General features: G+C 58.6%; 46 protein-coding genes and 1 pseudogene (2 of these 47 cut by a window edge). 23 read left to right on the top strand and 24 right to left on the bottom strand.

The features are described from left to right. Positions 1–1085, bottom strand: the 5' portion of a protein-coding gene (locus AS89_RS0107065; RefSeq protein WP_010131785.1) for an inorganic phosphate transporter. It extends 190 nt beyond the left edge of the window; the window shows 1085 of its 1275 coding nt (coding positions 1–1085); it begins with the start codon at positions 1083–1085; its stop codon lies beyond the left edge, outside the window. A 15-nt stretch (positions 1086–1100) separates the two neighbouring features. Beyond that, a complete protein-coding gene (locus AS89_RS0107060; protein WP_010131784.1) occupies positions 1101–1778 on the bottom strand; it encodes a TIGR00153 family protein in 678 nt (225 codons plus the stop codon). Between the two features lie 204 nt (positions 1779–1982). On the opposite strand from AS89_RS0107060, the gene AS89_RS0107055 reads away from it, so the two are divergent. From AS89_RS0107055 to AS89_RS0107045, 3 genes are all read left to right on the top strand, one after another. Next, entirely contained in the window at positions 1983–3767 is a 1785-nt protein-coding gene (locus tag AS89_RS0107055; RefSeq protein WP_010131783.1) for a GspE/PulE family protein, read from the top strand. An 84-nt stretch (positions 3768–3851) separates the two neighbouring features. Continuing rightward, positions 3852–6788 carry a bifunctional [glutamate--ammonia ligase]-adenylyl-L-tyrosine phosphorylase/[glutamate--ammonia-ligase] adenylyltransferase gene (glnE, locus tag AS89_RS0107050; RefSeq protein WP_237709648.1) on the top strand — a complete coding sequence of 979 codons (2937 nt, stop codon included), beginning with the start codon at positions 3852–3854 and terminating at the stop codon, positions 6786–6788. Between the two features lie 150 nt (positions 6789–6938). Beyond that, on the top strand, positions 6939–7895 hold the full coding sequence (locus AS89_RS0107045) for a branched-chain amino acid transaminase (protein ID WP_010131781.1): 957 nt from the start codon (positions 6939–6941) through the stop codon (positions 7893–7895). An 84-nt stretch (positions 7896–7979) separates the two neighbouring features. Here AS89_RS0107045 and AS89_RS0107040 read toward each other — a convergent pair whose 3' ends face one another. Beyond that, a complete protein-coding gene (locus tag AS89_RS0107040; protein ID WP_010131780.1) occupies positions 7980–9320 on the bottom strand; it encodes a UDP-glucose dehydrogenase family protein in 1341 nt (446 codons plus the stop codon). Between the two features lie 276 nt (positions 9321–9596). Here AS89_RS0107040 and AS89_RS0107035 point away from each other — a divergent pair, with 276 nt between their 5' ends. Both AS89_RS0107035 and AS89_RS0107030 read left to right on the top strand, forming a co-directional pair. Next, entirely contained in the window at positions 9597–10508 is a 912-nt protein-coding gene (locus AS89_RS0107035) for an ELM1/GtrOC1 family putative glycosyltransferase (RefSeq protein ID WP_010131779.1), read from the top strand. Further along, complete coding sequence (locus AS89_RS0107030) at positions 10508–11536, top strand: glycosyltransferase (protein ID WP_010131778.1); 1029 nt, start codon at positions 10508–10510, stop codon at positions 11534–11536. The genes AS89_RS0107035 and AS89_RS0107030 overlap by 1 nt, the downstream gene beginning before the upstream one ends. On the opposite strand, the gene AS89_RS0107025 is transcribed toward AS89_RS0107030, so the two are convergent. The 4 genes from AS89_RS0107025 to AS89_RS0107010 all read right to left on the bottom strand — a co-directional run bounded on the left by AS89_RS0107025 (position 11533) and on the right by AS89_RS0107010 (position 16000). After that, entirely contained in the window at positions 11533–12555 is a 1023-nt protein-coding gene (locus tag AS89_RS0107025; RefSeq protein ID WP_010131777.1) for an ELM1/GtrOC1 family putative glycosyltransferase, read from the bottom strand. The genes AS89_RS0107030 and AS89_RS0107025 overlap by 4 nt on opposite strands. Positions 12556–12607: 52 nt before the next feature. Continuing rightward, on the bottom strand, positions 12608–13435 hold the full coding sequence (locus AS89_RS0107020; RefSeq protein ID WP_010131776.1) for a hypothetical protein: 828 nt from the start codon (positions 13433–13435) through the stop codon (positions 12608–12610). Positions 13436–13470: 35 nt separating this feature from the next. Then, on the bottom strand, positions 13471–14775 hold the full coding sequence (locus AS89_RS0107015) for an O-antigen ligase family protein (RefSeq protein WP_010131775.1): 1305 nt from the start codon (positions 14773–14775) through the stop codon (positions 13471–13473). A 118-nt stretch (positions 14776–14893) separates the two neighbouring features. Next, positions 14894–16000 carry a glycosyltransferase family 4 protein gene (locus AS89_RS0107010; protein WP_010131774.1) on the bottom strand — a complete coding sequence of 369 codons (1107 nt, stop codon included), beginning with the start codon at positions 15998–16000 and terminating at the stop codon, positions 14894–14896. Between the two features lie 190 nt (positions 16001–16190). Here AS89_RS0107010 and waaA point away from each other — a divergent pair, with 190 nt between their 5' ends. Beyond that, a complete protein-coding gene (gene waaA, locus AS89_RS0107005; protein ID WP_010131773.1) occupies positions 16191–17576 on the top strand; it encodes a lipid IV(A) 3-deoxy-D-manno-octulosonic acid transferase in 1386 nt (461 codons plus the stop codon). Between the two features lie 68 nt (positions 17577–17644). Here waaA and AS89_RS0107000 read toward each other — a convergent pair whose 3' ends face one another. Beyond that, positions 17645–18544: a glycosyltransferase family A protein gene (locus AS89_RS0107000; protein WP_010131772.1), complete on the bottom strand. Its 900-nt coding sequence runs from the start codon at positions 18542–18544 to the stop codon at positions 17645–17647. 46 nt (positions 18545–18590) lie between these two features. After that, positions 18591–19427 carry a glycosyltransferase family 2 protein gene (locus AS89_RS0106995; RefSeq protein WP_010131771.1) on the bottom strand — a complete coding sequence of 279 codons (837 nt, stop codon included), beginning with the start codon at positions 19425–19427 and terminating at the stop codon, positions 18591–18593. Positions 19428–19817: 390 nt separating this feature from the next. Here AS89_RS0106995 and AS89_RS0106990 point away from each other — a divergent pair, with 390 nt between their 5' ends. Further along, positions 19818–20714 (top strand): glycosyltransferase, encoded by an 897-nt coding sequence (locus AS89_RS0106990; RefSeq protein ID WP_010131770.1) that lies wholly within the window; start codon positions 19818–19820, stop codon positions 20712–20714. A gap of 117 nt (positions 20715–20831) precedes the next feature. Beyond that, complete coding sequence (locus tag AS89_RS17120; RefSeq protein WP_010131769.1) at positions 20832–21608, top strand: 3-deoxy-D-manno-octulosonic acid kinase; 777 nt, start codon at positions 20832–20834, stop codon at positions 21606–21608. Between the two features lie 83 nt (positions 21609–21691). Here AS89_RS17120 and AS89_RS0106980 read toward each other — a convergent pair whose 3' ends face one another. Beyond that, positions 21692–22714, bottom strand: a complete 1023-nt coding sequence (locus tag AS89_RS0106980) for an NAD-dependent epimerase (protein WP_010131768.1) — start codon at positions 22712–22714, stop codon at positions 21692–21694. A gap of 201 nt (positions 22715–22915) precedes the next feature. Beyond that, on the bottom strand, positions 22916–24445 hold the full coding sequence (locus tag AS89_RS0106975; protein ID WP_010131767.1) for a TolC family outer membrane protein: 1530 nt from the start codon (positions 24443–24445) through the stop codon (positions 22916–22918). A 444-nt stretch (positions 24446–24889) separates the two neighbouring features. Between AS89_RS0106975 and AS89_RS0106970 the strand changes: the two genes are divergently transcribed. The 11 genes from AS89_RS0106970 (at position 24890) to parE (ending at position 36006) form a co-directional block, all read left to right on the top strand. Then, positions 24890–25714 (top strand): paraquat-inducible protein A, encoded by an 825-nt coding sequence (locus AS89_RS0106970; protein ID WP_237709647.1) that lies wholly within the window; start codon positions 24890–24892, stop codon positions 25712–25714. After that, on the top strand, positions 25711–26379 hold the full coding sequence (locus AS89_RS0106965) for a paraquat-inducible protein A (protein ID WP_237709646.1): 669 nt from the start codon (positions 25711–25713) through the stop codon (positions 26377–26379). The genes AS89_RS0106970 and AS89_RS0106965 overlap by 4 nt, the downstream gene beginning before the upstream one ends. Before the next feature lie 42 nt (positions 26380–26421). Next, the gene (locus AS89_RS0106960) at positions 26422–28785 is read left to right on the top strand and encodes a PqiB family protein (RefSeq protein WP_010131763.1); all 2364 of its coding nucleotides are present in this window, start codon (positions 26422–26424) and stop codon (positions 28783–28785) included. An 83-nt stretch (positions 28786–28868) separates the two neighbouring features. Continuing rightward, entirely contained in the window at positions 28869–29432 is a 564-nt protein-coding gene (locus tag AS89_RS0106955; protein ID WP_010131762.1) for a DUF4136 domain-containing protein, read from the top strand. Positions 29433–29536: 104 nt separating this feature from the next. Next, the gene (locus tag AS89_RS0106950) at positions 29537–30103 is read left to right on the top strand and encodes a DUF4136 domain-containing protein (RefSeq protein WP_010131761.1); all 567 of its coding nucleotides are present in this window, start codon (positions 29537–29539) and stop codon (positions 30101–30103) included. A gap of 34 nt (positions 30104–30137) precedes the next feature. Next, entirely contained in the window at positions 30138–30761 is a 624-nt protein-coding gene (locus tag AS89_RS0106945; protein ID WP_010131760.1) for an NUDIX domain-containing protein, read from the top strand. Positions 30762–31020: 259 nt separating this feature from the next. Beyond that, on the top strand, positions 31021–31620 hold the full coding sequence (locus AS89_RS0106940) for a DUF1249 domain-containing protein (protein WP_010131759.1): 600 nt from the start codon (positions 31021–31023) through the stop codon (positions 31618–31620). 63 nt (positions 31621–31683) lie between these two features. Further along, on the top strand, positions 31684–32487 hold the full coding sequence (locus tag AS89_RS0106935; RefSeq protein ID WP_010131758.1) for a metallophosphoesterase: 804 nt from the start codon (positions 31684–31686) through the stop codon (positions 32485–32487). A gap of 210 nt (positions 32488–32697) precedes the next feature. Then, the gene (locus AS89_RS0106930; RefSeq protein ID WP_010131757.1) at positions 32698–33357 is read left to right on the top strand and encodes a hypothetical protein; all 660 of its coding nucleotides are present in this window, start codon (positions 32698–32700) and stop codon (positions 33355–33357) included. A gap of 8 nt (positions 33358–33365) precedes the next feature. Further along, positions 33366–34043 carry a YqiA/YcfP family alpha/beta fold hydrolase gene (locus AS89_RS0106925; protein WP_010131755.1) on the top strand — a complete coding sequence of 226 codons (678 nt, stop codon included), beginning with the start codon at positions 33366–33368 and terminating at the stop codon, positions 34041–34043. A 76-nt stretch (positions 34044–34119) separates the two neighbouring features. After that, positions 34120–36006: a DNA topoisomerase IV subunit B gene (gene parE / locus AS89_RS0106920; RefSeq protein ID WP_010131754.1), complete on the top strand. Its 1887-nt coding sequence runs from the start codon at positions 34120–34122 to the stop codon at positions 36004–36006. A 117-nt stretch (positions 36007–36123) separates the two neighbouring features. Here the strand turns inward: parE and AS89_RS0106915 are convergent, their stop codons facing one another. The 3 genes from AS89_RS0106915 to AS89_RS0106905 form a co-directional block, all read right to left on the bottom strand. Further along, positions 36124–38526, bottom strand: a complete 2403-nt coding sequence (locus tag AS89_RS0106915; RefSeq protein WP_010131753.1) for a penicillin acylase family protein — start codon at positions 38524–38526, stop codon at positions 36124–36126. A 396-nt stretch (positions 38527–38922) separates the two neighbouring features. Then, positions 38923–39591: a cupin domain-containing protein gene (locus AS89_RS0106910; protein ID WP_010131752.1), complete on the bottom strand. Its 669-nt coding sequence runs from the start codon at positions 39589–39591 to the stop codon at positions 38923–38925. Positions 39592–39758: 167 nt separating this feature from the next. Then, entirely contained in the window at positions 39759–40664 is a 906-nt protein-coding gene (locus tag AS89_RS0106905; protein ID WP_010131751.1) for a bile acid:sodium symporter family protein, read from the bottom strand. 493 nt (positions 40665–41157) lie between these two features. Here AS89_RS0106905 and AS89_RS0106900 point away from each other — a divergent pair, with 493 nt between their 5' ends. Beyond that, positions 41158–42582, top strand: coding sequence for a DEAD/DEAH box helicase (locus AS89_RS0106900; RefSeq protein ID WP_010131750.1), 1425 nt, complete (start codon positions 41158–41160; stop codon positions 42580–42582). A gap of 88 nt (positions 42583–42670) precedes the next feature. Here AS89_RS0106900 and AS89_RS0106895 read toward each other — a convergent pair whose 3' ends face one another. From AS89_RS0106895 to AS89_RS0106885, 3 genes are all read right to left on the bottom strand, one after another. Next, entirely contained in the window at positions 42671–44026 is a 1356-nt protein-coding gene (locus tag AS89_RS0106895; protein ID WP_010131749.1) for an amidohydrolase, read from the bottom strand. A 132-nt stretch (positions 44027–44158) separates the two neighbouring features. Next, positions 44159–45760, bottom strand: a complete 1602-nt coding sequence (locus AS89_RS0106890) for an AbgT family transporter (RefSeq protein WP_010131747.1) — start codon at positions 45758–45760, stop codon at positions 44159–44161. Between the two features lie 293 nt (positions 45761–46053). Next, positions 46054–46797 (bottom strand): OmpW/AlkL family protein, encoded by a 744-nt coding sequence (locus tag AS89_RS0106885; protein WP_010131745.1) that lies wholly within the window; start codon positions 46795–46797, stop codon positions 46054–46056. A gap of 204 nt (positions 46798–47001) precedes the next feature. Here AS89_RS0106885 and AS89_RS0106880 point away from each other — a divergent pair, with 204 nt between their 5' ends. Beyond that, positions 47002–47709: a glutamine amidotransferase-related protein gene (locus AS89_RS0106880; RefSeq protein ID WP_029249857.1), complete on the top strand. Its 708-nt coding sequence runs from the start codon at positions 47002–47004 to the stop codon at positions 47707–47709. A gap of 78 nt (positions 47710–47787) precedes the next feature. On the opposite strand, the gene AS89_RS0106875 is transcribed toward AS89_RS0106880, so the two are convergent. The 3 genes from AS89_RS0106875 to AS89_RS18940 all read right to left on the bottom strand — a co-directional run bounded on the left by AS89_RS0106875 (position 47788) and on the right by AS89_RS18940 (position 50289). Then, positions 47788–48336 carry a thioredoxin family protein gene (locus tag AS89_RS0106875; RefSeq protein WP_010131742.1) on the bottom strand — a complete coding sequence of 183 codons (549 nt, stop codon included), beginning with the start codon at positions 48334–48336 and terminating at the stop codon, positions 47788–47790. A gap of 86 nt (positions 48337–48422) precedes the next feature. Further along, positions 48423–49232, bottom strand: coding sequence for an MOSC domain-containing protein (locus tag AS89_RS0106870; protein WP_029249856.1), 810 nt, complete (start codon positions 49230–49232; stop codon positions 48423–48425). A 127-nt stretch (positions 49233–49359) separates the two neighbouring features. Continuing rightward, positions 49360–50289, bottom strand: coding sequence for an autotransporter domain-containing protein (locus tag AS89_RS18940; protein WP_010131740.1), 930 nt, complete (start codon positions 50287–50289; stop codon positions 49360–49362). Here AS89_RS18940 and AS89_RS18935 point away from each other — a divergent pair. After that, a complete protein-coding gene (locus AS89_RS18935; protein ID WP_237709645.1) occupies positions 50282–51181 on the top strand; it encodes a hypothetical protein in 900 nt (299 codons plus the stop codon). The genes AS89_RS18940 and AS89_RS18935 overlap by 8 nt on opposite strands. On the opposite strand, the pseudogene AS89_RS19085 reads toward AS89_RS18935, so the two are convergent. Further along, positions 51160–51552, bottom strand: a pseudogene (locus AS89_RS19085) (autotransporter outer membrane beta-barrel domain-containing protein); the annotation flags it as partial. The gene AS89_RS18935 and the pseudogene AS89_RS19085 sit on opposite strands and share 22 nt — an antisense overlap. Positions 51553–52699: 1147 nt before the next feature. Here AS89_RS19085 and AS89_RS0106855 point away from each other — a divergent pair. Further along, entirely contained in the window at positions 52700–54355 is a 1656-nt protein-coding gene (locus AS89_RS0106855) for a diguanylate cyclase (RefSeq protein WP_158217348.1), read from the top strand. Between the two features lie 27 nt (positions 54356–54382). Here the strand turns inward: AS89_RS0106855 and AS89_RS0106850 are convergent, their stop codons facing one another. The 3 genes in view from AS89_RS0106850 to ettA are tightly spaced (at most 49 nt apart) and all read right to left on the bottom strand, a layout consistent with a single transcriptional unit that may run on beyond the window. Then, the gene (locus tag AS89_RS0106850) at positions 54383–56224 is read right to left on the bottom strand and encodes an ATP-binding protein (RefSeq protein WP_081475691.1); all 1842 of its coding nucleotides are present in this window, start codon (positions 56222–56224) and stop codon (positions 54383–54385) included. A gap of 27 nt (positions 56225–56251) precedes the next feature. Beyond that, complete coding sequence (locus tag AS89_RS19015) at positions 56252–56386, bottom strand: hypothetical protein (protein WP_258165057.1); 135 nt, start codon at positions 56384–56386, stop codon at positions 56252–56254. A 49-nt stretch (positions 56387–56435) separates the two neighbouring features. Continuing rightward, positions 56436–57671 carry the 3' portion of an energy-dependent translational throttle protein EttA gene (gene ettA / locus AS89_RS0106845; RefSeq protein WP_010131735.1) on the bottom strand. Its footprint extends 429 nt past the window's final position, so the window shows 1236 of its 1665 coding nt (coding positions 430–1665); the start codon falls outside the window, past its right edge; it ends in the stop codon at positions 56436–56438.

Raw genomic sequence — 57671 nt, 5'->3', positions numbered from 1 at the left:
CCAGAGGCGAGGACCACGGTGGCGGCGGCGCCCAGCTCGGCGGCGAAGCCGCGGCTCGGGGTCAGCTCGGTGATCTTGCGGCCGATGGTCGCCATTACCTTGAAACCGTAAGTGGCGAGGCCGACCACGATACCGGCACCACCGAGCAGCAGGATCCACGGTGGCATAACCGCTTTCGCAGTGACCGCGCCTTGCTGGACGGTGTTCACCACTGCGGCCAGCGGACCGACCGCATTCGCCACGTCGTTAGAGCCGTGGGCAAAGGCCATGGCACAGGCGGTGAAGATCATCAGGATGGCGAAAACACGCTCAACACTGGCAAAGCGGTTATCTTTCTCGGCTTCCGGATCGCGTTTCACGCGTTTCAGCATGACCACGCCAACGCCCATCACGATCAGGCCCATGACGCCGGCGATCAGTGCGTCCTGCCAGAACGTCAGGCTGATGTTGGCATCTTTGAATACGTGCTTGAGGCCCTTGGTGAGGGTCACCATGGAAATCATCCAGCCCACGGCAAACATGTAGATGGGGATGTAGCGCTTGGCGTTGTTAAAGGGATCGTCGGTGTTGAGGATCAGGCGTTGCACACTGCGGAACAGCAGGAACGATATGGTGCCCGCCAGCACCGGCGAAACCACCCAGCTGGCAACAATGCTGCTCACCTTGCCCCAGGCTACTGCATCTACCGAGATGCCCACCGCGGAGAAGCCAACGATGGCACCGACAATGGAGTGGGTGGTGGACACCGGCCAGCCCAGGATACTGGCGATCAACAGCCAGGTACCGGCGGCCAGCAGTGCGGAGAGCATGCCGTACACCAGCAGTTCCGGGGTATCGTTAAACAAATCCGGGTCGATGATCCCCTTGCGAATCGTCGAGGTCACCTCGCCGCCGGCTAAATAGGCACCGGCGAATTCGAAGATCATGGCGATAATGATCGCCTGTTTGATGGTCAGTGCGCGGGAGCCTACGGAGGTACCCATGGCGTTGGCGACGTCGTTCGCGCCCACACCCCAGGCCATGAAGAATCCGAACACACAGGCCATGATCAGGAAGATATGGCCGTATTGAGCGATAATTTCCACGTTTTCTCTCCCCCGTTATCGCGCCAGCAGTAGCTGCAATCGGTTGCCCACGCCGTGAGCTTCATCTGCCAGCTCACCGACTTCCTCGATTACCCGATACAGGAAAATCACGTCCACCGGCGGCAGGTCTTTTTCAATGGCGAAAAGTGCGGCGCGCACTTCTACTTCTAACTTGTCGGACTTGCGCTCCAGATCATCCAGCTCTTCGATCATGCGCTGGGCAATGTCGACTTCGCGGCCGGAAAAGCCAGATTCCAGTAGCTCGTCCAGCTCGTTGATGGCGGTCAGGGCCTGGGCGGATGCCGCCACGGCACTTTCCACGAAGGTGCACATCAACGTCTTTAATGGCGCAGGAATCTGCATCTGGCGGCCAATGGCGAGGCCGGCAATGTCCTGGGCCGTGTTGGCCACCTTGTCCTGCACGTGCAGCAGTTCCAGCAGGTCGCTGCGGGATACCGGCATAAACAGGCTATCGGGCAGGTGCAGACGCAGGTCTCGTTTGATGTCATCGGCGCGGCTCTCGCTGGCGGAGATGCGTTCCTGGACGGTTTTGGCGGTCGCCAAGTCCTCGTTCACGAGGGCTTCAAAGAAGGGCACCAGATCCGCTGACGCCTTATGGGCGGTCGCCATATGCTCTTTGATCGGTTTGATCGGCGAGCGGCCGAACAAGTTGCCGATGTTGGACAGGGGCATGGTTCGTTCCTTTTTCCGGTCCTGACAGTAGTAGGTTTAGTAGCCCAGAAGGGGCCAAATCGGGCGGCATGGTACCGCAACCTGTGCGCAGGTCACAGTGACGTGACGGTTTCCGTATCAATTCGACCAACCGGCGCACTGTTGTGGCTCGCCAATAGAGCTACAATGCGCCTTCTAACAATAAGCGTAGACGGGTAACAAGGTATGGCTGCAAGCGCTGGGGTAAGAGGTGCAGACCGGGTTCTCGACCTGCCGGGTTTGCTGGAAGACCTGGTGGGTGACGGGTATGTGGCGCGGATGGATGCCAACCGCCTGATCGGCACGCCGCGCACCGCCGAGCAGGCGCAGATGCACCCGCTGTCCTATATCGCCAGCTGTGAACTGGAAAATCAGAAGAAACCCGGGCGTACTCTGGATGCGCAGGTACTGACCCAGTGGCTGGCGGATACCTCCTCTCATGGCCTCTACCATATCGATCCGCTCAAGGTGAATGTGGCGGCGGTGACCGAGGTCATGAGCTTCCAGTTTGCCAAGCGCCATCAGATCCTGTGCGTGGAAGCCAGCCCGGAGATGCTGCTGGTGGCCACCGCGCAGCCGTATACCTCGGGCTGGGAAGAGCAGCTGGAGCACACCAGTGGTCGCACCGTGCAGCGGGTGGTGGCCGATCCGGCGGATATCCTGCGCTACGGCACCGAGTTTTACTCCCTGGCCAATTCGATTTCCGGCGCCAGCGGGCTCAAGGGTAGCTCTGCAGCGGGTAACTTCGAGCAGTTACTGGAACTGGGCAATCTCAAGGATCCGGAGGCCAATGACCAGCACATCGTCAATATCGTGGACTGGCTGTTACAGCACGCCTTCGATCAGCGCGCCAGTGATATTCACATTGAGCCCCGTCGCGGCATTGGTCGCATCCGCTTCCGTATCGACGGTGTGCTGCACCCGATCCACGAGCTGCCGGACCAGGTCAACGCGGCGGTAACCAGCCGCCTGAAGATTCTCGGGCGCATGAATGTGGCGGAGAAGCGCAAACCCCAGGATGGCCGTATCAAGACCAAGCGCCCGGATGGCAGCGAGGTCGAGTTGCGTCTGTCGACCCTGCCCACGGCATTCGGCGAAAAGCTGGTCATGCGGATCTTCGACCCGGAAGTATTGGCGCGCTCCTATCACGACCTGGGCCTGGCCGGTGACGACCTGGCGCGCTGGCAAAAAATGCTCGCGCGCCCCAACGGTATCGTGCTGGTTACCGGCCCCACCGGTTCCGGTAAGACCACGACGCTGTACACCGCGCTCAAGCAGCTGGCCTCCAGTGAGGTAAATGTCTCCACCATCGAAGATCCTATCGAAATGGTGGAAGACAGCTTCAACCAGACCCAGGTGCACCACAGCATCGGCCTGGATTTTGCCGCGGGTATTCGCACCCTGATGCGCCAGGACCCGGACATCATCATGGTGGGCGAGATTCGCGACCTGGAAACTGCGCAGATGGCGGTGCAGGCGGCGCTCACCGGCCACCTGGTGATTTCGACCCTGCACACCAATGACGCGCCTACCGCGGTGACCCGCCTGCTGGACCTGGGCTTGCCGCATTACCTGCTGAAATCCACCGTACTCGGGGTAATGGCCCAGCGCCTGGTGCGTACCTTATGCCCCAGCTGTAAGCGCAAGGCAGACGTGAGCGACGAAGACTGGCAGGCGCTGGTGAAACCCTGGAAAGCACCCAAGCCGGAAGTGGTTTATCTGCCCGAAGGGTGCCTGGACTGCCGCAACACCGGTTACCGAGGGCGCCAGGGGATCTACGAGATCCTTCCGTTCAGCGAGGCGATCCAGGGGCTGATCACCGCCGATTGCGACCTGCAGCAGGTTCGTCACCGGGGGATGCGCGAAGGCATGAGCAGCCTGCGGCTGTCCGGGGCTAAAAAAGTCGCTGGGGGAATCACCACGGTGCAGGAAGTGTTGCGAGTAGCACCGCCACCGGATATCGCATTCTAAGTACCCTTCTCCCAATCCGGCCGGGCACGCCCACCTCGTCCCCTTCGCCCGGCCGCACACTTATACTTGTATCAGTTTTTTTTCGTGCAAAAGGACCCTGCCGTGTACCACTTCCCCGAATCTACTTGCCCCGCACCGCTGCATGCCCGGCTGCAGTCGCAGTGGCAGAGTTGGTGTGAGCAGGTGGGGGAGGCCGAGGCCGCTGCGCTGGCAGCGCAGTTACAGGCGGATGCATCGCTGCCGGTGTTGGTCGCCAGAGGGTTACTTGGGTCTGATTTCCTGTTGCAGCAATGCGCGCGCACCCCGGGGCTGCTCGATGAATTGCTCGCCAGTGAGGACCTGGGGCTGGCGCCGCCGGACCTCACCGCCTTGGAGACCGACGAGGACCTGGAGCGAACCCTGCGCCTGTTGCGCAACCGGGTAAATACCGAGGCGATCTGGCGGGACTTTACCGGGCAGTGGGATGTTCCCCGGGTGTGCGCCCGTTTGACCGAGCTGGCCGAGATTTGTATTCAGTCAGCCCTCGACTGGCACTGGCAGAAAATGGTCGAGCGCCATGGCGAGCCGCGCAGCCGGGACGGAAAGCTGCAGCCGATGATCGTACTGGGCATGGGCAAGCTGGGTGCGCGTGAGCTGAACCTGTCGTCGGATATCGATCTGATTTTTGCCTACCCGGAACCGGGGCAAAGTGGCGGCGATGCTGCAGACATCAAGCCACTCGAGAACCAGGCGTTCTTTCAGCGCCTTGGCCAGCGCCTGATTAAATCGCTGGATGCGGTTACCGCCGATGGTTTTGTGTTTCGTGTAGATATGCGCTTGCGCCCCTATGGCGACAGCGGCCCCCTGGTAAGTCATTTCGCAGCCCTGGAAGATTACTATCAGACTCAGGGGCGCGAGTGGGAACGCTACGCCATGATCAAGGCGCGGCCGGTGGCCTATGCCAGTGTTGCGGGTGGGGCTCAGGCCGCAGAGGAACTAATGGAGTTGCTGCGCCCATTTACGTATCGGCGTTATATCGACTTCAGCGTGATCGACGCGCTGCGGGAAATGAAAACCCTGATCCAGCGACAGGTGCGCGCGCGCGGACTCACCAATAACGTAAAGCTGGGGCGCGGCGGCATCCGCGAAGTGGAGTTTATTGCCCAGGCATTCCAGCTTATTCGCGGCGGCCGCGAGCCCGACCTGCGCGTGCGCAATATCCTGAAGGTCCTGCCATTGCTGGAGCAGGATGGGCACTTACCTCAGGGTGCTGCCGACCAATTGCGCGATGCCTATCTTTTACTGCGCCGTGTCGAGCACGGATTGCAGGCGGAAAAAGACCAGCAGACCCAGACGATACCGGTGGAGAGTGAGCGACGCGCGCAGCTGGCCTTTGCCCTCGGCTATGCAAGCTGGGAGTCTCTCGAGGAAGAACTGCTACTGGCGCAGACCGTAATCGAGCGTGAATTCGACCAGGTAATCGCACCACCGGAAGAGAGCGATGAAGTCTCCGAGAGCGATCGCTGGGAATTGCTGTGGAGTGGCTGCGAGCGCGACAGTGATCGCGACACCTGGCTCGCACAATTGCAGGACGCCGATTTTGTGCCAGCAGAAAAAGCGCTGGAGGTCATCAGCGCCTTGCATGGCGATCGTATTGTCACGGCGTTGCCGGTGGCCGGGCGCCAGCGCCTGGATCAGACCATGCCGTTGCTGCTCGCCGCCGCCGCGGAAGTTGGTGAGCCCCTGTTGGCGCTGGAGCGGGTATTGCCGTTGTTGCGCTCAATTCTGCGCCGCAGCGCGTATCTGGTGCTGATCAACGAAAACCCCCCGATACTCCAGCAGCTACTGCGCCTGTGCAGTGCCTCGCCGTGGATTGCCGATCAGCTGGCGCGGCACCCGGTGTTGCTGGATGAAATGCTCGACCAGCGACGCCTGTTGCAGCCCTCCACTGCGCAGGATATCGCCGATGAGCTGCGCCAGCATATGCTGCGGGTAGATACCGACGACCTGGAGGCGCAAATGGAAGCCCTGCGGCATTTCAAGCAGGGACAAAGCCTGCGTATCGCGGCGCAGGAAGTTACCGGGGCGCTACCGTTGATGAAGGTAAGTGATTCCCTTACCTGGCTGGCGGAAGCGATATTGCAGCAGTCACTGTCACTGGCCTGGCAGCAAGTGACCGAAAAACACGGCGCGCCCAAGGGGACTAGCGCCGAAGATATGCGCTTTGCGATCGTTGCCTACGGCAAGCTCGGTGGCTTGGAATTGGGGCACGGCTCGGACCTCGACATCGTGTTTGTGCACGATGTCGACGGTGCCGGTTACACCGATGGTGAGCGGTCGCTCGACGCGCAGAGTTTCTACACCCGTCTCGCCCAGCGCCTGATCCACATACTGCAGACGCGCACATTGAGTGGCCCGCTCTATGAAGTGGATACACGCTTGCGTCCCTCCGGTAACTCGGGTCTGCTGGTAACTTCCCTGGCCGCGTTTGAAAAGTACCAGCGTGAGAGCGCTTGGACCTGGGAGCATCAGGCTCTCGTTCGCACCAGGCCCGTGGCGGGCAGTGAGCGTCTCGGCCACGCGTTCGAATCCCTGCGTACGCGGTTGCTATGTACCGCGCGTGATGAGCAGAAATTGCGTGAAGAGGTGGTGGCGATGCGCAATAAAATGCGTGCACACCTCGATAAGAGCAATGATCGGCAATTCGATCTCAAACACGGCGCCGGTGGTATTGTGGATATTGAATTTATGGTTCAATATGCTGCATTGGCCTGGGCGCAACGCGCCCCTTCAATCGTGCGATATACCGATAACATTCGCATCCTTGAGAGCCTCACCGAGGCGGGCCTGATGCCGGCCCATCAAGCCGCGCATTTGATCGACGCCTACAAAGCCTACCGATCTGAAGGTCATCGCCTGGCATTACAACAGCTGCCGGGGGTTGTATCCGGTGACCAATTCGAAGCGGAAAGAAAGACCGTTACAACAACTTGGCAGCAGATGCTGGGCTCAGCGAGTGAAGTCTCGCCCGGTTCCCAGTAGGTGTTCGCTGCCCGATTAAACTGTTTTTCATCAGGCTCTGTGCTGTAGGAGCCTGCCTGCAGGCGAATTGGCTCGACCCGGCTCAGACCGCTCCGTTCCCCCCAGGCCGCTCCTACAGAATGCGTGTATAGAATTTTGTAGGAGATCCCCATGTCTTTTGCCGATCGAGACGGCGTTATCTGGTTTGATGGTGAACTGGTTCCCTGGCGCGATGCCCGGGTACACGTGCTCACCCACACATTGCATTACGGAATGGGCGTATTTGAGGGCGTGCGCGCCTATCAAACCGCCGATGGCGGCACCAGTATTTTCCGCCTGCAGGAACACACTCGTCGTTTGTTTCGCTCCGCCAAGATCATGAATATGAGCATGCCTTACGACGCGGAGCAGCTGAATGAAGCCCAGCGTCTGGTGGTGCGTGAAAATGGCCTGGAAGAAGCCTATCTGCGCCCGATGGTATTTTACGGATCGGAAGGTATGGGGCTGCGCGCCGACGCGCTGAAGACGCATGTCATCGTTGCCGCGTGGGAATGGCCGAGCTATATGACACCGGAGGCGCGCGAACTGGGGATCAAGGTGAACACCTCTTCGTACACGCGTCACCACGTGAATATCTCCATGTGTAAGGCCAAGGCGAACGGCAACTACATCAATTCCATGCTGGCGCTGCAGGAGGCCCTGCGCAACGGCTGTGAAGAGGCCCTGCTGCTGGACCCGGAGGGTTATGTAGCGGAAGGCAGTGGCGAAAACTTCTTCTTGGTGAGCGACGGTGTGATTTACACCCCGGAACTTACCTCCTGCCTCGACGGCATTACGCGCGCATCCGTTATCCAGCTCGCCAACGAGTGCGGATACAGGGTGGTGGAAAAACGCATTACCCGCGACGAGGTGTATATCGCGGATGAAGCCTTCTTTACAGGTACCGCGGCGGAAGTGCTGCCGATCCGGATGCTGGACGGACGCACCATCGGCGCGGGTCGCCGCGGCCCGATCACCAAGCGCTTGCAGCAACTGTATTTCGATGTGGTGCAGGGCCGCAGCCAGGCCCATATGGGTTGGCTGAGCGATGTACACGAGGGTTGTGAGGAAGTGGCGGCGTCTGCTTGATGCCTTCGCTCCACTTATTAAAAAGGGCGGGCATCTAACGATGCCCGCCCTTTTTTTTGCCTGCTGTGTTTCGGCTGCGCTGGGCTAACGCGCGGCCTGCTGGGGGCGCCCCACACAGTAATATTCAAAGCCCGCTTCTGCCATATCCAGCGGCTGGTACAGGTTGCGGCCATCGAAAACCACGGGATCCTTGAGGCTGCTGCTGACGGTGGCGAAGTCCAGGGTTTTGAACTGCTGCCATTCGGTGGCAACGATCAGTGCGTCGGCACCGGCCAGCGCGCTGTCGCGGGTACCGCACAGCTGTAAATTGTCACGGTTGCCGTAGATGCGCTCGCATTCGTGCATCGCTTCCGGGTCAAACGCGCGCACGCTGGCGCCCATCTCCCACAGGTTTTCCATCAGAACGCGGGCCGGTGCTTCGCGCATATCATCGGTGTTGGGCTTAAACGACAGGCCCCACAGGGCGAAGGTCTTGCCGGAAAGGTCCTGCCCATAGCGTTCGACAATTTTCTCCAGCAGGTAGTGCTTCTGGCTGTGGTTGCGCTCTTCGACTGCGTTCAGGATTTTGGGCTCGATACCCAGCTGCGCTGCAGTGGTTTTCAGGGCCTGTACGTCCTTGGGGAAACAGGAACCGCCGTAGCCAATCCCCGGGTAAATAAAGTGATAGCCGATACGCGGGTCGGAGCCGATACCCTGGCGTACCGATTCAATGTCGGCGCCTACGCGGTCGGCAATCACCGCCATTTCGTTCATAAAGCTGATCTTGGTGGCGAGCATACAGTTGGCCGCGTACTTGGCCAGCTCGGCACTGCGTACATCCATCACGATGACCTTGTCGTGATTGCGGTTAAACGGCGCATATAGCTGGCGCATTTTCTGTTCGGATGCCTGCTCGGAAGTGCCGATGATAATCCGGTCCGGTTTCATGCAGTCGGCAACCGCGGAGCCTTCCTTGAGGAATTCGGGGTTGGAAATAACATCGAATTCCAGATTCAGCGCGTTGCGCTCCTGCAGGGTGCGAGTGACTTCCTCGCGCACCTTGTCCGCGGTGCCAACAGGTACAGTGGATTTGTTAATGATGTATTTCTTGCCGTTCATGTGTTCGGCAATGGTGCGGGCCACGGTCAGCACGTAGCGCAGATCCGCAGAACCGTCCTCATCGGGTGGGGTGCCGACCGCAATAAAGATCAGCTCGCCGTGCGCCACGCCCTCGGCGGCATCGGTGGAGAAGCTCAGGTTGCCGGATTTATTGTTGTGTTTGACCAGTGGTTCGAGCCCCGGCTCGAAGATGGGAATGTGACCCTGGCGCAGGCGCTCGATCTTGTTCTCATCGATATCGATACAGGTAACCCGGTGGCCGGCTTCTGCCAGTACTGCTGCCTGCACCAGGCCAACGTAGCCAGTACCAAATACGGTAACATTCATTTTCTTGGAAATCCTTTGAGTATCCCGCGCTCCACGTACTCGGTATAAGGGGCCTTGGAGCTCGTGTTTAAAACTTTAGGCGTCCAAGTTTACCGCTTATGGACAGTGCTCGCCATTAAATGGGGTGGCATATTGGACCGGCGCACCTGTTACTTCGCTGGGTGCAAATTCAACTCGCTGCAGGTAAGGTAAGCGGCGCATAGCCCCGCGATTCGGGTACGGCACCGGCCGGCGGCTCGGTGTGGCGTGTACCGGTTAGTAATTGGAGAGAAGTGTTTGATCACGGTCTGGCGGTTTGTGGACGGCAATAAGGCCCACGAAAAGCAGAGTGCAGCGTTGCTGACCGGCCTGCGTGAGCGCCTCGGGCCCACGCGCGTGCAAAGCTGCGATGTCGATTGCAGCCAGTTACGCTTTTGGTTGCGCGGCTCTTTGCAGGTGGCGCTCGACGCCGCCGGCGCGATTGCCCTGGGGCAGCCGGATTTTTTAATCGGCGCCGGTCATCGCTGTCACCTGCCAATGCTCGCAGCGCGCAGGCGATTTGGTGGCCGCAGCGTGGTCCTGATGCGCCCATCGCTGCCCATTCACTGGTTCGACTTTGCCCTGATCCCCGAGCACGATCGCCCGCCGGCCCTGCCGAATGTGCTGACCACGCGCGGCGCGCTTACCTTGCCGCTGCCACATGTGCCCGCCAACCCTGGCCGTGGGCTTATTTTGCTGGGTGGGCCGAGCCGGCATTTTGCCTGGGATAGCGTCACTCTCGAGCGGGATATCGGGCAGTTGGCGACAAGCTCCCTACAGTGGACGCTGGCGGATAGCCGTCGCACGCCTGAATTCGCCTTGCAGCAGTTGGCGCGGCCTGGCTTCACGCTGGCGCCCTGGCGCGAGTGCGCTGATGGCTGGCTTGAACATCAGCTGGCCTCTGCGGAGCAGGTGTGGGTAACCCGAGACAGTATTTCCATGGTGTTCGAGGCCCTGCAAAGCCGTGCCCGGGTGGGTGTATTGGGGCTGCCTTCGCGCAATCGTAAAAACAAGGTGCGCGCGGCGGTGCAGCGGCTAATCGATGATGGATTGGTCAGTGAGCAGTTAGCCGATGCCGCGCGGTCACCGGATGTACAGCGCGCGCCATTCAATGAATACCTGCGCCTCGCAGCGGCGCTGATTGGGCGCTGCAACCTGGAAACTATGTGATGTCTACCCCTAAAAATATCTGTCACCTGTTTATGAGCAGTGAGTTTGGCGGCTTGGAAAAACATGTGATGGAGCTGGCTGGCTGGCAGGCCGCCCATCTGGAGGGCGAGGTTGCGATTATTGCCCACCCCCGTTACCAGTCGCAGTGCCCGCAGGATGTTGTTTTTGTGCCGCTGGATACCGATATGAGCCGGCGCAACCCGCTGCTGCTTTTTGCGCTGGTACGGAGCTGTCGGCGCAATGGGTTTGACCTGATACACGGGCACGGTGGCAAGGCAGCGGGAGTGCTTGCGAGTCTGCGGGGTTTTATTCCCGTTACCAAGGTGATTACCCGGCACAATATCGCGCACCCCAAGGATACAGTGGCGAGCCATTTTCCCGGGCGTATCGCGGTAAGTCGTAAAGCCGTGTCGAATTCCGCACTGGACTGGTCCGTAATTCCCAATGGCACCCACGCCCCGGCAAAGAAACAGTCGCCTCCGCAGCAGTGCGTGCCTGATCGAAGAGTGGTGCTCGCCGTTGCGCGCCTGGTACCGGCCAAGGGAATCGATTTGCTGTTGCAGGCGTGGGCCGAGTTGTGCCCGGCGGATGCCTGTTTGTATCTGGTGGGGGACGGCCCGGAGCGGGGCAAACTGGAAACCTTGGCAAGCGAGCTGTCGCTTGCGGACAGTGTGCGCTTTGTCGGCTACTCGGACGATGTCGCGGCCTGGATGCAGGCGGCGGAGTTTATGGTGGTGTCGTCACACAAAGAGGGTGCCCCCTATACCGTGGTGGAAGCCTTGCTGAGTGGGTGCCCGGTGGTGTCGACCGATGTGGGCAGCAACCGGGAAATTCTGCCTGCAGAATTTATTGCGGAGGATGTGTCGGTTCCCGCGATTGCGAAAATGTTGCGGGCTGCTTTGCAGGATAACGCTGCACTGAGAGACGCATTTGCACCAGTATTTGCGTACGCGGCTGAACATCTCACCGTCGATGCTATGGCACAGGCGACGCTCGCGGTATATCGCCGGGCGTTGCCCGCCGATTAATTGCGATATTTTTCCAGCGCCGGGACAAGCTGCACAAGTTTGCCCACAATTTTTCGGCGTGAAGCCGCTACCTGCACAGCAAATGCCTCGGGGTCGGTGGGTGCCCAGTCGAAACGCGCAAGCTCAGATGCGCACGCTCTTTGTAAATAGCCCCGTTGCGCGAACTTTTCGATGGCCTGCTGATAGCGCGGCGGTGACGAAACCTCTGCGGGGCGCAGGCTCAGCAGCGGTCGCGGCAAATTAATCGCTTCGCACAGCATGCTCATACTGTCTTCCGTGCACACTATCTGTCTTGCCCTGGGCAGGCGCTCCGCCAGAAGCTCTCCTCCGTCACCGGGCCAGCAGTGTTGATGGCCGTGGGCTTCACGCAAAATTTCCTGGCTCAGTGCGCGCAGATCAGGCGGGCTACGGCGGGAGCCTGCGACGAGCCACTGAATTTGATTTTTCTTCGCGCAGTCTCGCGCCCACTGCAAAATCGCTTGCCAATCCTGCTGCTGATATCGATAGCCACTGCCGTCCCCCCCGAGCAGCAATGCCCAGGTATTCGGTGATGGCTGTACGTTGCTGGTGCGCGCGGGCGCGAAGTCCACAATCAGGTTGTTGCGGGTAAACCCGGTAGCGGGTTCCAGTGTCAGTAGGGCGGTCACCGCGTGAGGTGCAAAATTGCGCGGGGAGCCGATAAATACATTTGGGCATCCCCACAATCGTGCGAGTGCCGAGTTGGCAAACCGCGTGTTACCGCCGGCAGAAACGATTAGGTGTGGAATTTGCGGGTAGGGCTGGAGTGTATGCGCAGCGAGAATGGCGCGCGTAACGGCAGCTGAACCTGCCGAGTGATTGCTCGCCAGTGCAAGCAGAGGGCGCAGCCATTTTGCCTTGAGTGCGCAGGCGACGAGCTGGACCTTGGGGGTGAAGCCCGCATCACGCAGCCAGTCGACAAAACCATGGGCCTGGTTGACGTGGCCAGGGATGCCGTCACTTAACAGTAAAATATTCAAATGCGAAGATGCGTTGACCATTTCAGGGGCTCGCCCCTCCAGCACTTGTTGTTGGCTTACCCACAATCCTTATTTAGTCGTAGAAAGGCTCTGAAGGGTTTTGATAGTAAATCTGCATGAGCGAGCGGCGCTCACTGGTGCACTCAATCTGCGGGCGACCGTGCCAGCTATGCTTGCCCACAACAAAGGCGTAGGCGCTGTTTGGGATGAAGGGGAAGCGACGCACTTCCTTGAAGCCGTCCTTATTGCCCAATCCAAGCTTGCGAAATTCGTACTGCAGGCGACCCACAAAGCCGCGTTCATACAGGCTGGTACCCATGGTTTCCTGGCTGTCGTCGCGGGGCAAGTACACCTGCATGGTCACGATTTTACGGGCAACGTCCCGGTGCGGCGAAATCTGGTAGCCACTGTGATCGCAGAAGTAACCTGTCTTGGGGTAGGCCTCAATTGCGGACACCTGCTGCCCTGGCACCTTGAAGCGGCGGGCCAGATCGGTGCCCAGGCAGTCGAACAGGGCCTGTTTCACTTCTTCGGCCTGCATGCCCATGGTTACGCCCTGCCACAGGGCCTGTGTCTCTCCCGTGAGGCGAGCGAGATTTTTGTCGTTGAACGGGAAGACCTGGCGCGTGCTGGTGCCATCGCTGCGCATGGCCTCTTTATGGTTGAGGCCTTTACATAAATCTGCCGCGGGCGCGCTCTCCAGAATGCGCTGGTAGATATCATCCGGGAAAAAATTTTCCAAATACAGGTGCGAGAAGGGCTGGTCCTTGGGCTCAATAGTGCGCAACCGCGCTACCAGGTGGTTGCGCACAGACGCTGCAATTTGCGCTGCGCTGGAAGCAGCGCCGGGTGCGGGAGCGGTGTGGGAGGTTTCAGCGATAATTTCGTTTGCGGTAGCCATGGTACTTCCCTGTGCCAGTCATGTAATCGAAAAGGTTACAGCGGGTCAGTATTGTGATTGTTGTTGGCTGGCGACGATCCTGCAAGGTTCAAGCGGGCAATCACCAGCGCCATAGAGAGCCATGTTAGCACCATCATTTCGGAACTGAACAGCTCGCGATGCGTATTGAGCGGAAACCATACGCACACGAGTATCAGCAGCGGGGCTACCGGCAGCAGTTCCTCCTTGCGTACCGTTGCGGACTTGGAAAAAAGCGCACGCCATACCAGTGCAATAAACAGCATCGCGATGGTGAAATACAGCAGGCTGCCAATCGCGCCGGTACCGGCGAGAACCTCGAGAACAACCTGATGGGTATAGGGCTGGAACAGGCTCGTCCCGGTCCAGCTTTCCGGCAAATACAGGCTGTAATTACCGGCACCGGTGCCAAACCAGGGGTTGGCAAGAAACTGTTGCCACGCTTGCGCCCACAGCTGCGCGCGGATTGGAATAACCGCGGCGAGACCATCGATGTCAAAGCTTTGCGGGATGGTAGCGGTAATGCGCTTGCTTACCTGGGCATCTTGCAGGATCCACCAGCCGGCCGCGCCCACTGCCGCCACAATCAGGCCTAATATCCAGGGTGCAGTGCGCAGTGCTGCGAGTAACTGCGCGCGGCTCATGTATAACCAAACCGCGCTGATCAGTACGAAGCTGACCCAGCCTGCGCGGGTATTGCCAAAAAAGGTAACGGCCAAACACAGTAAATACACCGTGCCCTGCAGCGGCAGGGACCAGCGACGTACCACTGGGGCAAATAAGACCCAGACACACAGAAATGAAATGTAGAAACCAAACTTGTCCGGATGGCTGAAGTAGCCACCGAGGCGCTCACTGCGCGGCACACCGAACAGGTCGAAGCCCACAAGGGCCTGGAACAAACCATCAATCAGCCAAAAGCCGACAATCGCAAATAAACACCACTGCAATCGATGCCAAATCTGGTCGTTGCGTGCCCAGTACAGGATCGCCATTCCTGCTAGCCACAGGACCAGCTGGAACCCCATTAATTCGAGGGGCTTGTCCGGGTGTTCGGTGCTCAATGCTGAAAGGCCAAGTGCCAGTGCCGCGCACAGGTTCATGGCGCACCAGCTGGCAGCCCCCGGCGCCCAACATTCGCGGCGCTGGCGAATCAGCAGGGTGATTGAGGCAATTGCCAGAACCAGCACCGACAGCTGGAAGGTCCGCGACCAGGGCAGTACCCAGATGGAGCTACACAGAAGCAGCGCAATTGAGGTATTGCGATCCAGAATTCTGGAGGCAAGGGAGGGGTGATTTGGGGTGGTGGAAATACTGGACATACAACGTGTCGCCTGAGTTCTTTCGGCTTTATTGGTCGACTACCCAACATTGTACGTCGCCAACCCTGTACAGGGCTATAGACCAGATCTCGCTTTCGGCGATGGCAAGAGCCCGTTGTCAGTCACTATGCAATAGGGACTGGTACAGCGACAGGGTGCTTTGCACCTGGGTTGCCAGGGTAAAGGCGTCCGACAGCTGGGGCCTCACATCGCTATTTAGCAATGCGAGGCTGGTGTCGAGTAGCTGTTTCGGCTGACCAAACTCCACCAGCCCTTGCGGGAAGCAGGCGCGGAGCGACTCGGCCGGGCCGCCCAGGTTGTAGCCGATCACCGGCGTGCCAATGGCCGCGGCCTCGATGACTGTGCGCCCGAAGGGTTCGGGTCGCTGGGAAAGGTTAAACACCAATGCAGAAGCGCGATACCAGTAGCGAATATCCGAACGTTGCCCGGTAAACGTGACCCTGGACGCGATGCCGAGCTCGCAGGCTTTTGCCTTCAGCTCGTCTGCGTAGTGCTCTTTGTTTGGCTCGGCGCCGCCCACGATCACCCCATGGAGCTCCGTATCCTTTTCGGCCAGTTGCGCCATTAGCTCGAGAAAAGTCTGGTGCCCTTTCCAGCGTGTCAAGCGGCCTGGCATGAGCAGCCAGCGCTTGCCCCTGAGGGCCGGGAATTCATTTTCGACTGTTGTGCGCCAGTTTGGTGGAAGTGGGAGGTCTGGGTAAAACTCATCAGTATTTACCCCGCGATAAATCAGCTCCGGTGGCGACTGCAGGTAGCGGGTGTAATGCTCGCTGAGGTACTTCTGCACACATTCACTGATTGCGATGACACGCTCGGCGCGCGCCATAATTGCACTGTAGCGATTGATTGAGTAGAGGCCGTGCGCAGTGCTGACCAGACGCGGGCGAGAACCCCGCGGTAACTTCCGCCACGCCAGGTAGGTCAGCCATGCGGGCATGCGTGAGCGCACGTGCAAAATATCTGGCCGTAATGCCTCGATCTGTGCGCGCAGTGGGCGAACCTGGCGCAAACTGGACAGGGATTTTTTATGGATTGGCAGCGCAATATGCCGGCTCCCTTCCTGCTCCAGCTGTTCGACCAGTCTCCCGCCGTTTGAAATGACAATGGATTCGTGCCCGGCTTCGATGAGTGCCCGGGCCAGATCGAGTGTGCCCCTCTCCACGCCGCCAGAATTGAGTGCGGGCAATAACTGTACGACTTTCAAGAGCGGCTCCTGATCATGGGGTTCGTTGCGGACGGGGCGGCGTCCGTGCACGGAGGATGTCCCGGCGTATGTTGCACCAGCATGGCGCGAGAATGGGGTAGAATAGTGCCTCAACAGGCGGGATTCCATGCTCGCAGTTGCCGAATTCCACTAATACGAAGACTGGTTAGCAAAACCTGATATTGATTTGATGCGCCAACTGTACACCTGGTTTTTTCGACTCACTCTGCCGTTGATGCTGTTGCACCTGTGGTGGCGGGGGCGCGCCGACCCCGCGTATCGCAAGCGCTGGAGTGAGCGTTTTGGCCTGGTGCCCTCGCGTCCCGGGGCGCGCCGGCGCTGGCGCGAGCGATTTGGTTTGGTACCGGACCGGGCCAGTCGCGCCCCCTTGATCTGGATCCACTCGGTTTCCGTGGGAGAGACCTTGGCCGCGATTCCATTGATCAAGGAATTGGCCGCGCGCCACCATCAGTGGCAATGGTTGGTGACCACCACCACGCCCACCGGGTCACAGCGGGTACACGATGCCCTGGAACCCATTCTCAATGGTCGATTGCTGCACTATTACCTGCCGTTCGATTTGCCCGAGTGCCTCTCGCCATTCCTGGATGCATTGCGGCCCAATGTACTGGTGAGCATGGAAACTGAGTTGTGGCCGAATATGTTGGCGCTGTGCGACAAGCGCAAGATACCCGTGGCACTGGTGAATGGCCGGCTGAGCGAGAAGTCGGCGAAAGGGTACCGGCGTTTTCCGCGTTTGAGCCAGGAAATGATGAGCCATATCACCCGGGTACTGGCGCAGTACCCTGCCGATGCATACCGCTTTGCTGAGCTGGGGGTGGAGCCCGAGCGGGTGTCTGCGGTGGGCAATATCAAGTTTGATTTGCACATCGGCTCCGGTTTAGCCAGCGAGGCCCTTGCGATCTCCCATCAGTGGGGGCATGCCAGCCGTCAGCTCAATGACGCAGGGCAAAGCGGGGGACGTCCGGTTTGGCTGGCCGCCAGCACGCACGCCGGTGAGGACGAGGTGGTGCTGGATGCATACCAGCAACTGCGCGCGAGCTTCCCGGATTTGCTACTGGTTTTGGTGCCGCGACACCCCGTCCGCTTTGACAGTGTGGCGCGCATGTGTCGCGAGCGCGGCCTGCGTACCGTGCGCCGCAGTGATGGTGTTGTGCCCACATTGTCCGACCAGGTACTACTGGGCGATACCATGGGGGAGCTACTGCGTTTTTATGGCGCGTGTGATGTGGCTTTTGTGGGTGGCAGCCTGGTGTCCGTGGGTGGGCACAATATGATCGAACCGGCCGCCTGGGGTGTGCCGGTGGTGTGCGGCCCTCACCTGCACAACTTTAGCGTGGTCTCCGATCTGCTGAAGGAAGTTGGTGGTCTCAAAATCGTTGATGATGCCGGGCAGCTGGCGGCACAGGTAGCGAGCTGGCTGAGCGATCCGGCAGGTCGCATCGAAGCGGGTGCCCGCGCGCGGGAAGTGGCAGCGCAAAATAGTGGTGCACTGGAGCGCACCGTCGAGGCGGTAGAGTCTCTGATGCGCATGAAAAAGCGCCGATCAAATTGAGCACAAAAGAAAAAGGCCGGATGGTTCCCCATCCGGCCTTTTTTTGTGCCCAGTATTTCTACAGGTCGTCAGTGCTTGTCGGTCGCCTGTCGCACGCTGCTGCGAATCTGCGTGTTCAGCTTGCTGCCGGTATAGCGGCCCTTGCTGATATGTCGAATGCGGTATACCGAGGGGATAGCCAGCGGGGTGCCCTGGGTACCCAGTAGCCAGCGGAAGGCGCGGTCTTCATGGGCCTTGCACCAGCGCTCGGCCGGCTTCTGGTAGTAGCTGAGTGCATTGCAGTAGCCGCCGGCGCGTGCCATATCCCCATGGGCAATCTGCAGGGGGCCGGTGGCGCGGTCGCGGGTTTGCTCCACAAACCGGGAGTCGTCGATGTCCGCCAGCTGCACGTCGTTGGGATCGAAGTTCAGCATGGGGTCGTCGTCTTCCAGCAGCGAGGTAATACGCTCGCGCTCGGGGAACACCAAACTGTCGGTGCGGCCCTGCAGCAGTTCTGCCAGCCGGTCCAGGCAATTTTCCCGGAACATCAGGTCGCAATCGGTAAACCAGATCCAGTCCGCTTTGGTGGCGAGTGCGGCCTGGTTGCGGCCGATGGCGCGGCGGTACAGGGATTCCTTGGGCAGCTCGCACCAGTTCCAGGTAATACCCGGGATCTGTTGTTTACCGAAGAAATCCAGCACCGCTGCAGTGCGGGTATCTTCACTGTTGTAGTACACGGTCATGGTTACCGTGGCCTTGGTCGGCGGAAACAGCACCAGTGAACTCAACTGATAAATCAGGAAGTGAGAGTACTGCCAGCAATGGCTGACAATTTCGATATCCAGTACTCCGGTGCGTGCGGCGCGCGCATTTTTTTCCGGCAGGGGTTTCTGGAACAGGGACGGCGGCACCAGGCCGCTGGCGGCCAGGCGCAGGAAGCGGCTAACGATGGGGTCGGACCAGTGTTTCTTAACTTGCGATGCACTCATGGGTGTTTTCAACGGTAAATAAATCAAATAGTGGTGTTGCCGCAGGTCATTCCGGGCGGTAGCCGGATTCGGTGAGCTGGCGAATACCCTGGGGCGTTTCAATGATGCCCTCCCTGGCCACGCGCAAGCGCAGGGCCTTGTTGCGCGCGACGATCTCCGGGTCCGCGTAGCCGCGGGGGTGATCCAGGTGGATACAGACCGCATCAAAGCGTACGTGACGCGGCTTGATGCCGGCGTTCTCCAGGCGCACGCCAAACTCCCGGTCCAGGCCGCCCCAGGCCATACGCTCGTCAAACCCATTTACCTTGAGGATATCTTCTCGCCACGCGGAAGCATTCGAGCCTTTCAGGTTACAGGCGGTTGGAGTTAGCCGGTTGAGTAGCGGCGCCCAGCGGCGCGTTGCCCTGAGTTTGAGGGTTTTGCGCCGGTGCTTGAGACCGTTGGCGCGCAGCCACTGGTAGTCGAAGCAACGACCGGATTCGATATCGTCCCGGGTGATGGCCTCACTGGTGCTCATGGGTAGCTTGAAGTAGCTGCCGGACAGGAAGTAGCCGGGTTCGGCGCGGTCCTGGTGTACCGCGAGGAAGTCATTGCGCGGGATGCAATCGCCGTCGGTGAACACGACATAATCACCGCGGGCGCTGAGGATCGCCTTGTTGAGGATACGGCACTTGCGGAAACCGTCGTCCCGTTGCCAGATGTGCCGGATAGTCAGGTCGGTATCTTTCCGCACCCGCGCAATCAGCTCGGTGGTTTGCGGGGTGGAACCGTCGTCGGCAACAATGACCTCGTATGGTTGCACGCTCTGGCAACTATAGCCCCACAGTACTTTCTCCAGCCACTCGGGGGAGTTATACGTGGTCATGATGACGGACAGGTTCATGGAGTCTCCACAGAAAACGGCAAATAGTGTGTGAATTGTATAGAAAAGCGCTTGTTTCGGGCTGCTCCGAAGGGCTCTGACACTGGATCTTCAACATGGAGAGACCGGGGTGCCGCGGTCGGTGAGAGCCAAGCGCGTGACCACTGGGACTCCATACCGGGGCTTCACAGAGGCTGCACGGAGCCGGGTCCTTGGCTTAAAAATCGGCAATTCTAAGGACTCGGGACGAGATTTGCACTCTGGAATGTTGAAAGTCTGAAGTCTCACACACTTATTACTGGCGCGCAGCTTCAGCTTAGCGATTGCGGACAGAGGCTGGTACTCTAGCGCGATGCGACAGGTTCAGGTCGCAGTTGCAGATGATTCCCAGGGAATATCAGGGGCAGAAGGATGCATATCTTCGTATTTTCTTACAATCGCGGCGCCCAGCTGGAGAACTGTATTCGCTCCATTGAGGCCTGCGCACCCCAGTGCCGACTCACCATTATTGACGATGGCAGCGATGACCCAGCCACGCGTGCGGTGCTGCAGGGGGCGGCGGAGCGCCATCAGGTGATTGACCGCTCGGCCGAGTCTGGGCACAAGCTGGGCGGCCTCTATGCCAATATGCAGGCAGCCTATGAAATGGCCAGCGATGACGAGCTGATGTGCTTCCTGCAGGATGACACACAGATGGTCAGGGATCTGGGGCAGGCGGATATCGACGCGCTGCGGGCCAGCTTTGCCGAGCAGCCGGACCTGGGCTTTGTTTCCCCCGCATTCGTGCGCGGCATTTCTCTGCGAAAAAAAGCAGACCGGGATTTTCGTTTCGATGCGGAGCGCAACTTCTGGTTCTGGTATCCGCGCAAGCGTTCCACGGGGACCTGGTTCTCCGCGTTATTAATTGCCGACCCCAAGCGCCTGCGTGAACACAATTGGCAGTTTGCTGTGGGTGAGTCGGTCAACAATCGCCACGCAGCCAAAATATTCTGCCGTATGGCCCGCATGCGGGTTCCGTTTGCCATGTGGCTGCCAAACGGTGGCGCATATCGTGGCAAGCAGAAATCCTTCGCCTTGCGTTTCGGCGAGTGGGTGCGCAACTGCGGCTTGTATCCACTGCAAGTAATGTCCGCTGAGGAAGTGGATAGCCTCGCCCAATCCTCCCCGGTGCGCCTGCCGGTGGCTGAAGAGTTTCTCAAAACCGATAAGAAGGTGAAGCAGCCGTGGGCTTATGATCCGATGCAGGGTGCTGGTTGGCTGAAACTGCTGGACCGAATTGAGCGCAAAGTGCGAAAAATATTTGCCTGATCGGACCTGTATAGGGATAAACGCACTGGGGTACTGGCAGCGCAACCGGTAGAATGCGCAAAACATCGTTATGTTGTGCCCCTGGTAGCGCCAGCGGGCACGTTTAGGGAGTCCCCCGTGGGGTATCAGCAATTCACGCACAAGCGCGCCACCGTCATTTATGACGACGAGGTGCTTGATGCCGACTGTGAAAAACTGTTTCGGTCTGACTGGCTCGCGGCCAATTGTGGCAGCGCGCAGGTGGAGCGCGGCAAGGCGGTGATGTTCTCCCATGCTGGCCACGACCTGGTGTTCAAGCAATATCACCGCGGCGGGCTGGCCGGGCGCGTGGTGGAAAAGTCCTACCTGTATAGCCGTCTGCACAATACCCGGGTGTGGCGCGAGTTCCATATGCTGCGTGAGATGCGTGACCTGGGGCTGCCGGTGCCGCGCCCTGTCGCCGCACGCTGTGTGAGCGTGCCGCCACTGGCCTATCGCGGCGCGCTGATTACCGAGCGAGTGCCAGACTCCGCAACGTTGGCCCAAGTGCTGTGTAAAGCGCCGATGGAAGCATCGTTGTGGCAAGCACTGGGGCAGCAAATCGCACACTTTCACCAGCAGAACGTGTATCACGCGGATCTCAACGCCCACAATATCCTGCTGTCTGGTGCGGATGGTGGTGGGGATGGTAGCGGGGATGGAAAGAAGCCGCGCTGGTATCTGATCGATTTTGATAAGGGGGCGATTCGCAGCCCACTTTCGCGGCAGGATGCGGAGGGGAATGTGGCGCGCCTGCGACGCTCGCTGGACAAGGAGCTGGGGCGACTGCCCGGGTTCCAGTTCCGCGAGCAAGACTGGCAGGCGTTGCAAGATGCTTACCGCACCGCCCGCGCCGAGCAAGGTCAGAATGAATAGTGCAGGCTGACGGCGCTTGTCCGCTTGACTGTTTAAGGGAAAATCCCGCTGTGGGTATTCACTCCCCGCAGTCAGCCTAACGGTTAAACCGCGTAGTAATCCCGGTACCAATCCACGAATCGCTGTACGCCATCCACCACGCTGGTGTCCGGGCGATAGCCCACCGCCTGTTCCAGTTTGCCGGTGTCCGCATGGGTATCCGGAATATCGCCGGGCTGCATCGGCAGCATTTCGCGAATCGCCTTTTTCCCCAGTGCTTGTTCCAGCGCATCGATATAGTCGGACAGCTGCGCGGGATTGCCGTTGCCGATATTGAATACGCGGAAGGGAGCGTTGCTGGTGGCTGGCTCCGGCTGTGCGCTGGACCAGTTTGTATCGGGCGCCGCAACCTGATCACTCGACTTGATAACACCCTGCACGATGTCGTCGATATAGGTGAAGTCACGGGTGTGGTGGCCGTGGTTAAACACCGGAATCGGCTTGCCTTCGAGGATCAGGCGGGTGAATTTGAACAGCGCCATGTCCGGGCGCCCCCAGGGGCCGTATACGGTAAAGAAGCGCAGACCGGTGGTGGGCAGGCGGAACAGGTGGCTGTAGCTGTGCGCCATCAGTTCGTTGGCGCGTTTGGTGGCGGCGTAAAACTGCAGCGGGTGGTCCACGCCGTGATCTTCGCTAAACGGCATGGTGGTATTGCCGCCGTAAACGCTGCTGGTGCTGGCGTAGCTCAGGTGCGGAGTCTTGGCCTGGCGACAGACCTCCAACAGGTTGGAGAAGCCCACCAGATTGCTCTCTACGTAGGACTCCGGGTGCTCGATGGAGTGGCGCACCCCGGCCTGGGCCGCCAGGTGGATTACCCGATCGAACTCGTGCTCGCTAAAGATGGCATCCAGCGCCGCGCGGTCGGCAATATTGGCGCGCTCGAACTGATACGCAACCCCGTGCTGCTGGGCGGTGCTCTGCAGCTTGCGCAGGCGAGCTTCCTTGAGGCTGGTTTCGTAGTAATCGTTGACGTTGTCGATGCCGACGACTTCATCACCGCGCGCCATCAGGGTGCGGGCAACGTGGAAACCGATAAAGCCGGCATTGCCGGTGATCAGATACTTCATGGGTGTCTAGAGCGCAGTTCAGGGTGATGTACAGGCACTTGGCTAGTGTAGTCAGTGGCTCGCAGAAGTCGGCGCATGCTGCGTGATTCGCGCGTTGCTACATTTTCCACAGGCCGAAAAAAGGCCGGCACTATAGCAGTACCGGCCTTATATTTCTGCGCGCAGTGCGCAATCTCGGAGTTCAGCGGGCCCTGGTGCGGCTTACTTGCTAAAGCCCGGGGCGCCGCTATCGAGGATGTGCGCGCGGGATACCGGCATGCTCGGGTTCAGGCTGGCATCCAGTTCCTGCAGGTCATCCGGGCCCAGCAGGCCCGCCACCAGCTTCAGGTTGAGTGTGTTCAGGATGTAGTCGTACAGCGCATTGGCGTAATCGGTCTGGGAGAGCGCCAGGGTACGCTGTGCCAGCAGCACATCCACGATGTTCCGGGTACCGACCTCATAGCCGGCCTGGGTCGCATCCAGTGCGCTTTTCGCGGAGATTACCGCCTGCTCGCGGGCTTCTACCCGGCTGGTGTCGGTGGTCACCGCGCGGTGCAGGGTGCGGGTGTTCTGGATGGTGTTGCGCTCGGTCAGGTTGCGCAGATCCTGTGCCTGGAAGGCCAGGTTGCGCGCTTCGCGACGGCTGGCGCTCAGGCGGCCGCCGGAGTAGATCGGCATTTCCAGGGTGATGGCCGCAATCTTGGTTTCGATCTCCTCGTCGACGGGGGTCTCACTGTCGAAGGGGTCGAAATCCGGGAAGCGGGTGGCGCCGGAGCTGTTGCCGTCGCGATGGAGCTTGTCGTACGCCAGCGAGCCGTACAGGGTCGGCAGGTGGTCAGCCGCTGCTGCGCGGGCATTGTAGCGTGAGGCATCGGACTGCAGGCGCGCGGCCTTCAGGGTGAAGTTGTTGGTCAGTGCGAATTCCACCCACGCAGCGCGATCCGTAGGATTGGGCGGCGCGACGGTAAAGGTGTCCTGTAACGGGGCCACGTCATCGTGGTCCTTGCCGGTCAGCACCGACAGCGCATCGAAACGGCTCAGCAGGTCATCCTGCGCGGTGAGGCGACGGGCAACAGAGCTGTCATAGGCAGAGCGGGCGTCGTAGACATCAGTGATCGCCGTAAGGCCCACCTCAAAGCGCTGCTGGGTCTGTTCCAGCTGTTTGGCCAGGGCCTCTTCCTCGGCAATGGCCGCATCCAGTACGTCGTGGGCGCGCAGTACATCGAAGTAGGCGCTGGCCACACGCAGCATCATATCCTGCTGGTCGGCGCTGAATTCAGCAGCTGCCTGCTCACTGATCACTTTGCCCTGCTTGTAGCCGAACCAGGCTGGCAGGTCGAAAAGGGCCTGGTCCAGGCGCGCACCGTAGTTAAAGCTGTCGATATCGGTATCACCAGTTGCGATACCGTTAATCAGGTCTTCCTTGGGGCACAGGCGGGTGCCATCGGGGCAGGTTTGTGCAATGGATTCGGAGTTGGTGCGGATAGTCCGATAGTCCGAGCTGGCATTGATCTGCGGCAAAAGTGCGGAGCGGCCCAGGTTTTTCGCTTCCAAGCCGGCGCGGTACGCGGCGCGGTCGGCGGCCAGTTGCGGATCGTTATCCAGGGATTGCAGGTAGATCTCCCACAGGGTATCGGCCTGCGCCTGCACGGCGCTGAGGCCGGTTCCCAGGCCCAGGATGGTCGCGGTGAGCAGGGATTTGATTGGGCGGCTCAATTTGCGAGCGATGGGCCCTTTTGCACTTCTTGTCATTACGTTTGCTTTCCTATGACAGCTGCGGTCTTCAAGTTTTCGGTGGCGTCTCGAGTGACGACTGGGTAACGCACATGTGCGGCAATGCGAGTTACCCCGCTCCACCTTCTGCGCTGAGTGTTGCTATATACGCGCAAAAATCGGATTTGGAGCCAGTCTGTTTTGTGCTCTGAAGGCGGCGCTGGCTTCGGCCGCAGTACTCTATTTTTCCTTTTGGCACGGAGTTCGAGTCTGCGGTCGCGAGAGTGTACCGTTCGCCTGCGGGAGCGTCGAGGCGACGCCTCCGGCAAATTGGTATATCTTCGTTAAACGGACGCGAATGTGCGTCCAGTGACCAAATTCGAGCTTTTCAGCGGGCTATACGTCGTTTCCGCTCCTTCTGACGCGACAATGTCGGCAGTTGGATGCAGGAGCTAGTGAAAACTCCGCGCGTCGGTGGCATACATGCTGGCCGGGGGATGGCGAGTATGGGCGATCAGTAACGGCGTGGCAGTAGGGCTTGGAAGCAAGGGCGTAAATAGGCGGGACATGGAGCAGTCTTCTCAATACCAAGAGCGGCCTGAAGTGCACCAGGTGGCCTGGAAGCGGGCCTGCCATCAGTGCGACCTGCTGCTGACGCGCTCCCATGCGCCGGTAGGGCAGCGCCTGCAGTGCCCTCGTTGTGGGGCAATGCTGCATCGCAACATGTATCGCAGTGTCGCACACACCGCGGCGTTGAGCCTGACGGGACTGTTGTTATTTATTCCCACCGCAACACTGCCACTGATCGAGTTTTCGCTGTTCTCATTTGGCGCCGAAAACACCCTGATGAACGGGGTTATGTCGCTGTTTGCCGCTGGCTATATCTGGCTCGCCTCGATTGTGTTGTTCTGCAGTGTGCTGGCGCCGTTAGGCAAGTTTTTGCTGCTGGGTTTTATCTGCTGGGGCAGCGCCTGGGTCAGTATGGCGAAACCGGTGGCAAAAGCGCTGCGCTGGTACCACCATTTGCAGGAATGGGGAATGCTCGATGTGTATATGCTGGGGATTCTAGTGGCGCTGGTGAAGATGTCGGATCTGGGGAAAATGACAATAGAGCCCGGACTCTACTGCTTTGCCGCGATGATGGTGATCTCCAGTGCGACCACCGTATCGTTTGATGCCGAAACCGTCTGGGCACGGCTTGCCCGCCGTGCCCAGATCCCGCGCAAGCCGGTAGTGGAACCCGAGGAGGGTGCCGGCGAAGATCCTGACCAGAACTCGGGGCAGGGCTCGGGGCAGGGCACCACGTGAACCGTCCCGCCCGCGCACTGTCTCATGGGTTCTGGACGTGTCTGGGCTGTCGCCAGCTAGTGCGGGTGAAGCCCAAGACCCACACCTGTTTCTGTCCCCGCTGTGGCGCGCGTATGCAGGGTCGGGTGGAGGCGAGCCTGATGTTGACCTGGGCGCTGACCATAACCGGCGCGCTGTTGTTGATCCCGGCGAATGTGCTGCCGGTGATGACAGTGATTTACCTGGGCGCAGGTGATCCCAGCACGATCATTGCCGGCGTGTTCGAGTTATACCACGCGGGTTTCTGGGGGATTGCGCTGATCGTGTTTATCGCGAGCATCGCGGTGCCGGTGATGAAACTGGTGGGGCTGGTGATTTTGTGCCTGGTGGTACAGTTGGGTCTCAACGTCCCACCACACCAGTCCATGCGGATTTACCGGGTGGTGAGCGCCATTGGCCGCTGGTCACTGCTGGACCTGTTTATGATCTCGATTCTGGTGGCGCTCGTGGATATGGGGGCTATTGCCGAGGTAGCTGCGGGGCCGGGTAGCACCGCATTTGCCACCGTGGTGATTGTTACCATGTTTGCGGTGCGCGCGTTTGATCCGCGCCTGGTATGGGATGTGTACGAGTCGAAGCAGGCAGAGTCTTCGACACAGGCGATGCCTGCGGACCAGCAGCCTTAGCCCGATAGCTGAATAGCCAATGAGCAAGTACAGGGAGTTTGGATGAGCGAATCACCGGTGGATTACGACGTCCCGCCCGCAGGGGTGGCGCGCCGCAGTCGCGGTATTTCGCTGGTATGGCTGTTGCCGTTGATTGCCGCGGCGATTGCCGTCTGGCTCCTGTACGAAGATTTCACTCAGGGCGACATCAAGGCGACCATTCTGTTTTCCAGCGGCGATGGCCTGGTCAAGGGCAAAACCGTGGTGAAGTACTCCGGGGTGGAGATCGGCGTGGTCGAGGATTTCCGCCTGGTGCCCAGCGCCAAGGAACTGGACGGGCAGGATGGTGTGATCGCCGAGGTCCGCTTTAACCACAGTGCCGCTTACCTGCTGACCCGCGGCAGCAAGTTCTGGCTGGTGAAGCCAGAGGTCTCCCTCACCGGGGTGCGCGGCCTCGAAGCACTGGTATCCGGCAACTTTATTGCTATTGAACCGGGCAGTGGTCCTGCACAGCGACACTTTGTTGCCGTCACTGAACCGCCCACTTATGTGCGCGGTGACGGGCTCCGCGTTATTCTCAAATCCCCGCGCCTCGCCTCGTTAAATCGCGGTTCACCGGTGTATTACCGCCAGCTGGAAGTGGGCAAAGTTGAAAACTACCAGCTGACCGACGATGCCAGCGAAGTGGAGATCAGCCTGTTTATCCGCCGCCCCTACGCACACCTGGTGCGCCGCGGCAGCCGCTTCTGGAACACCTCGGGGATTTCCATCCAGGGTGGTATTGGTGGTGTGAATGTGGAGCTGGAATCCCTCGCGTCGCTGATTGCCGGCGGGGTCAGCTTTTACACCCCGGACGCCCAGCGCCACTCACCAGAAGCGGTGGATGGCAACGCCTTCAAACTCTACAAAAGCTTTGCTGCGGCGGATGCCGGTATTCCAATTACTCTGAACTTTGATCGCGGCGTGAGCCTGTCGGAAGGTGCCACCGAGGTGATCTATGAGGGTATCAAGGTGGGCGAAGTCAGTCGGGTCAAGGCCAAGCCCGATATCGAGGGGATGTCGGTTGAAGTATTGATGGACCCGATCACCGATGACCTGCTCAGCGAGAACACCCGCTTCTGGCTGGCGCCGCCAACCCTGGATTTCACCTCCGGGGTCAACGACCTGCTCAAGGGCAATCGCATCGAAGTGGATCTGCGCAAGGGCAAACGTTCGGTGCGCACCTTCAGCGCCGCGGCTGAACCGCCTCAGCGGGATCCCCGCGCACCGGGGCTACACCTCACCCTGACCGCGCGCAGTACCGGCTCGCTGCAACGGGGTGCCGCGGTGTACTACCGCCAGGTGGAAGTCGGCAAGGTGCAGGGCATGTCGCTGATGCCGGACGGCTCCGGGGTCGAGGTATACATCGTGATCGACCCGCCCTACGCACATCTGGTCAACAGTGACAGCCGCTTCTGGAATGTCAGCGGGGTGCGTGCCAGCGCCAGCCTGCAGGAGGGCATTGAGGTAGAAACCGACTCACTGCTGTCCGTGGTGCGTGGCGGTATCGCCTTTGGCACTGGCCCTCACCACAGTAAAAACGCCGAGCGCGCCCGCAATGGAGACAACTTCCGCCTCTATCGCAGCCGCGACGATGCGCAGGAAGAAGGGATCAATATCTATATCGACCTCAACGGCGATGAGGGGCTGAAGGTGGGGGCGCCACTGCGCTACCGCGGGATTCAGGTGGGCGAGATTACCCGTATGCGCCTGACCCTGGAAATGGATGGTGTGCGTGCACGGGCGCGCCTGTACCGGCGCGCCGAGCGCTTCGCACGCACTGGCACCCGGGTCTGGGTGGTGGGGCCGAAACTGGGGCTCGACGGGGTGAGTAATCTGGAAACCCTGGTGACCGGCCCCTACCTCGAGCTAGAGCCGGGCACCGGCAACGACCCGCAGACCGAATTTGTTGCTATGTCCGCCAAGCCCGAGCCGGACCTGGCGGATACCATGATGATGCCCGGCTTGGCACTGATCCTGAATGCGCCGCGACGCGGCTCGCTCAAGCGCGGCAGCCCGGTGTATTACCGCCAGGTGCAGGTGGGCCAGGTCACCGGCTACCAGCTCGGGGAACTGGCAGACCGGGTTTACATCTATGTTTATATTGAGCCGCATTTCCGCACGCTGGTGCGCGAGCACTCGCGGTTCTGGAATGCCAGCGGCGTAGACGTGAATTTCGGCCTGCGGACTGGGCTCGATGTACACACCGAATCCACCCAGGCACTGCTGGCCGGTGGCATAGCCTTCGCTACCCCCAATAACCCGGAAATGGGGCGTGAGGTAGAATCTGGCAGCCACTATCCGCTGTACGGCAAACCCGAAGATGAGTGGCTGCTGTGGAGCCCCAAAATCGAGCTGTACCCGGACCTGCAAAGCAGCTTTAAATAGCCGCAGTGGCAACCTCGCACGCTGAACATGGATCCAAGCCCGGGTCTGGCAACGTATCTAAAAATGTTTGTAAGGAAGAATCGATGCGCAACACCATTTCCAACCTGTTGATCGGCTTGTCTCTGTTGGTTGGGCTCGCCGGCTGCGGCACGCCTACCAAGATTGAGCGTATCCAGCCGCAAGCAGCCCCGGTGAGTTTCCAAACGTACGCCTGGGGTACCGAAGCCCTGAGTGCCGACTCTGGCGCGCCGGCACAGCTGGTTGAGCTGGATACTGAGTTGCGCCAGGCGGTGAGTGCGCTGATGCAACGGAAAGGTTACCTCCAGGTCGCGCGGCCCGGAGATGCGCAAATGGTGGTGGACTACCAGGTTGCGGTGGTGGATGAGGAGTTCGCCAGCGACGACAAGAACGAAAGCTGGGATGCCCAGTTTGACAGCAACGCCCAGCGCGGCGTGGTGGAACTGCCAGACCGCAGCGGCGCGCCGCGCGTGACCCTGTCTGTGGGTATCGGCCCGCAAAATGGCATGCCGATTTGGGGTGGCAGTGCCACCAAGCTGATGGCGCGCCCGGAGGACAAAGGGGAGCGCCAGCGGATTCTGAACAATGCGGTCGGCGAATTGCTCAGGGACCTGCCGCCCGCGGCCTGATTAGCAATACAATCCAGCGGCTTGCGCTAGCATTTGCCCACATCCAATTCCAATAACGTTTCGGCAAGGACGCCGGTACTCTCACTGAACAATCGGGAGATGACATGGCTTCATTGCAAAAAATTCTCAAGACAGCCACTTGGGGGCTGATCGCTGCCCTGATTCTTGGGGGTTGTGCTGCCCCCAATCCGGTGGCGGTCGACTACGACCCCAATTTCAAGTTTGCCAATCTGCGCAGCTACCACCTGCTGGATACCCTCGCCAATGGCCCGGTCTCGCCATTTGAAAGCAAGCGTGCCAGCCAGGCGGTGAACGATGTGCTGAAAGGGCGCTACCAGCCCGCCGACAGCGCCGAGAGCGCAGATTTTCTGGTGCGGGTGCAGTTATTCAGTGCCGATAAAGTTGCGGTACATGAAGATCCCTTCTCCCTCTATGGCGGCTATGGCTATTTTGGCTTCGGCTGGCGCCCGCCCCTGCGCGTGCGCGAATACCGCGAGACCACGCTGATCGTGGATGTGCTGTCCCCAGAAAATGCGCCGTTGTGGCGAGGGTCCATGCCCTCAAGTGCCGGTCGACACCAGGCCCCGGAGCAGCAACTGTTCCGCCTGCGTGAAGAAGCTGGTCAGATTCTCGCGCGCTTCCCTCCTTACACGGATGTCGGGTACGACTGATCCGCATCGTGGGTATGTTTAAGGAACGCACTGAATGAGTGATAACAAGCACCTGCGCCCGCAGTTTACCCGGGGTGCAGTGGACATCGTTGAGCGTAAAAGCGCGTACAACGGCTTTTTCAAGCTGGACAAGCTGCGCCTGCGCCACCGCCTTTTTCGCGGTGGCTGGGGCAGTGAAATGGAGCGGGAGCTGTTTGTGCGCGGCGATGCCGTGGGTGTGCTGCTGTATGACCCCGCGCACCAGCTGGTGGCGTTGGCGGAACAGTTCCGGGTTGGCGCGCTGGAGCGCGAAGCGGGGCCATGGTGCCTGGAAGTGGTTGCGGGCATGGTGGAAGAGGGCGAGTCACTGGAAGACGTGGCCCGCCGCGAGTTGCAGGAGGAGGCGGGAGTCACCGCACAGGAGTTGCACTTTATCCGCAGCTACCTGCCGAGTCCTGGCGGTACCTGTGAGCGCATGCACCTGTTCTGTGCCTGCGCAGACCTGCGCAACAGCGAGGGTTTGTTTGGGTTGGCCGATGAGCACGAGGACATTCGTCTGCGGGTGTTTCCGCTGGAGACCGTGATGGCGGCGGTAGACAGTGGCGACAGTGCCATTGATAACGCGGCCAGCATCATCAGCCTGCAGTGGTTGCAGCTCAATCGGGAGCGGTTGCGCTGAGTGATGAGAATCAGCCTGCCTTTTTGGTCACAGTTGCACCGGCAGGGATCGATAGCGAATCTCTAATAGCGAGTCGTGGCGTAAGCTGCCAAGCTAGTGAATGGTCACTTTCTAGCCTGACGAAACGATGGCTGCGAGGCGCACTGGTGGCGCCTTGAGTGGTTTTTGCCCAGGCCGATGGTGAGTTAGCTGTAATTTACCTTTGTCGCAGACAAATTGAGAGCTAAGTCACGGCGTGAACACAACAGGAGTGTCGATAATGGCAGTACCGGCAGATACGGGCCGATCGCAAACCTTGGCGCCGGGGGGCAAGTCCCGTGGTGCGGAAGCAGGGGGTGGACGGGCGCGCTATTGCGTAGATCTGACCACCTACCACGCAGACTGTGACGCGAACTACCTGCGCCTGTGCAAGTTGATGCCGGAGCTCGCGACCAATCAAAACTGGCGCTACCAGATGCCCCAGGGAACCCTGGAAATGGCGGTGCTGGAGCGTAGCCGCTACACCACCGAAGTCTGCCTGCGCGCCTCGAATGTGGCGCCGGGCGATCGAGCTGGCGGGGCTAAAGGAGCTAAAGGAGCTAAAGGTGCTACAGGTACGGAAGGCTCTGGCTGGTTAACTCCGCCCCCGATTACCGTGCGCTTGTATCACGATGCGCGCATGGCGGAAGTGGTCGCGGTAAATGGACAAGGGCCGGTTGGGGGTGATGGATTGAACTTCCGTTATCCCAATCCGGCCATGCATAACGAAGATGAACGCCAACAGGTCAACCGCTATTTAAGTGAATGGTTGGCCCACTGCCTGGCAAATGCCCGTGCGGAATTTACGCTGCCAGCGGGTATTAACGGCAAGTCCGAGTAAGCAGGGCTGCCGTATAGCAAAAGGAATAGCCGGCACACACGGACGTATTGGCAAGGTGAGAAAGTGAGTAACCATCCAGAAACAGCAGTACATCGACTGATCCAGATTACCGACCCCCATATTGGCGGCCGGCCTGACTATCAGTTGCTCGGTCTGGATACCGGCCACACCCTGGACGAGGTGCTCTCGGTTCTTGAGGGCGGTGCCGTGCCGCCTGAAGTGATGGTGGTGACCGGCGATGTGTCCGCCAACAGCTCCGAGGCCGCGTACCGCCGCTTTCTGCACAAGATGCAGCGGGCTACCGCACCCTGGTACTGGATCCCCGGCAACCACGACAACCCGCAGCGCATGGACCAACTGGCACCTCAGCGCCGTCCGGAAGTCGTTGAGCTTGGCAACTGGCGTTTGCTGTTGCTCGACACCAGTGTGCCCGGGCAAATCTGTGGTGGCTTCAGTGCGGAAGAACTCGACCGTATCGAACAGCTGATTGCCAGTCACAGCGACTCCCACCTGCTGCTGATGATGCATCACCAGCCGGTACCGGTGGGAAGCCACTGGATCGATGGCCATATGCTGCGCGACGGGTGTGATGCCTTTATCGAGCTGGTGCGCAACGCGCAGAATGTGCGCGCGATCACTTGGGGGCACGTCCATCAGCAGTACGACAACCATCTCGGCAGCGTCGGCCTGCATGCAACGCCCTCCACCTCGGTACAGTTCACCCCGGGTAGCGGCCCGTTTGCGGTGGACGACCAGATGCCCGGTTACCGCTGGTTCGACCTGCATCAGGACGGCAGCTATGAAACCGGCGTGGAACGGGTGGCTATCGCCGAATACAGTGTTGATCTGGCCTCTTCGGGGTACTGATCCGGCGTTTGTGCACGCGCACAGAATATTCCCCCCTTTGCGCTTCTTAACCGCGCGTTGATGACTACACCGCCGGCTGTCTATTATAAAATGGCACCTGAATTCGCGGTTTGGTGGTACCGGATTCGCGCGGTGAAGCTGCTGGTCTGCCTCTGGTGACGAGCGGTGGGCACTGCAACCCCAACACATTCATCAGGAAGTGAGGTCACCATGCAGAAACGTTCTCCCTACACTCTCTCCCTGTTGGCTGCCGCGGTATTGGTTGCCGGTTGTGTGCAAACCCCGGTTGCGTCACCGTCCGATGAGCAGGACGGCCTTGTCCCACGCAAAACCGGCCTCGATAGTGTCAGTGCGGCGTTTGCCTTCGATCTGAGCGGTGCCAAGGTTTACCTGGAGCCGGTTGCGGTGGAGTACACCAGGCGCTCCCCATCTGCAGGTTCTCCGCTGCGCCCAAAGGACTACGAGCTGCGCAATAAAGATTTGGTCAAGTTGCAGGCATTGCTGGGCGAAACCCTGAGCGAGCGCTTCCTACAGCCTCGCCAGAGTGAGCTGGTTGCCGACCGTGCCGAAGCCGATTATGTGATGCAGCTGGACCTGAGCCGCTTCGCCCTTGGTGCACCCATCGACCCGATGGTATCGCCATGGCGCAGTTACACTACCCAGAGTGCGCACGGTGTGCTGTCCGGCGAGTTGACCGATACGAATGGCAACCCAGTGATGCGTTTTAGTGATCGCCGGGACATCGGCGAGAACTTTGGCAGCCTCGGCCCGCATGGGCGCCTTGAGCGCTTTAACAACGTGACCTTCTGGAGCGACATGCGCGTGGACCTGCGTCGTGCCTTTGCCAGCCTGAACGAGTCCCTGCGCTGAGGCATCTGATGACTGCCGCCGGTGCATCTGCCGGCGGCATCGTTATAATCCCCCGCATGTCGCAATCTGATACTCAATCCAGCCAAGATCGCCCGCTGCTTATATACCTGCACGGGTTCCTGTCTTCACCGCAGTCGTTCAAATGTCAGCAGCTGAAACAGTGGCTGCAGGCTAACCGTCCGGAAATCGTGTTCTACGCGCCGTTGATTTCGCCCTATCCGGACCAGGCCGCGGCTGCGCTCGGCAAGGCCGTGGCAGATTTCACTGCGCAACATCGGGGCCCAATTGGTCTTGTGGGTAGTTCCATGGGCGGTTTCTGGAGCACCTGGCTGGCAGAACAGCACAGGTTGCCGGCGGTGGTGGTAAACCCCGCGGTGACACCATCGCGCTTTATGCCGGACTATGTCGGCCAGGACCTGAAGCCGTATAGCGGTGAGGACTTCACCTATCGGTTGCGGCGGCAAGATGTGGATAATATGCAGCGCCTGGAGGCGCAAATTCCCGCTACCTTGGGCGGGCGTTACTGGTTGCTTGCGCAGCGCGGTGACGAGACACTGGACTGCGCCGAGGCCGAGCAGTTTTACCTGGGCCAGCGCCAGACGGTCGAGGGTCAGGGCGATCACAGTTTTCAGGGATTTGATCGTTATATGGCTCCGCTGGTAGATTTCCTGTTTGCAGATCGCTGACGACATTTTTTTGAACCTGTAACAAAACCCATAACAACACCCAAGCAGTAGGCGCCGGCCACGGCGAACAGAATCTATGGCCAATTACTCCGCAGAAGATATCGAGGTATTGACGGGACTCGACCCGGTGAAAAAGCGCCCGGGGATGTATACCGAAACCACCCGTCCCAACCACCTCGCCCAGGAAGTGATCGACAACAGTGTCGATGAAGCCCTCGCCGGGCATGCGAAAAAAATTGAAGTGGTGTTGCACAAGGACCACTCCATCTCCGTGAGTGATGATGGCCGCGGTATGCCCGTGGATATCCACCCGGAGCAGGGGCGCCCAGGTGTGGAGGTGATCCTGTCGACGCTGCACGCCGGTGGTAAATTCTCCAACAACAACTACCAGTTCTCTGGCGGCCTGCACGGCGTGGGTGTGTCCGTGGTAAATGCGCTGTCCAAGGTGCTGGAAGTTACCATCCAGCGCGATGGCAAGATTCACCGCATTGGCTTCCAGGACGGTGACAAAGCCTCTGATTTGGAAGTGGTGGGCGAGTGCGGTAAACGCACCACCGGCACCAGCGTGCGTTTCCTGCCGGACCCCAAGTATTTTGATTCTTTCAAGTTCTCGGTACCGCGCCTGCGCCATCTGCTGCGCGCCAAAGCGGTACTTTGCCCCGGTCTCAGCGTTACCTTCATCAATGAACAGGATGGCGAGTCCGACCAGTGGTTTTATGAGGATGGCCTCAAGGATTACCTGGCTGCGGCAAACCAGGGCTGGGAAGTACTGCCGGCAGAGCCGTTCGTAGGCAACTTCGCCGCGGAAACCGAAGCGGCCGATTGGGCAGTGCAGTGGCTGCCGGAAGGCGGCGAGGTAACCGCCGAATCCTATGTGAACCTGATTCCAACCGCGCAGGGTGGTACCCACGTAAATGGCCTGCGTGCAGGCCTGCTGGATGCCATGCGCGAGTACTGCGAAATCCGCAACCTGTTACCCCGCGGGGTAAAACTGGGCCCGGAAGATATCTGGAACCAGTGTTCTTACGTGCTTTCTGCCAAGCTGGCCGACCCGCAGTTTTCCGGGCAGACCAAGGAGCGCCTGAGTTCCCGTGAAGCCACCGCATTTATCTCCGGGGTGGCCAAAGATGCGTTTGGCCTGTGGCTGAACCAGCACACCGAAGACGGCGACAAGCTCGCCGAGCTGTGCATTAGCAATGCACAGAAACGTTTGCGCTCGGCGAAAAAAGTCGCGCGCAAGAAAGTGACTTCGGGCCCTGCACTGCCGGGCAAGCTCGCCGATTGTTCCAGCGGCGACACCAGTCGCTCCGAACTTTTCCTGGTAGAGGGTGACTCTGCGGGTGGTTCCGCCAAGCAGGCGCGGGATCGCGAGTTCCAGGCGATCATGCCGCTGCGCGGTAAGATCCTGAATACCTGGGAGGTAGACTCCAGTGAAATCCTCGCCAGCCAGGAAGTGCACGATATCGCCGTGGCTCTCGGGGTGGACCCGGGTAGCGATAACCTCGAGGGTTTGCGCTACAACAAAATCTGTATCCTCGCCGATGCGGACTCCGACGGCCTGCACATTGCCACCCTGTTGTGTGCGCTGTTCCTGCGCCACTTCCGCCCGCTGATTACTGCCGGCCATGTGTACGTGGCGATGCCACCACTGTTCCGTATCGATATCGGCAAGGACGTCTACTACGCGCTGGATGATGCCGAGCGCCAGGGCATTCTCGACCGCATTGCCGCAGAGAAAAAGAAAGGCAAGATCCAGGTAACACGATTCAAGGGCTTGGGTGAGATGAACCCGCTGCAGCTGCGCGAAACCACCATGGACCCGAATACCCGTCGACTGGTGCAGCTGTTTATTGAGCCCGGCGATGACAGCAACCAGTTGCTGGATATGCTGCTGGCGAAAAAGCGTGCGAGCGATCGCAAACAGTGGCTGGAAAGCAAAGGCAATCTTGCCGAAGTCGGCTAAGTTGCTTAAAAACGTTACTTGAGAGAATTTTTCGAAAACGTTACCCAAAAAAAAGCCCCGCTTAGCGGGGCTTTTTCATTTTGATCGATCAAAAACCAATGTAGGTTTAGCTTCCCATTATTGTGGCGAATATTGTGGCGAAAGCGTCAGCGTGTGAATCACCGCGCCCGGCAGCAGCGGGGTGTTTTCTGCATTGACCCAGTCGGCGTGGCCGGCGCTGTAAAAATCGGAAAGAGGGTGGCCACTCTGGCCGCCGGGCATAATCAGGAAACCGTCCTGCTCTTTACCCGGGCTTACCACGAAGCGCATGGACTGGCCGTGCTTGGGTCGCTGGGCCAGTGGCATGTAGCTGTCACCGGCCTGTTCACTCGCTGGCATATTCAGCCGCTCGCCCAGGAACCCAGGCAGCGCCGAGGCCAGCGGGTGGTGCATTTGCAGCGCATTGTGTTTGCCCCAGTTTGCCTGCGCCAGCGCGCCGTGTTTTTCAACCAGGTCGGCCAGTACCGATTGCAACACCACGCGCTGGAACGCGAGCCAGTTGTCAAAGCCTTGCGGCAGCCAGTGCGTCGGCTGCTGGTCGCGGATCTTCGCCAGGGCGCCCTCACTGTTACTGTTGAACAGCCACACCTCGTCGTGTTCCGCAGAGATCACTTCGTTATTTACCAGGGTTTCCTGCAGGGCGCGGTTCATGGCTCGGGTGAACTCGCGCTGGTATTCCCGTGCCACGGTGTAACCAACATCGTCGACGGCTGCCCGCGCGGTCCAGTCGGTGAGTGCGGTCAGGGCACTGTGCTCGTCTGCGGACAGGTCCGTGAGTGGCTCCATCCAGTCGAGCAGGTGGTCGCGCCAGCCGGAAACGGTTTCCGCCCGATTGTTTTGCAGCATTTCGGTCATGCGCAGTTCATCGAATTGCTCGGTAGCGATCAGGTCCTGCTCGATCAACCAGCCGCGGGTACCCAGGGCATAGGTGCCGCGTCCGATCTGGTCACGCATCTTGTCACCGACAATACGGTTGTTGGCGGTCCAGATGTAATCCAGCTGTTTACTGGTAATCATCGGATAGTCCGCCGGCTGCAACCAGCCGCGCCAAGTGTCGTCTACCTGCTGCCAGGGCACCAGGCGCTCACTGGGCACACTGCCGCGCTCGGGGATACGGCCAAGGATGGTCCACAGGATTTCACCTGCGCTGTCCGCAACCACAAAGTTGAACGGGCTGATGCCGGAGCGGTGGGCGATATCCGCAGCCTCGGCCGCGGTCACCGCGTCGTCCAGATTCAGGAACGGCAGCGGGTTCAGTGCTTCCGCATACTGTACCAGCCAGCGATAGGCCGCACGTTGCCCATCTTGCAAAGTAACGGCTGGGCCCCAGATGGTGTTGTCGATCTCCAGCGTTACCGACTTTTCGCCCTTGACGCGGATGGTTTCGGTCTGACGATCAAATGGCTGGCGGCCCTGGGGCGCTTCATAGTGGGTTTCATCGTGTTCCAGCACGATGTAATCAGCCCAATCACCCGCCGAGTTGGTCATGCTCCAGGCAACTTTGCCATTGGTGCCGATGGCCATGGCGGGCATACCGGGGAAGCTCACCCCGTTCATGTGCACCGCGTTGCCCGCGGGACTGGTGTAATTGAGCTGCACGCGGTACCAGATATGCGGAATGGCCATACCAAGGTGCGGGTCGTTGGACAGCAGTGCACCACCGTGGCTGGTCTTGGCACCGCTGATGGCCCAGCTGTTGGAGCCATTCATAGGGCCAGGTTCGGGAGAGACACCGGCCAGCTCGTTGGTTTCGCTGGGCGCGCTCGCGCCGTTAATCGCAAAGGTGGCCTCGGATGGGATTGCCGGGGTCGCATACCTGGTGCCATCAATGGCGGTATCCCACTGGGTACCCTGGGGCTGGATGAATTCCAGTAGGGTTTCACCACCGGCGCGCAGCAGCAGATCGCGGGCGTAATCCGATTGCGCCAGCTTGCCGGTCATCTGGATGAACATCGACATGGACACCAGCATGGATTCGGTGGGAGACCACGGCTTGGGCTCGACACGTAACAAGTGATATTCGAAGGGCTTGCTGCCGAGGCTGGCGAGGCCGGCATTCACGCCTTCGGCGTAGATATCCAGAATGGCGCGCTCCTCGGCAGGAATCTGCGCGAGGGCTTCATTGGCGCGGCGGCGCAGCTGGTGCACGCGATACTTTTTATCGGCATCCAGCGCGATGCTGCCAAACAGCTCTGCAAGTTCACCGCTGGCGAGCCGGGATGCCAGGTCCATCTGGAAAAAACGGTCCTGGCCGTGGGCAAAGCCCATCGCATAGGCCGCATCCAGACGGTTGGCTGCGGTAATTACCGCGATGCCCTTGTCGTCACGCGCCAGTGTCGCCGGGGCGTTGAGGCCTGAACTCACCGCAATCTCGCCGTCGAGTGTTGGCAGGCTCGCGCGCAGGGTAAAGGTGAGAAAGGTGCCGAGCGCAAGCACCAAAATGAATACTGCAGCGGCAAGCTGCTTCAACCAACGTGGCATGTGGAAACCTAATTATTTGTGTTGTGCGCGCTGATCATATCACTATTTTTTTTTCAGCTGCCTGCGACTGGGTGGCCACAAGCAGCACGGTGGATTACTGTGAGGTCATGTCGGGTACTAACCGAAAAGGTGTGCAGCACAGCGGACTCCGCTCTGAATTTTTCGACCGAAAAGTCAGGTTTTTGGTTGGTTTTGAATGGGTTTTTGATTGACCTTTGCCGCGCGCACTCTCTGCGTTGAGGAGGGGCGGGGATAAGGGCAGCTGGTGGGCAACCACGCCGGCGGATAAAGAGGAAAGAGGGAAGGCGGCGAGGATTGGAAAACCGACGAAGGTGAGTGTTTCTGTGCTGTCACCTACGTCCATTTACGGCGGTCGTGCACTGAACGTTTTCCTGCTCAAGCTGGCAGGTGGCCGGTCTTCACATAAATTAGTGCACCGTCTTCTTTGGTAAACGGGGTATGCCGACTGAAGTGCGGGCTGCGCAACCAGGAGCCCGCCGGATAGCTGCCGTGCTCGTCGTAAAAGGTGCCCTCTATTACGAAAATTTCTTCACCGCCCCAGTGTTGGTGACTATTGAATTGCGTATTGGGCGCCCACTTTACCAGCGCGACACGCTCGGTGCCGTGCTCATGCAGTGGCATAACTTGCAGTCCGCTGACTAGCCCCGGCAGCCAGGGCTGGGTAGTGGTATCGATGACCTTCTGTTCTGTGTCGGCTTCGTCGAATTGATGCAGCTTGACGAAAATGGTCGCGCCCTCTTCGCCAATTTTCGGGGTGTGGGAGGTGCCGATTGGGTTGCGTACGTAACTGCCTTTGCCATAGTTCCGGTGCTCATCGGAGAAGACGCCTTCCAGTACCAGGAATTCTTCACCCCCTCCATGGACGTGGGGTGAGAATGCACTGTTGGGCGCGTAGCGCACGAGCGAGGTGGCTCGGGCAACTTCATCACCAATCCGGTCCAGCATCATGCGTTCCACACCGGGCATCGGCGATGCCACCCAATCATACTGCTGCGGGCGGACTACCACTCTTTGGGAAAAGTCGCCGTTAATGCGCGTTGTCATAATAGATGCCTGAATCCTCAAGTGTGCTTGGCGAATCGGAGGTGATACGCGCAAAGGTGCCGGCTGGATTTTAGGACGCTGCTGGATTGAAAGAAGCCCGCTGGATCATTGTTGTTGCGTCCACAAGCCGGCTCCTTACCCCTTACCCGGTCAACCTTCGCGAATTTTCAGGTGGGGTTGAGCCGGTCTTCGTAAGTGCCAGTTGCTTCACTCTGCTTAACCACGCGGCGTCCATAAGCCACCAGCATAAATCCGATCGGGAACATGATGACCCCGTAGATGGCCGACGGTACCGACATTTCATCGGAGTGCATCAGCGTCAGCGTCACCATCAGGCCCAGAGTGCCGTTTTTGATCCCCAGTTCGGTGGCGATTGCCAGTCCTTCGCGCTTACCCAGGCCCACCAGCTTCGCGCTCAGGAAGCCCAGTGCGATACCCAGTAAGTTCAGGGCAATGGTTGCCGGGCCGGCCTGCGCCATCAGGTCGAAGAAACGGTCGCGCACGCCGTATACGATGCCCACAACCAGCAACACCAGCACCAGCCCGCCAAAGATACTCACAAAGCCCTCAGCACGCTCCGCAAATGCGGGGCGCAATGCCTTTACGGTCATACCGATGGCAACCGGCAGCAGCACGATTGCAGACAGCATCAGCACGGTACGCGCGAACGGCAGCGCAATTTCCTGTTGCGCGCCGTAATACAGTTGCAGTGCGTAGTTGGCGAATACCGGTATCGTCATGATGGTAATCAGGCTAGCAGAAATGGTGAGTACGATGGACAGTGCGACATTGCCGCGCGCCAGCATGGTAAACAGGTTGGAAGTGGTGCCGCCGGGGCAGGCTGCGATGATAACCAGGCCCACCGCCATGGCCGGCGGCAGTGTGAGCGCCCAGGCCAGTGCAAAGGCGATGGCTGGCATCAAGAGAATCTGGGTGATGCTGCCGAGAATCAGCCCGCCAGGTTTGACGGTAACCTGGTGAAAATCCCGCGCTGTCAGGGTCATGCCAATACCGATCATGATGATGAATAGTGAGATCGGCAGGCCGATAGAGATAAGGGGGCTCGATTCCATGGGGTGCTCCGGAAATTATTATTAGCTGTTGTTAGGTATAGCCCAGAAAAGCGTGTTTTATCGCTTGGCGTTTCCTAGAAAACCCTCTGGCGGCGACAATGTCAACGGTTTCTCAACCCGCGGGAGTTCCGCTGGCTGCCCAACAAATTAACCCCACTTTCCCTAAGGATTAACCGCGGGCGCGGGTAAATTTAAAACTAGGCAGTCTGCCGTGCTGTGGTATAGTGCCGCGGCTGGCCAATGTGCCAGATGCGTCATCTGTAGGCCGGATCATTACCCGGCTCATTTCTAGAACACTGTACTCATCAGTGTGTCTGAACTCTTCCTACTGAATGCCGCACCCAGCCGAATCGGAATTTCGGCCTACGCCTAAGGCGGCAACTCGAAACCGACCGTGGAACACCGCAAGTTATTGTGGTTTCGGCACGGGTTTCACGAATTCACCTCTGGTTGACCCGGTCTCTCACTGCGGTCGCCTGCAAGAAGATACATTATGTTGTTTGAAGATCTCGGCCTCGCGCCGGAAATTGCCCGCGCCGTGGCAGAGCAGGGCTATACCCAACCTACCCCTATCCAGCAGCAAGCCATTCCGGTGGTGATGCGCGGTGGCGACGTCATGGCGGCGGCACAGACCGGTACCGGTAAAACCGCCGGCTTTACCCTGCCCCTGCTGCACCGGCTGAGTGCCGGCCCGCGTGCGCGCAACAACCAGGTACGTGCGCTGGTGCTGACCCCAACGCGCGAGCTTGCGGCGCAGGTGTTCGACAATGTGCAAAGCTACAGTGAACACTTGCCCATGCGGCACTCCGTTGTGTTTGGTGGGGTAAAAATCAATCCGCAAATGATGCGCTTGCGTGGTGGCGCGGACATCTTGGTGGCTACCCCGGGCCGCCTGCTCGACCTGTACAACCAGCGCGCGATCAAGTTTGATCGGCTGGAGACGCTGGTGCTGGACGAAGCCGATCGCATGCTCGATATGGGCTTTATTCACGACATCAAAAAAATTCTGCGGGTGCTGCCGGAGAAGCGTCAGAACTTGCTGTTCTCTGCAACTTTCTCACCGGAAATTCGCAGCCTGGCCAAGGGCCTGGTAAACGACCCGGTGGAGATCGACGTGGCGCCGCGCAACAGCACCACCAAAACCGTGCAGCAAAAATTGCACCCGGTGGATAAGTCTCGCAAGGCCTCTTTGCTGTGCCACCTGATCAAGGAAAATGGCTGGCATCAGGCGCTGGTATTCAGCCGCACCAAGCACGGCGCCAACCGACTGGCCAAGCAGCTGGAGCAGCACCGCATCCCTGCGGCGGCGATTCACGGCAACAAGAGTCAGAATGCGCGTACCAAGGCGCTGGCAGAATTCAAGAATGGCAAGGTACAGATCCTGGTAGCCACAGATATTGCCGCGCGCGGTATCGACATTGACCAGCTGCCGCAAGTGGTGAACTTCGACTTGCCGAATGTGCCGGAAGACTACGTGCATCGCATCGGCCGCACCGGCCGTGCGGGTGCCTCTGGGCATGCGGTATCTTTGGTCTCTGCCGATGAAATCAAGCAGTTGCGGGATATCGAACGACTGATCCAGAAGCCAATTGAGCGCGAAGAGATCGAGGGCTTTGAGCCGGATCACGCAGTGCCGGAATCCGGCGGCAAGGCGGGGAAAGGTGCACAGGTGCGCCGTGGCGGTGGCCGCGGCAAACCGGGCACTGGCAAAACCGGCGGGAATAAACCTGCAGGCAACAAGTCTGGGGGCAACAACTCCGGAGGCAACAAGCTTTCCGGAAATCGCCGCACTTCTGGCAACCGCGACCATGGCAACCGGGCGGAAGGCCGCGGCGGCAACGAGCGCAACGGTAACGGCAACGGCGCCAAGCCGGGGCAGCGTCGGCGTCGTCCGCAGCGCCGCACCGAGTCGGCGTAAGCGCTGGGACTTCTGCTAGGGCTCTGTAAATATCAGGCCCTGTAAATAAAAAAGGCGATCGTAAGATCGCCTTTTTTATTGTGCACGATTACTGGTTTTGCCGTTTGTCCAGGTAATCAATGGTCAGTTGGGTGATTGCCCTGGTACCCACTTTGAGCGCACTTTCATCCACGTAAAACCGCGGTGAATGATTACTGGCAGCAGTGGATGGGTCGGTACCCGCGGGTGTTACCCCCAGGAAATAGTAGAACCCTGGAATTTCATTGGCGAAGAAGGAGAAATCCTCGGCGCCGGTAATTTTAGGAATTACCTTGACCTTATCGTCGCCCGCGGCGGCTTGCAGTGCGGGAATGGCCTCTGCGGTAAGCGCGGGATTATTCACGGTTACCGGGTAGCCCTCGAGAATTTCCACCTTGGCTTCTGCGCCACTGGCTTCGGCAATTTTTTCCGCGGTGACTTTCAGGCGTTTGAAAATTTCCTGGCGGTTATCCATATCGAAATTGCGGATGGTGCCATTCATATACACGCTGTCGGGAATAATATTGTTGCGCACGCCACCGTCGATAATGCCGAAGGAAACTACGGCGGGCTCCTTGGTGATATCAATCTGGCGACTGACCAGCGTCTGGGTGCCCATGACGATTTGCGCTGCGGCGGTAATCGGGTCGACACCGCCCCAGGGGCGTGAGCCATGCGTCTGGCGGCCATGCACATGAATTTTGAATTGGTCGGAACTCGCCATTAAGGGGCCGGACCGATAGCCGATGACACCGGAGGGCAGCCCTGAGGTAACGTGCTGGCCGAACGCGACCTCGGGTTTGTACTTGTTAAACAGGCCCTCCTCGAGCATTAACTCTGCACCACCTTCCTCGCCTTCCGGCGCTCCTTCTTCGGCGGGCTGGAAGATAAACAGGATGTTGCCGGCGAGCTCGTCGCGCATCCCGGCGAGAACCTCGGCGGCGCCCATCAGCATGGCTACATGGGTGTCGTGCCCACAGGCGTGCATCACACCGACTTCCTCACCGTTGTACTGGGTCGTTGCCTTTGAGGCGAAGGGAAGATCCACCTGCTCGGTCACCGGCAGTGCGTCCATGTCCGCGCGCAGCGCCACCGTAGGCCCCGTCTGGCCACCCTTGAGGAAACCGATCACTCCGGTGTGGGCAATGCCGGTTTCCACTTCCATGCCCAGGGCTTGCAGGTGCCGAGTAATGTACTTGGCGGTTTCAAACTCGCGATTGCCCAGTTCCGGGTTCTGGTGGATATGGCGTCGCCACTCGATCACCTTGTCCTCGGCTTTCTTGAGGGCTGCGTCGAGGCTGTCGGGTTGGTTTTGCGCGAGGGCGCCGTGGCTGAAAAATGCCAGAGCGGAAAAGGAAAGGCTAAAAAAGGAAAGTGTAGAAAAGGTAAGGGCGCAAAAGGAGCGGGCAGTTAGGGGCTTTTTCACAAGAACAATCCTGTTATGCGGTGCATGGCTTCAGAGAAGCAAACCATGCACCGCCGCAGGAATCAATCTTTGTGACTCTGTGTTCCTAGGCAGAGCCCTGCAGAGTGGCTATTTATAATTACTTACATGTACTTACATAGTGAAGTACGTCGCCGCACCCGGGCCCACCGGCATGCCGGCAACAAATACCCACAGGAAGAACAGCAGGGTCCAGCCAACGAAGAAGAAGATGGAGTAGGGGATCATGGTTGCGATCAGCGTACCCATCCCCAGGTCCTTCTTATAGCGGGTGGCGAAGGATACGATCAGGCCGAAATAGCTCATCATCGGGGTAATGATGTTGGTCACCGAATCGCCGATACGGTAGGCCGCTTGAATGACTTCTGGTGCGTAGCCCAGCAGCATCAGCATGGGCACGAAGATCGGCGCAGTGACGGCCCACTGCGCGGAGGCGCTGCCAAGGCTCAGATTCACCACGCCACACATCATGATAAAGAACAGGAACAGAATCGGGCCGGTCAGGCCAATACTCTGCAGGGCCTCGGCGCCCAGCACCGCAAAGATGGTGCCCAGGTTGGTCATCTTGAAGAAGGCCACAAACTGCGCTGCGAAGAACACCAGTACGATGTACATGCCCATGGTGCCCATGCTCTTGGACATGGCGTCAATCACGTCGCGGTCGTTGTTCATGGTGCCCACGGTCTTGCCGTAGACGAAGCCGGGGATGGCGAAGAACACCACAATCAGTGCCACGATGCCTTTCAGGAAGGGCGAGCCCGCCACCAGGCCGGTCTCCTGGTTACGCAGTACGCCCCACTCGGGAACAATGGTGAGTGCCAGCAAACCGCACACGCCCAGCACCGCAAGGCCCGCGTATTTGAGCCCGCGTTTCTCATCCGCGGTGAGCTCGGTCATCTTGTCCTGGGACAGGTCCACGGAGGCTTCGCTGTTATCGTATTTGCCGAGCTTGGGTTCCACGATCGCCAGGGTTACCCAGCTGCCCACAATTGTGATCAGGAAGGTACTGATGATCATGAAGTACCAGTTCACCTCCGGGCCCACGACATAATTAGGATCGATCATGTGCGCGGCGGATTCGGTGATGCCGGACAGCAGTGGGTCGACGGTGCCCAGCAGCAGGTTGGCACTGTAGCCGCCAGACACGCCGGCAAACGCCGCGGCCAGGCCCGCCAGCGGGTGGCGGCCGAGGGAGTGGAAGATCATCGCCGCCAGCGGAATTAACACCACGTAGCCGAGTTCCGATGCGGTGTTGGAGATGATGCCGGCAAACACCACGATCACCGTCACGGTGCGTTTGGAAGCCTTCAGCACCATGCCGCGCACGGCCGCGGAGAGCAGGCCGGAATGCTCGGCAATCCCCACACCCAGCAGGGCTACCAGCACCGTGCCCAGTGGGGCGAAGCCGGTAAAGTTGGTCACCAGTGTGGTGACAATGGTCCTGAGCCCCTCACCGGACAGCAGGTTCACCACGTGGATAACACCGTCGGCAGCACGGCCGGCGGCACCCTCCGGGCGTGGGTCCACCACCGACAGTCCAAAGAAGGACGCGATACCACTCAGCACGATCACCCCAAGGGCAAACATGGCAAACAGGGTGATGGGGTGGGGCAGCAGGTTACCCAGCCACTCTACGGTATCGAGAAAGCGGGTAAAGGCGGTTTTTTTGCCGGAGGCTGGGGGTTGGATCTCGCTGGGGGAGGTGGATGTCGTCATTATGTCTCCTCTGGTTCACCTGCCGGCTAAAAAATAGTCAGTTGGCGCGCAATCATACATGAAAATGGCAGCGATGACTTGGGGAGAGGCAGTACGGATGCTTATTCCGTCGCTGCAACTATTGCCGACGGTCTAGTCGGGGCGCTGCTGCGCCCAATTATCGACACAGATGCGCAACTGTCGCCAGAGGGGTGGCGCTGAATCCTATGCATGTCTGGAGATGTGGGGAGTGAGGCTAGGAGATAGATCAGGAGAGAGGTGCGCGAGCGCTGGTGCGCTCGCGCGGGGTGCGTCTAGAACTTGTAGCCGATTCCGATTGAGTAAACAAAGGGATCGATATCCACATCGGTGGTGATGCGGGTAACGGTGTCGCCGCGGCTGCGGAAATTGATCTTCGCCTCGGTGTCGATATCCAAGTACCACACCGCGGCGTTGAACAGCCAGTTGCTATCCGGGCCGAACATCACATCCACGCCGATCTCGCCGGCGAGCCCCCAGGAGTCATCGAGGCGCAGGTTGGCGCGACTGACAGCGCCGAGTACATCGGCGAAGTAGTCATTGGCTACCGTCGAGATATTTTCGTCGGAGAAGGTCGTGAAATTCACTCCGAGCCCGAAGTAGGGTTGTACCCAGGACTCCTTGCAGGTGGGGAACCACTGCACGGTGAGGGTCGGCGGGAGATGCTCGATGCTGCCCAGATCGACCTTGCCGAGCCGGGCGTTGGGGTTGTCGGGGTTGGGCAGGCCGATAACATCCAGGTCGTGCTCGAATGGCAGTGCCGCCAGTAGCCCCAGGCCGAAGTGATCTGCGAACATCCAGGTACCGGTGAAGGTCGCGCTATCGCCGTCGTCCACCAGTACGCGAGTATTTGTGAGCTCGATGGTGTTATCGATCAGTAGCGGGTCGGATTCATCGTCTGGATCCACCAGTCCCCAGCCAATACGGATGATAAAGTCGCCCTGCTCCAGGTCTGCCAGGCACTGGCTACTGGCGAGGGTGGCTGCGAGGAATGCAGCGGCCAGACCGAGTCTGTTCATAAGATCGCTCCTTAAACTTCTTAGTAGTGCGACAATGCAGTCCGGCATTGCCATTTTCACGACACTTTCAGTCTAGCTGCCTGTCGATTGACGAAACTTTCTTGCGTTTGATTGGGTGACATTCCGGCGCGGGCTTGTGGGCTGGCGGTACTGCGGCAATAATGTGATCACAAAAATGATGGTTATCTGAGAATGGGTGAAGTAATGAAGATTGGTGTTCTCAAAACGGACGATGTGCGCCCGCAGCTAGTGGCCGAATTCGGGGAGTACCCGGAGATGTTCGCGGCGCTGCTGAAACGCGAGGACGAGTCGCTGACGTTTGTTACCTATGAGGTGCAGCACGGTGAGTATCCGGCGGATATCGACGAAGTGGATGCCTACCTGATTACCGGCAGTAAAACCGGCGTCTACGACGACCAGCCGTGGATTGCGCCGTTGATGGAGTTTGTGCGCGCGTTGCACCGCCGCGAGAAGCCGACCCTGGGAATCTGCTTTGGCCACCAGATTATTGCGCATGCCCTGGGTGGCGAGGCGCGCAAATCCGACAAGGGCTGGGGCGTTGGAGTGCATAGCTACGAGGTGCAAGAGACACCGTCGTGGATGGTAGAGCCGCAGGCGCAATTCAGCCTGCTGGTCAGTCACCAGGACCAGGTGGTGGCGCTGCCACCCGAGACCAAGGTGATCGCCTCCAGCGACTTCTGTCCCTATGCGATGCTGCAGGTCGGTGAGCACATGCTTACCATGCAGGCGCATCCGGAGTTCACCAAACCTTATTCACAGGGGCTGATGGAATTGCGCAAAGAGGTATTCGGCGAAGATATGGTCGAGAAAGGCAAGGAGTCGTTGCACAACGACATTCACGAGAGCGCAGTCGCGCGCTGGATGCTGGCGTTCCTGAAAAGCGCTGCCTAGCGCTGCCTAGCGCTGCCTAGCGCTGGTGTGAATCCGGCAAGGTTCCCGGTGCCGGCACCGGGAACACCTTACCCACGGCTACTTCCACTTTATATTGCAGCCAATCGAAGCCACCTGATCCTGCACAGGTTCCTTGCCCGCTAACACCGCGTCCACCGCGGCATGCAAATCTCTGCCGTTGACCGGCGCATCGTTACCCGGGCTACTGTCATCAAACTGTCCGCGGTACACAAGCTTTCCCTCTGCATCGAAAAGGAAAAAGTCCGGCGTACAGGTTGCATCAAACGCTTTTGCCACGGACTGCTCCTCATCCACGAGATATTCAAACCCATATCCGCGCAAGGCAATCTCTTCGCGCATTTTGGCCGGACTGTCCTCCGGGTAACTGGCAAAGTCGTTACTATTGATCGCCACAACCCCCAGGCCCTTTGGCATTGTCTCCTGGCCGAATGTCGCTAGTGCATCAGCGATATGCTTCACGAAGGGGCAGTGATTGCAGATGAACATGACCAGTAATGGCTTGCCAGAAAATGCACGGCTGTCGATCGGTGTACCATCGGCATTGGGGAGTGTGAATGCGGGCATGGGGGTGCCGAGTGGGATCATACTGGATGGGGTGAGTGCCATTAGGTGTTCCTTATCCTGCTGAATTGAGGGTTGGTTTTACTCTCGTGTCTGCTGGCTCGTCTCTGCTGGGCTGGGCTGGGCTTGGTTCAGCGCACTTCTACTTTGTCGCCCACGCAAATTGTGAAGCCTGCCTGATTGGCCGCGGCGGGTGCCAGGTTCATGCCGAAGTAAATTTGTCCATCGTCCCACCGCCGGTACTGTGCCAGCGTTTTCAGGGGCTCTTTTTGTGCGCGGCCGGTGTGCGGGTCCAACCCGGGTATGGCGCAGCGGGCGCAGGGTTGGGTGCAATCGAATTCGATAGGCCCCCCGGCAGTGTGCACCGTTAGTGTGCTCCATTCATCTTCCGCAAAAGGCGCACAATCACTGATCACCAGATTTGGACGAAAGCGCAGCATGGAGACGGGTTTATCCAGGCGACTATTTAAGTCGTCCAGTGATGCCTGGCTGATGACCAGAAGCGGCGCAGCATCGGCGAAGCCAACCTGACGATCGCTGCGGGGAGATTGTAGTGGGCGGTTGAACTCTTTGCCCATCGCGACGAGGCGTACAGGAGTGTGCAGTTGTGCGCTCAACCACCGCGCCGCCGTGTCACCTGCGTCGCGGGCGGTGACGCTGTCGTGCCAGACGCGAACATCGCGTAATTCGGCATTTACATCAGGTTGCGCGACCGCCAGCGATTCACCCTGCGGATTTTCCAGCAGCAGGCCATCCCCGATTGCGGTGGCCTTCAATTGCGCCATAGCCCGCAATCGCCGCTGGGTCACAAATTGATTCTGCTCATCCACCAGCATCCAGCGGCGATCGTTCATCGCGCCAAATTTATCCAGCGGCAACCGGCTGGCTTTATGTCCCTGCAGGGATTTTACCGGGAAATGGTACAGCTCCGAAATTTCCACCTGCGACTCCTGCATTGTACTTTTTGCTGGCAAGTCGCTAAGGATATCGATAACGAGAGCAATGCTGAAGCGCTTACTGCAAATGCGTCAAGGCAGCGAGCGCGGGCTACTTTATCTGTTCATCAATTTACCACTTCTTGTGGAAGCCGATACGCGCCTCAAAGGCGTCTACCTCCCCGGAGTCAATGTCGGTGGTGTAATCAATAATACCGAATAGACTGGTGGTGCCACTAAAGTCAGAGGTGAGTCCAATACCGGTTTCCAATACCGTCTGCCCGCGCTCGACAAAGATGGGTGTTGTATTGAACCAGACCGCATCCGAGCCATTGTCTTCATGCCACACGTTCAGCTTGAAGTAGGGCCGCCAGGTACTGTTGTTGCGTTTGATGTCTGCAACAAATCGTCCACCCACGCGTGCGGTAAATGCATTCACATTGTCGTAGGTAATCGACGAGAAGATATCGCGCGTATTCCTGGTGCGTTGATGCTGCCAAATGACTTGTGCCTGGGGTTCGAGGTACCAGGTTCCGTCCAATGGTATGGGTACGCCCGCCTCCACCGATGCGAGTAACTCATCGCCGTCGATATCGGTATTGATATTCAGATTTGAACGGCCTTCACCGTCAAAGCCGGCATACATAATAATGCTATCGACATAGGCTCCTCCCGCCCAGTGGTGCGTCCAGTAGCCGCCAATATTGTATTGATCGAGATCGATCTTACCGGTGGCGACATTCTCTTCGCCTAGCGCAAAACCGCGGGTATCCCCATGGGCTCCGCCGGTGCCCAGCATTATTCCGAAAATATCCTTTTGCCCGTTCGCATGACTCTGTCCGTAAAGCGGCAGGCCTACCTGCAGCCCCCAGAGGGTGCCGTCGAAGTCCGGGTTCACCAGTCCCCCGAAGGCCTGCTGCATGTTGTTGCCAAAGGCGCGTACCCAGACACCACTCAGTCCATCATTGCGCTTGGACCAGGCCTGTTCACCTTCTCTCTCGTGGAAGGTGCCGAGAGATTCCCGCCCCAGGGCACGGCTTACCGAGGGGAGCACGATGTCCACGCCTACCTCGGGACGAATCAGGGGGATGTTACCTCCGCTGGAGCTGCTGCCCGATGAGGAGCTACTTGAGCTCGAAGAGCTACTGCTACTGGAGCTTGAAGAACCCGAGGAACTGGAAGAACTGCTGCCGCTAGACGTAGAAGAACCCGACGAGCTGGAAGAGCTACTACCGCTGGATGTGGAGGAGCCCGATGAACTGGATGAGCTTGATGAACTGGACGAGCTGGATGAACTCGATGAGCTGGACGAACTGGACGAACTGGACGAACTGGACGAGCTTGATGAGCTCGATGAGCTGGACGAGCTAGAAGAGCTAGAAGAGCTTGAAGAACTCGATGAACTGGACGAGCTCGAAGAACTCGAAGAACTCGAAGAACTCGAAGAACTCGAAGAACTCGAAGAACTCGAAGAACTCGAAGAACTCGAAGAACTCGAAGAACTGGATGAGCTGGATGAGCTGGATGAGCTGGATGAGCTGGATGAGCTCGATGAGCTGGACGAGCTAGAAGAGCTTGAAGAACTGGATGAACTGGATGAACTGGATGAACTGGATGAACTGGATGAACTGGATGAACTGGATGAGCTCGATGAGCTGGACGAACTGGACGAGCTCGACGAACTTGAAGAGCTCGACGAACTTGAAGAGCTCGACGAACTTGAAGAGCTCGACGAACTTGAAGAGCTCGATGAACTGGATGACCCTGACGAGCTGGAAGAGCCTGAGGAGCTAGAAGAGCTAGACGATCCCGAGGGCAGGCTCGAGCGCAAATACCAGTTGTTTTCTGAGCCAGCAGAAAACCCACCGCGAAAAAGCAGATATTCGTATGGGCCTGCGGCAACGCGGTTACCGAGACTGAATGTAGAACCCGTACTGACACCATCGATGACCTGATTAACCAGAATGCCATCGCCGGTAGTCAATGCGCCTGGCCCATTCGTATTGCTAATAAATAGGGACGTGCGTCCACTCTCATTACCTAAGGTTCTAAGAAAGTCCGACGGGGAACCATCTGTGCCAAGGAAGGTATCCAGCGCCATGCTACCGCCGGCGCCAATGTAATTACCGGTTAGCGTCAGTACGTCATTGGGGCTGGAGTTACCGGTAAAGTCGATCAAGCCAGAGTTGATAAGTGTCGCAACATTGCCGATGACTCGGGGGCGAATATCTACGCGTCCGCGGTTGGCGAAAAGCGTGGAGCTGCCATCGATAAACAAACTGCCGGTCAGCGTACCCGTGTCACCCAGCGTCAAATCACCATTCATGGTGAGCTCGGAACCATTGAGCAAACGAATTTGCTCCCAGTTTGTCAGGCGATCGGGTCGATCATCGATGGTGCCCTCCCAATCCAGCTGATCCATGTCGAGGCCACCGTCGACTGGGTTGGCCATCAAATTTACGTCGGTTAGACCGATCAAACGCGCGAAATCGCTTCCATCCTGCATAAACAGGTTCCGGATTATACCGCCACTCCAAATCAGGGTGTCATTACCACTACCTGCCTGAAAGTTGGTAAGCTCACCGTCGAGTACCGTAGCTTGATCGCGGCCGCTCTCCTGCGAAACTGTATTGGTAAAACCGCCTTCCATTAAGAAACTGTCGTTTCCAGAACCCTGCTCCACCACGCTATTGATGCGTGCTCCGCTGCGATTAATGACCGTGTCATCGCCACTGCCGAGGGCCACCGACTCCCCCTGAATCACGCCGCCATTGTCGACCAGGGTTTCCACATTGCCGTTAATGCGTATCCCGCCATTAATGGTGGCGTCGGGGTTATTGAATATGTTCAGGTTGCCGGTGCCACTGGCCTCAATGCCCTGATTGACGGTTGCCCGATTGGTGAAATCCGCCAGTCCATTGTTGATGAATTCCACGTTGCTGAGGATGCCCTGATTATCGATAATCAGGTTATCGATCTGGCGGGCTTCCAGTGGACCGTTGAAAGTGGCACCCGCGAGAATGTTGATGATGAGCTGATCCAGCTGCCTGACGGAGAAATCGCTGGTTGCGCCGCTGCAGGTGACGGTATCACCGGAGCTTGGTGGATCTGGTTCGCAATCGGCATGCCCGCTTAACGGAAACAGTAAGGCGAGGCATATCGCCATAAAAACGGCAATATGCCTGGCCGTCCTTGGAGCCGAACAACGACTGGTTAAAAAATCCATGGCTACAAAATGTCCGGTGAACTTATTTTTTCTCTTGCCCGACTGCGGATGCCGAATTCAGCAGCCCAGGTAATTGCGCTATTGGAATAGGGAAGGTGGATTGACGGAGTTTAGTCGAAGGCGCTGACATGGCCATTGAGGTGGAAGAGCTGTGGTAAGATCCCGCGTCATAAAAAAGCGATAAGAATTTTGGGGGCGCCGCACGATGGGCATCGCAGGTTGGGTTTGGATTTTGGTGCTGCTTTGCGTGTCGCAGGGGGCTTGTGCGACCTCACTGTGGGTGGCGGATGGCTTATCGCCACAAAACCTTAGCCCTCACCTCCGCCTGCTGAAGGACGCAAACGGCGACCTGACGATTGACGATATTCTCACATCCGATAGCCCATCCTGGTCGGTGCTTGCCGACGGCGAGCAGGCGAACTTTGGCTTCAGCACTGCAGCCTACTGGGTAGCGGTGACCCTGAGGAATCCCTCCTCCCAACCACTGGAGTTGGTAATAAGGCAGGACTATCCCCTCATTGATTACCTGGACTTCTGGCAGCCGGGTGCGGATGGCGCCTGGCAGCACGTCGCCACGGGCGATCGCCGCCCCTTCCAAACACGCCCATTGGATTTGCGGGATTTTGTCTTTCCGGTGACCCTGGCCGCCCACACCACACAAACCTTTTACTTTCGTTTCCAGACAGCTGGATCGATGAATATCGGTCTGAACGTGCACAGTAACACCGCATTCCTGCCTAAGTTGGCGCAGGAGCAAATTTTACTGGGAATCTATTACGGCGGTTTTCTGGTACTGGTGATTTACAACCTGTTCCTGTTTCTCGCCGTACGAGATAAAGCCTATGCCCACTACATGGGGTACGCGATCAGCTATGGGATCTATTTCGGGATACACAATGGGGTGTCGTTTCAGTACTTGTGGCCTGATAACCCGTGGTTGGCGAATCAGAGCCTGGTGTTTTTGCTGGGACTTACCCTGATTTTCGGCACCCAGTTTGTTCGCACAATTTGTAATGGGGCACAGTTGGCACCACATACCGATCGGGTAGCCCGCTGGCTGATGTTCCTCCTGGTACCGTTGACCGCGATTTCACCGTTTGTCAGCTATGGTCCAATGGTTTTGAGCCTGGCGATCCTGACGCTGGTGCTGACCGTGCTGTTTATGGTGATGGGCGTGATCAGTGTGCTACGCGGTTCTGTACCGGCTCGATATTTTCTGGTGGGGTGGTCGGCACTACTGGTATGTGTGGTCATCTACATGCTCAAGACATTTGGGCTGGTACCGCACAATGGTTTTACCCATAACGCGTTTCAGGTAGGTGCGTTAATCGAAATGGTGCTGCTGTCGCTTGCACTCGGCGCGCGCGTGGGGGAAATACAGCGGCATGGCTATGTTGACCAGCTTACTGGCCTCTACAACCGCCGCTATTTTGATGAGCAGCTGCAGCGCGAATTTTTACTTGCGCAGCGTAGCGGAACACCCCTGACTCTGATGGTTCTGGATCTTGATCATTTTAAGGCCATCAATGATCGCCTCGGGCATGCGCGAGGTGATGAAGCATTGCGCGCAGTGGGGCAGCTCCTCAAGAAGCAGCTACGCAAACCGGTGATTGCCTGTCGCTACGGTGGCGAGGAATTTGCGGTGCTCCTGCCACGAACAGATTCAAACGCGGCCAGCACTGTTGCCCAGCGCCTGCGTATCGCTGTGGCACAGATGGAGTTTGAAGACGCGGCACTCAGTGTCAGTATCGGGGTGTCAAATTTTGCGGGCAAAGGTTTTGCTAGCGCGGTTCAGCTATTTGAGGCCGCCGATAAGTCGCTGTACCAGGCAAAAGCGCAGGGGCGCAACCGTGTGGTTTTCGAGCCCGCGGGCAATGAAACGTTTTTATCCAATGGCCTGTAGCTGACTTCCATGTAATGGCCAGCTACGCTATTGCATGCTTCTGTGGATTGCTGCCTTGAGTGAAGGGAATGCAATCGGTTTTGACAGGTAGTCATTCATGCCGGCTTTCCGCGCCATGTTTTGCTGGTCACTGAATGCCGCTGCCGACAGCCCGATAATCGGAATACTACACAGTGCAGGATCACTGCGTATTTTTTTGGTTGCCTCAATGCCGCTTAACCCGGGCAGCTGTACATCCATGAATATCAAGTCTGGCTGCATAGCCCGCGCCATGCTCAGTCCGTCATGGGCATTGTCAGCAAAGGTGGCCTGGATATTCAGGTCATCACAGAACGCCTGCATCAGTGCCTGGTTCAGTGTGTTGTCCTCAAAGATGAGGACATGAAGGCCGTCGAGGGTGCCCGGTGTTGTCGTTGAGTTCTGTGGGGTTTTCTTTACCGGCTGTCCTTCGCGCAATGGCAGTCGTACGGTAAAACAGGTGCCGGTATTTTCTGCGCTGTCTAGCCCAATGTCTCCCCCAAGGAGTTCGACCAGTCTGCGGGTGATGGGTAATCCCAGTCCGGTGCCCCCGGCCTGCCCGTCCAAAGATTTGTCGACCTGCTCGAAGGGCTCAAAAATAATCGCCTGTTGTTCCAGTGGTATGCCGATGCCCTGGTCACGCACCTCAATATCCAGATACGTATGATTTCGATTGAATAATTCGATCTTGATTTCGCTGTTATCAGGGGAAAACTTGATCGCATTAGCGGTAAGATTTATCAGTATCTGAGAAAGCTTGCCGCGGTCCGCGCGGATCGTTTTTGGCAGTGTGGCATCCACGTGCGAGACGATTTTCAGCTGTTTGGTGAACGCCTGCGGCTCACAGGATGCCAAAATACCGTTGATTAGATTCTGTAGTGCAAAGTCTTCTTCAACGACTTCAATCTTTCCGGCCTCAATACGGGAAATGTCCAGAACGTCATTAATCAGATCTGCCAGCCGTTGCCCACTAATCGAAATTTTTTGCAGGAAATCATGAAAATCCTCGGTAGGCGAAATATGTGCGGTGCGGCTCTGGAGAATTTGGCTGAAGCCCACAATGGCATTGAGTGGGGTGCGTATCTCGTGGCTCATATTGGTGAGAAACTGGGTCTTGGAGCGGCTGTAAAACTCGGCGGTTTCCTTCGCCTGTAACAGGTCTCTCTCTAGTGCCTTGCGTTCAGAAATATCTAGGATCACACCAATCAAGCCACCGAGCCGTCCGTCTTGCAGTTCGTAGGCCGCCTTGTTGAATATCACGTCATGCAGGGTGCCATCCGCATAGGCTACCTGTGATTCATAAACCTGGTGACCACGCTGACGCATAAGTTCCAGATCTTTTTCGTGATAGACCTTGGCCTGCGGTCCCTCAGAGACTCCATAAACCGACTGCCCGACAATCTGTTCTCGTGGTTTTCCCAGGAACTTCTCGAAGGCGCGATTACAGCCGGTGTAGATACCTTCGCTGTCTTTGTAGAAAATGGGGGCGGGGATCGAGTCGATGAGGATCTGGAGGAATTCCAGTTGGTCGGAAAGCTTGTGTTGCGCAACTTCGCGCTCGTGCAGTTCCTGTTGATTGAGTTTGTTGAGACTTTCCTGTTTGACGAGCAGCTTCGCCAGACGCCCGTTCAGATTTTTTTGCCGTCGAAAGTTGATGTGCCAGGCGAGCGCAATCAGTGCCGATGCAATCAATACCCTTCCCGCGTGCACGATTGGCGGCGATCCTTCTGGAAACCAGCCGATAATGACCCATTCACAGGTGCCGAGACATACCATGGCTAAAAGCAAAATAGGCAGCGCTGGCAACGTCGCGAGTGTCGCAAGTGATTTGACGCCTGTACTATTTTCCATGGCGGTTGGCTTTGTCGTTATGTTTGATTACTCACGATACTGAAATGTCGTGGTGTCAGCAATCACCCCTGTTTTTAAGGTGCGATGCCCGGTTTTAGTGCGCTGCACAATATTTCTGCCGCGTAATAAAAAAGCCAGCCCGGTTTGGGCTGGCTTCTTCAATTTCCTGGCTTCTTATTAGAAACACACCTGCGCAGCTAGGGCTGCACAGTTAGGTCTTCAGTTTTTTGTACTGCATGCGGTGCGGGGTGGCATTTTCACCGTTGCGCGCCACGAAGTCCTCGTGGTACTCGGTGTAGTTGCCCTCGAAGAACACCACGTTGCTGTCGCCTTCATACGCGAGGATGTGGGTCGCTACACGGTCGAGGAACCAGCGATCGTGCGAGATCACCATCGCACAACCCGGGAAGCTCAACAGGGCTTCTTCCAGTGCACGCAGGGTTTCGATGTCGAGGTCGTTGGACGGTTCGTCCAGCAGCAGTACGTTGGCACCCTGCTTCAGGGTATAGGCCAGGTGCAGGCGACCGCGCTCACCACCGGAGAGTTCGCCTACGCGTTTCTGCTGGTCGCTACCTTTAAAGTTGAAGCGACCGATGTAGTTGCGCGAACCCACTTCGTAGTTGTTGATCTTCAGCATATCGTGCCCGTCGGACACGGCTTCCCATACGGTCTTGTTGTCGTCCAGGTTTTCACGGCTCTGATCGACGCTGGCGATCTGTACGGTTTCACCGATTTTGATCTCACCGGAGTCCGGTTGCTCGGTGCCGTTGATCATGCGGAACAGGGTGGACTTACCGGCGCCGTTACCACCGACGATACCCACGATGGCACCCTTGGGTACACGGAAGGACAGATCGTCGATCAGTACCCGGTCACCAAACGCCTTGCTCACGTGATTCAGTTCGATCACATTGTCACCGAGGCGCTCGCCCGGTGGAATGTAGATTTCATTGGTCTCGTTACGGGCCTGGAATTCCTGCGACTGCATTTCTTCCAGGCGGGACAGGCGGGCCTTGTTCTTGGACTGGCGGCCTTTCGGGTTCTGGCGGGCCCATTCCAGTTCTTTCTGCATAGCCTTGGCACGAGCCTGCTCGCCTTTCTGCTCCTGCTCCAGGCGCTTCTCTTTCTGTTCCAGCCAGGTGGTGTAGTTACCTTCCCAGGGAATACCGTGGCCGCGGTCCAGTTCCAGAATCCAACCCGCTACGTTGTCGAGGAAGTAGCGGTCGTGGGTAATGGCGACGACGGTGCCTTCGAAGTCGTGCAGGAAGCGCTCCAGCCAGAATACGGATTCCGCATCCAGGTGGTTGGTGGGTTCGTCCAGCAGCAGCATGTCCGGGCGGGACAGTAGCAGGCGGCACAGGGCCACACGGCGCTTCTCACCACCGGAGAGCTTGGTGACGTCGGCATCCCACGGTGGCAGGCGCAGGGCGTCGGCAGCCACCTCCAA

The organism is Microbulbifer agarilyticus S89, from assembly GCF_000220505.1.
Classification (GTDB): domain Bacteria; phylum Pseudomonadota; class Gammaproteobacteria; order Pseudomonadales; family Cellvibrionaceae; genus Microbulbifer; species Microbulbifer agarilyticus_B.
Note: the sequence above shows the minus strand (reverse complement) of the source record. Positions and strands in the feature narration are given on the sequence as shown.

Coding starts and splice junctions, on each gene's coding strand:
- AS89_RS0107060 (WP_010131784.1), bottom strand. CDS start 1,778: ATGCCCCTGTCCAACATCGGCAACTTGTTCGGCCGCTCGCCGATCAAA.
- AS89_RS0107055 (WP_010131783.1), top strand. CDS start 1,983: ATGGCTGCAAGCGCTGGGGTAAGAGGTGCAGACCGGGTTCTCGACCTG.
- AS89_RS0107045 (WP_010131781.1), top strand. CDS start 6,939: ATGTCTTTTGCCGATCGAGACGGCGTTATCTGGTTTGATGGTGAACTG.
- AS89_RS0107040 (WP_010131780.1), bottom strand. CDS start 9,320: ATGAATGTTACCGTATTTGGTACTGGCTACGTTGGCCTGGTGCAGGCA.
- AS89_RS0107030 (WP_010131778.1), top strand. CDS start 10,508: ATGTCTACCCCTAAAAATATCTGTCACCTGTTTATGAGCAGTGAGTTT.
- AS89_RS0107025 (WP_010131777.1), bottom strand. CDS start 12,555: ATGGTCAACGCATCTTCGCATTTGAATATTTTACTGTTAAGTGACGGC.
- AS89_RS0107020 (WP_010131776.1), bottom strand. CDS start 13,435: ATGGCTACCGCAAACGAAATTATCGCTGAAACCTCCCACACCGCTCCC.
- AS89_RS0107015 (WP_010131775.1), bottom strand. CDS start 14,775: ATGTCCAGTATTTCCACCACCCCAAATCACCCCTCCCTTGCCTCCAGA.
- waaA (WP_010131773.1), top strand. CDS start 16,191: ATGCGCCAACTGTACACCTGGTTTTTTCGACTCACTCTGCCGTTGATG.
- AS89_RS0107000 (WP_010131772.1), bottom strand. CDS start 18,544: ATGAGTGCATCGCAAGTTAAGAAACACTGGTCCGACCCCATCGTTAGC.
- AS89_RS0106995 (WP_010131771.1), bottom strand. CDS start 19,427: ATGAACCTGTCCGTCATCATGACCACGTATAACTCCCCCGAGTGGCTG.
- AS89_RS0106990 (WP_010131770.1), top strand. CDS start 19,818: ATGCATATCTTCGTATTTTCTTACAATCGCGGCGCCCAGCTGGAGAAC.
- AS89_RS0106980 (WP_010131768.1), bottom strand. CDS start 22,714: ATGAAGTATCTGATCACCGGCAATGCCGGCTTTATCGGTTTCCACGTT.
- AS89_RS0106975 (WP_010131767.1), bottom strand. CDS start 24,445: ATGACAAGAAGTGCAAAAGGGCCCATCGCTCGCAAATTGAGCCGCCCA.
- AS89_RS0106970 (WP_237709647.1), top strand. CDS start 24,890: ATGCTGGCCGGGGGATGGCGAGTATGGGCGATCAGTAACGGCGTGGCA.
- AS89_RS0106960 (WP_010131763.1), top strand. CDS start 26,422: ATGAGCGAATCACCGGTGGATTACGACGTCCCGCCCGCAGGGGTGGCG.
- AS89_RS0106955 (WP_010131762.1), top strand. CDS start 28,869: ATGCGCAACACCATTTCCAACCTGTTGATCGGCTTGTCTCTGTTGGTT.
- AS89_RS0106950 (WP_010131761.1), top strand. CDS start 29,537: ATGGCTTCATTGCAAAAAATTCTCAAGACAGCCACTTGGGGGCTGATC.
- AS89_RS0106945 (WP_010131760.1), top strand. CDS start 30,138: ATGAGTGATAACAAGCACCTGCGCCCGCAGTTTACCCGGGGTGCAGTG.
- AS89_RS0106940 (WP_010131759.1), top strand. CDS start 31,021: ATGGCAGTACCGGCAGATACGGGCCGATCGCAAACCTTGGCGCCGGGG.
- AS89_RS0106930 (WP_010131757.1), top strand. CDS start 32,698: ATGCAGAAACGTTCTCCCTACACTCTCTCCCTGTTGGCTGCCGCGGTA.
- AS89_RS0106925 (WP_010131755.1), top strand. CDS start 33,366: ATGACTGCCGCCGGTGCATCTGCCGGCGGCATCGTTATAATCCCCCGC.
- parE (WP_010131754.1), top strand. CDS start 34,120: ATGGCCAATTACTCCGCAGAAGATATCGAGGTATTGACGGGACTCGAC.
- AS89_RS0106915 (WP_010131753.1), bottom strand. CDS start 38,526: ATGCCACGTTGGTTGAAGCAGCTTGCCGCTGCAGTATTCATTTTGGTG.
- AS89_RS0106910 (WP_010131752.1), bottom strand. CDS start 39,591: ATGACAACGCGCATTAACGGCGACTTTTCCCAAAGAGTGGTAGTCCGC.
- AS89_RS0106905 (WP_010131751.1), bottom strand. CDS start 40,664: ATGGAATCGAGCCCCCTTATCTCTATCGGCCTGCCGATCTCACTATTC.
- AS89_RS0106900 (WP_010131750.1), top strand. CDS start 41,158: ATGTTGTTTGAAGATCTCGGCCTCGCGCCGGAAATTGCCCGCGCCGTG.
- AS89_RS0106890 (WP_010131747.1), bottom strand. CDS start 45,760: ATGACGACATCCACCTCCCCCAGCGAGATCCAACCCCCAGCCTCCGGC.
- AS89_RS0106885 (WP_010131745.1), bottom strand. CDS start 46,797: ATGAACAGACTCGGTCTGGCCGCTGCATTCCTCGCAGCCACCCTCGCC.
- AS89_RS0106880 (WP_029249857.1), top strand. CDS start 47,002: ATGAAGATTGGTGTTCTCAAAACGGACGATGTGCGCCCGCAGCTAGTG.
- AS89_RS0106875 (WP_010131742.1), bottom strand. CDS start 48,336: ATGGCACTCACCCCATCCAGTATGATCCCACTCGGCACCCCCATGCCC.
- AS89_RS18935 (WP_237709645.1), top strand. CDS start 50,282: ATGTCCACGCCTACCTCGGGACGAATCAGGGGGATGTTACCTCCGCTG.
- AS89_RS0106850 (WP_081475691.1), bottom strand. CDS start 56,224: ATGGAAAATAGTACAGGCGTCAAATCACTTGCGACACTCGCGACGTTG.